This window comes from Pseudoalteromonas sp. NZS127_1 (assembly GCF_015864295.1).
Lineage (GTDB): Bacteria > Pseudomonadota > Gammaproteobacteria > Enterobacterales > Alteromonadaceae > Pseudoalteromonas > Pseudoalteromonas arctica.
Map to the genome: position 1 here is coordinate 173,015 of NZ_JADYXO010000002.1, position 57,671 is coordinate 230,685.

The 57,671-nt window shown below is 40.5% G+C and carries 37 protein-coding genes and 1 tRNA gene (2 of these 38 running past the window's edge); 11 read left to right on the forward strand and 27 right to left on the reverse strand.

Annotation, left to right across the window (positions count from 1 at the left end; translation table 11 throughout):
* On the reverse strand, nt 1-13,237 hold the 5' portion of the coding sequence (locus tag I6F50_RS03880) for an Ig-like domain-containing protein (RefSeq protein WP_197175341.1). 5,573 nt of this gene lie to the left of the window's left edge; the window shows 13,237 of its 18,810 coding nt (coding positions 1-13,237); its start codon is at nt 13,235-13,237; its stop codon lies beyond the left edge, outside the window.
* A gap of 239 nt (nt 13,238-13,476) precedes the next feature.
* On the opposite strand from I6F50_RS03880, the gene I6F50_RS03885 reads away from it, so the two are divergent.
* The 4 genes from I6F50_RS03885 (at nt 13,477) to I6F50_RS03900 (ending at nt 20,005) form a co-directional block, all read left to right on the forward strand.
* Nucleotides 13,477-15,453: a TolC family outer membrane protein gene (locus I6F50_RS03885; protein ID WP_197140059.1), complete on the forward strand. Its 1,977-nt coding sequence runs from the start codon at nt 13,477-13,479 to the stop codon at nt 15,451-15,453.
* 384 nt (nt 15,454-15,837) lie between these two features.
* Nucleotides 15,838-17,976: a type I secretion system permease/ATPase gene (locus I6F50_RS03890; RefSeq protein ID WP_024593177.1), complete on the forward strand. Its 2,139-nt coding sequence runs from the start codon at nt 15,838-15,840 to the stop codon at nt 17,974-17,976.
* Nucleotides 17,973-19,394, forward strand: a complete 1,422-nt coding sequence (locus I6F50_RS03895) for an HlyD family type I secretion periplasmic adaptor subunit (protein WP_165740753.1) — start codon at nt 17,973-17,975, stop codon at nt 19,392-19,394. The genes I6F50_RS03890 and I6F50_RS03895 overlap by 4 nt, the downstream gene beginning before the upstream one ends.
* Before the next feature lie 23 nt (nt 19,395-19,417).
* On the forward strand, nt 19,418-20,005 hold the full coding sequence (locus I6F50_RS03900) for a response regulator transcription factor (RefSeq protein WP_010553236.1): 588 nt from the start codon (nt 19,418-19,420) through the stop codon (nt 20,003-20,005).
* A 22-nt stretch (nt 20,006-20,027) separates the two neighbouring features.
* Here the strand turns inward: I6F50_RS03900 and I6F50_RS03905 are convergent, their stop codons facing one another.
* The 3 genes from I6F50_RS03905 to I6F50_RS03915 form a co-directional block, all read right to left on the reverse strand.
* Nucleotides 20,028-21,983: a LapD/MoxY N-terminal periplasmic domain-containing protein gene (locus I6F50_RS03905; protein ID WP_197160387.1), complete on the reverse strand. Its 1,956-nt coding sequence runs from the start codon at nt 21,981-21,983 to the stop codon at nt 20,028-20,030.
* Entirely contained in the window at nt 21,983-22,690 is a 708-nt protein-coding gene (locus tag I6F50_RS03910; protein ID WP_007583156.1) for a transglutaminase-like cysteine peptidase, read from the reverse strand. The genes I6F50_RS03905 and I6F50_RS03910 overlap by 1 nt, the downstream gene beginning before the upstream one ends.
* 147 nt (nt 22,691-22,837) lie before the next feature.
* Complete coding sequence (locus tag I6F50_RS03915) at nt 22,838-23,296, reverse strand: LPP20 family lipoprotein (protein ID WP_024593173.1); 459 nt, start codon at nt 23,294-23,296, stop codon at nt 22,838-22,840.
* A 140-nt stretch (nt 23,297-23,436) separates the two neighbouring features.
* On the opposite strand from I6F50_RS03915, the gene I6F50_RS03920 reads away from it, so the two are divergent.
* Entirely contained in the window at nt 23,437-24,630 is a 1,194-nt protein-coding gene (locus I6F50_RS03920) for a flagellar assembly protein FlgT (protein WP_197175343.1), read from the forward strand.
* Nucleotides 24,631-24,634: 4 nt separating this feature from the next.
* Here I6F50_RS03920 and I6F50_RS03925 read toward each other — a convergent pair whose 3' ends face one another.
* The gene (locus I6F50_RS03925; protein ID WP_024589976.1) at nt 24,635-25,537 is read right to left on the reverse strand and encodes a LysR substrate-binding domain-containing protein; all 903 of its coding nucleotides are present in this window, start codon (nt 25,535-25,537) and stop codon (nt 24,635-24,637) included.
* Nucleotides 25,538-25,649: 112 nt separating this feature from the next.
* Between I6F50_RS03925 and I6F50_RS03930 the strand changes: the two genes are divergently transcribed.
* The 4 genes from I6F50_RS03930 (at nt 25,650) to I6F50_RS03945 (ending at nt 29,696) form a co-directional block, all read left to right on the forward strand.
* Nucleotides 25,650-26,378 (forward strand): glutathione peroxidase, encoded by a 729-nt coding sequence (locus I6F50_RS03930; protein WP_010553231.1) that lies wholly within the window; start codon nt 25,650-25,652, stop codon nt 26,376-26,378.
* A gap of 82 nt (nt 26,379-26,460) precedes the next feature.
* Nucleotides 26,461-27,909: a dihydrolipoyl dehydrogenase gene (locus tag I6F50_RS03935; protein WP_039484710.1), complete on the forward strand. Its 1,449-nt coding sequence runs from the start codon at nt 26,461-26,463 to the stop codon at nt 27,907-27,909.
* 144 nt (nt 27,910-28,053) lie between these two features.
* Nucleotides 28,054-28,986: an exopolyphosphatase gene (locus tag I6F50_RS03940; protein ID WP_197175345.1), complete on the forward strand. Its 933-nt coding sequence runs from the start codon at nt 28,054-28,056 to the stop codon at nt 28,984-28,986.
* A gap of 116 nt (nt 28,987-29,102) precedes the next feature.
* On the forward strand, nt 29,103-29,696 hold the full coding sequence (locus I6F50_RS03945; protein WP_197175347.1) for a DUF4303 domain-containing protein: 594 nt from the start codon (nt 29,103-29,105) through the stop codon (nt 29,694-29,696).
* A 77-nt stretch (nt 29,697-29,773) separates the two neighbouring features.
* On the opposite strand, the gene I6F50_RS03950 is transcribed toward I6F50_RS03945, so the two are convergent.
* From I6F50_RS03950 to rppH, 17 genes are all read right to left on the reverse strand, one after another.
* A tRNA-Arg gene (locus I6F50_RS03950) sits at nt 29,774-29,848 on the reverse strand.
* Between the two features lie 72 nt (nt 29,849-29,920).
* Nucleotides 29,921-30,589: a FlgO family outer membrane protein gene (locus I6F50_RS03955; protein ID WP_197175349.1), complete on the reverse strand. Its 669-nt coding sequence runs from the start codon at nt 30,587-30,589 to the stop codon at nt 29,921-29,923.
* A gap of 7 nt (nt 30,590-30,596) precedes the next feature.
* Complete coding sequence (locus I6F50_RS03960; protein WP_197175350.1) at nt 30,597-31,289, reverse strand: FlgO family outer membrane protein; 693 nt, start codon at nt 31,287-31,289, stop codon at nt 30,597-30,599.
* 13 nt (nt 31,290-31,302) lie between these two features.
* Nucleotides 31,303-31,896, reverse strand: coding sequence for a FlgO family outer membrane protein (locus tag I6F50_RS03965; RefSeq protein ID WP_007583140.1), 594 nt, complete (start codon nt 31,894-31,896; stop codon nt 31,303-31,305).
* A 56-nt stretch (nt 31,897-31,952) separates the two neighbouring features.
* Entirely contained in the window at nt 31,953-32,582 is a 630-nt protein-coding gene (locus I6F50_RS03970; RefSeq protein ID WP_197160393.1) for an SPOR domain-containing protein, read from the reverse strand.
* 10 nt (nt 32,583-32,592) lie between these two features.
* Nucleotides 32,593-35,451: a hypothetical protein gene (locus I6F50_RS03975; RefSeq protein WP_197175352.1), complete on the reverse strand. Its 2,859-nt coding sequence runs from the start codon at nt 35,449-35,451 to the stop codon at nt 32,593-32,595.
* Nucleotides 35,452-35,518: 67 nt separating this feature from the next.
* A complete protein-coding gene (locus I6F50_RS03980) occupies nt 35,519-36,349 on the reverse strand; it encodes a molecular chaperone (RefSeq protein WP_165740786.1) in 831 nt (276 codons plus the stop codon).
* A gap of 9 nt (nt 36,350-36,358) precedes the next feature.
* Nucleotides 36,359-36,841: a DUF4402 domain-containing protein gene (locus I6F50_RS03985; protein WP_024589985.1), complete on the reverse strand. Its 483-nt coding sequence runs from the start codon at nt 36,839-36,841 to the stop codon at nt 36,359-36,361.
* Nucleotides 36,842-36,844: 3 nt separating this feature from the next.
* Nucleotides 36,845-37,447 carry a DUF4402 domain-containing protein gene (locus I6F50_RS03990; RefSeq protein ID WP_024589986.1) on the reverse strand — a complete coding sequence of 201 codons (603 nt, stop codon included), beginning with the start codon at nt 37,445-37,447 and terminating at the stop codon, nt 36,845-36,847.
* A gap of 115 nt (nt 37,448-37,562) precedes the next feature.
* The gene (locus I6F50_RS03995; protein ID WP_165740785.1) at nt 37,563-38,117 is read right to left on the reverse strand and encodes an SPOR domain-containing protein; all 555 of its coding nucleotides are present in this window, start codon (nt 38,115-38,117) and stop codon (nt 37,563-37,565) included.
* A gap of 370 nt (nt 38,118-38,487) precedes the next feature.
* Nucleotides 38,488-39,171: an SPOR domain-containing protein gene (locus I6F50_RS04000; RefSeq protein ID WP_197175354.1), complete on the reverse strand. Its 684-nt coding sequence runs from the start codon at nt 39,169-39,171 to the stop codon at nt 38,488-38,490.
* Nucleotides 39,172-39,874: 703 nt separating this feature from the next.
* A complete protein-coding gene (gene galU, locus I6F50_RS04005; protein ID WP_007583126.1) occupies nt 39,875-40,753 on the reverse strand; it encodes a UTP--glucose-1-phosphate uridylyltransferase GalU in 879 nt (292 codons plus the stop codon).
* Nucleotides 40,754-40,776: 23 nt separating this feature from the next.
* Nucleotides 40,777-41,628 carry a thymidylate synthase gene (locus I6F50_RS04010; protein ID WP_197175358.1) on the reverse strand — a complete coding sequence of 284 codons (852 nt, stop codon included), beginning with the start codon at nt 41,626-41,628 and terminating at the stop codon, nt 40,777-40,779.
* Between the two features lie 10 nt (nt 41,629-41,638).
* Entirely contained in the window at nt 41,639-42,442 is an 804-nt protein-coding gene (gene lgt, locus I6F50_RS04015) for a prolipoprotein diacylglyceryl transferase (protein ID WP_007583122.1), read from the reverse strand.
* 13 nt (nt 42,443-42,455) lie between these two features.
* Entirely contained in the window at nt 42,456-43,265 is an 810-nt protein-coding gene (locus I6F50_RS04020) for a sulfite exporter TauE/SafE family protein (RefSeq protein ID WP_024589991.1), read from the reverse strand.
* Between the two features lie 90 nt (nt 43,266-43,355).
* On the reverse strand, nt 43,356-45,620 hold the full coding sequence (gene ptsP, locus I6F50_RS04025) for a phosphoenolpyruvate--protein phosphotransferase (RefSeq protein ID WP_165727554.1): 2,265 nt from the start codon (nt 45,618-45,620) through the stop codon (nt 43,356-43,358).
* A 30-nt stretch (nt 45,621-45,650) separates the two neighbouring features.
* Nucleotides 45,651-46,169: an RNA pyrophosphohydrolase gene (gene rppH, locus I6F50_RS04030; RefSeq protein ID WP_002958704.1), complete on the reverse strand. Its 519-nt coding sequence runs from the start codon at nt 46,167-46,169 to the stop codon at nt 45,651-45,653.
* A gap of 683 nt (nt 46,170-46,852) precedes the next feature.
* Here rppH and mutH point away from each other — a divergent pair.
* The gene (gene mutH, locus I6F50_RS04035) at nt 46,853-47,524 is read left to right on the forward strand and encodes a DNA mismatch repair endonuclease MutH (protein WP_024589993.1); all 672 of its coding nucleotides are present in this window, start codon (nt 46,853-46,855) and stop codon (nt 47,522-47,524) included.
* Nucleotides 47,525-47,721: 197 nt separating this feature from the next.
* On the opposite strand, the gene eno is transcribed toward mutH, so the two are convergent.
* The 5 genes from eno to rlmD form a co-directional block, all read right to left on the reverse strand.
* Nucleotides 47,722-49,020 (reverse strand): phosphopyruvate hydratase, encoded by a 1,299-nt coding sequence (eno, locus tag I6F50_RS04040; RefSeq protein WP_024589994.1) that lies wholly within the window; start codon nt 49,018-49,020, stop codon nt 47,722-47,724.
* Between the two features lie 112 nt (nt 49,021-49,132).
* Nucleotides 49,133-50,767, reverse strand: coding sequence for a CTP synthase (locus tag I6F50_RS04045; RefSeq protein ID WP_010553216.1), 1,635 nt, complete (start codon nt 50,765-50,767; stop codon nt 49,133-49,135).
* A gap of 162 nt (nt 50,768-50,929) precedes the next feature.
* Nucleotides 50,930-51,727: a nucleoside triphosphate pyrophosphohydrolase gene (gene mazG, locus I6F50_RS04050; protein WP_165739869.1), complete on the reverse strand. Its 798-nt coding sequence runs from the start codon at nt 51,725-51,727 to the stop codon at nt 50,930-50,932.
* Between the two features lie 2 nt (nt 51,728-51,729).
* Nucleotides 51,730-53,886, reverse strand: coding sequence for a GTP diphosphokinase (gene relA / locus I6F50_RS04055; protein ID WP_010553214.1), 2,157 nt, complete (start codon nt 53,884-53,886; stop codon nt 51,730-51,732).
* An 8-nt stretch (nt 53,887-53,894) separates the two neighbouring features.
* Entirely contained in the window at nt 53,895-55,220 is a 1,326-nt protein-coding gene (gene rlmD / locus I6F50_RS04060; protein ID WP_197140016.1) for a 23S rRNA (uracil(1939)-C(5))-methyltransferase RlmD, read from the reverse strand.
* A gap of 109 nt (nt 55,221-55,329) precedes the next feature.
* Between rlmD and barA the strand changes: the two genes are divergently transcribed.
* Nucleotides 55,330-57,671 carry the 5' portion of a two-component sensor histidine kinase BarA gene (barA, locus tag I6F50_RS04065; protein ID WP_197175359.1) on the forward strand. Its footprint extends 433 nt past the window's final position, so 2,342 of the gene's 2,775 nt are visible here — the first part of the coding sequence; the start codon lies at nt 55,330-55,332; its stop codon lies beyond the right edge, outside the window.

Below are 57,671 nucleotides of genomic sequence, written 5' to 3' on the forward strand. Positions count from 1 at the left end.
ATCCCCCAACTAGGTACTCTGTAATAGTGATTACAGAACCCCCTGGTAGATCAGAATCCCCCGAAAGAGAAACTAAATTACCTAATAAAAACGATGGAATAATTTCAAGATCCGGAGCGGTTATATCGACTTCGCCAGTGTCTGTACCCGTGCCTGTATTGCCTGCGGCATCGGTGATACTGGCGCTGACGCTGTAATTACCTTCCGCTAAATCGCCGCTTGGCGTTACACTCCAGTTACCACTTGCATCGGTTTGTACATCAATAGTTTGCACTGCATTCGCTGCATCGGTAAACGTAACCGTGATGGTGCTGTTAGGCGCATCACTGGTGCCAGTAACCGTCGGTGTGCTGTCGTTTGTTAATAATGGCGCATCTACACTCACACTTGGTGCTGTGGTATCAATGGTGCCGTTGCCGGTAATATTGGTGCTGTTACCTGCCACATCGCTGATGTTGGCGGTGATCGTGTACGCCCCTTCAGCCAGTGCAGTCGGTACTTCAACTGAGAAGTTGCCATCAGCATCCACAGTGGTGGTGAACGTTTGTGTATTGCCTAAATCGTCCACCACGGTGAAGTTAATAACGGTGCCTTCAACGGCATCGCTTGTGCCGCTAAGTGTCGGGGTGATGTCGCTACTTGAGCCTGGACTGGTAAGTACAAGTGTCGGTGCAATGGTGTCTATTTCACCAGCGCCAGTAGCGGTGGTGTCATTGCCTGCTGCATCGCTCACGCTTGCGCTGATGGTGTATCCACCTTCTGCAATGGCTGCCGGTACAGGAATTGACCACGTACCATTAGCAAGTACGGTGGCGCTCATTGTTTGTGGTGTGCCACTGCTATCTGTCACTATAACCGTTACCGTACTGCCTTGCGGTGCATCACTACTGCCTGCAATCGTTGGCGTGGTGTCGTTGCCTACACCGTTGTTGGTAATAACAAGGCTCGGACCTGTTAGATCTATCTGACCTGTCTCTGTGGCGCTGCCAATATTACCCAGTCCATCATCTACCTGTGCGGTAACAATGTATTCGCCTTCGGCTAAATCAGTTGGTGCATCGACACTCCATACACCACCCGTTACGGTCGTATCAACAGTCGTAATATTCCCTGCACTGTCTTCAAACGTTAAGCTAATGGTTGTGCCATCAGCTGCATCACTTGTCCCGCGAATTTCTGGCGTGGTGTCATTGGTGTCAACCAGTGCATTAATACTGATGCTTGGCGCAGTGGTATTGAGTGTCGCGGTTTCACTTAACGTGGTGGTGTTGCCTGCGCTATCACTAACGCTAGCTTCAATGGTGAGCTCACCATCGCTCAGTGCATTCGGTACATCTGCTGACCAACTGCCATCGGCTTGTACTGTCGCGGTGAACGTTTCGGTTGTGGTGCCGTCGCTTACGCTGATGTTTATCACTGTGCCCGCTTGCGCATTGCTGCTTCCGCTGATTGCTGGGGTGCTGTCGTTCGTAGCGCCCACGGTATCCAGTGTTAATGTCGGTGCTAAGGTATCAAGAGTGCCTGATTGAACTGCGCCACCTGTGTTGCCTGCATCATCGGTGATACTGGCTTGTACGGTGTAGCTGCCATCTGGTAATTCAGGGCTGGTTGCTTGCCAATTACCGCTGGCATCAACTGTGGCAGTGATTGGGTGCTCATCACCGTTACTGTCGGTAATAATAATGTTGATAACCGTGCCTTCAGGCTCTGTTGAGGTACCACTAACAACTGGGGTGCTGTCGTTACCTAGACCCAATGCGTCAACAGTGACGATTGGTGTAACCGTATCAACATTGCCACTGCTATTCGCTGTGCTCTCATTGCCTGCGGCATCGGTAATGCTCGCAACAACTGTGAAGTCACCTTGGGCAAGCGCGTTTGATACTTCAATAACCCAGTGGCCATCGCTGTCAACTATTGTATCAATGGTTTGCACAGCACCTGCGCTATCCGTGATAGTGAGTGTGACAGTGCCACCAATTTCATTACTGGTGCCCTGCAGCTCAGGTGTTAAATCGCTAACATCGCCTACGTTTTGAATGGTGAGCGTTGGCGCTTGCGTGTCGATGGTGGTGGTGTCACTCCCGGTGGTTTCGTTGCCGACACTGTCGCGCACACTTACTTCAATGGTCGTTTCACCTTCGCTTAGCGGTGTGGTTGGTGTGGCGCTCCAATCACCATTTGCTTCCACAAGGGCGGTGATAGTTTGTGGGTTGCCTGCGCTATCAGTAACCACTATAGTCACTTGTGCCCCCTCGCCCGCATCACTTGTGCCGCTTATGATTGGCGTGTTGCTGTCGCTTTGTGCTGCAACATCAACAGTGAGTGTCGGCGGTGTATTATCAAAGTCATCTGAGCTAATTGTACGGGTATTACCTGCGGCATCGGTCGCTGTTGCGATCACTGAGCCTAAGTTCAGTAATGAGATATCAATACCAGTCAGTGACCAGTTACCATTGGCGTCAGTGGTTGTGGTGTAACTTACGCCCACACCGCCGCCAACAAGTTGCTCAGTAATGGTAATTTCACTGCCAGCCGGTAAATCAGAGGTGCCGTTTAATAACACCAATGAGCCTAATAAGAAGGTAGGTGTAAATGCTAAGTCTGGCGGTGTTATATCGACTTCGCCACTGTCTGTACCTGTGCCTGTGTTGCCTGCAGCATCGGTGATGCTGGCGCTGACGCTGTAATTACCTTCCGCTAAATCGCCGCTTGGCGTTGCACTCCAGTTACCACTTGCATCGGTTTGTACATCAATGCTTTGAGTGGCATTCGCTGCATCTGTAAACGTAACTGTGATAGTGCTATTAGGTGCATCACTGGTACCAGTCACTGTGGGTGTGGTGTCATTGGTGAGTACTGGCGCATCCACGGTAATGCTTGGCGCGGTCGTGTCTATTGTGCCGTTACCTGTAATACCGGTGCTGTTACCTGCTGCATCGCTGATGCTGGCGGTGATCGTGTACGGCCCTTCTGCCAAGGCAGTCGGTACTTCTATAAAGAAGTTGCCATCGGCATCCACAGTGGTCGTAAAGGTTTGTGTATTGCCTTGATCGTCCACCACGGTGAAGTTAATAACGGTGCCTTCAACGGCATCGCTTGTGCCGCTAAGTGTCGGGGTGATGTCGCTACTTGAGCCTGGACTGGTAAGTACAAGTGTCGGTGCAATGGTATCTATTTCACCAGTGCCTGTGGCAGTGGCTTCGTTGCCTGCGGCATCGCTCACACTGGCGCTCACTGTAAAGGTGCCTTCAGCCAGTACTTGCGTGGCTGCTACGCTCCATGTGCCATTAACCCCTAATGTGGTCGTTACGGTATGAGTAATATTATTACTGTCGGTGATTTCAACGCTCACGGTGCTGCCTTGTGGCGCATTCGCTGTGCCAGTGATCGTAGGTGTTGTGTCATCAGTCACGGTTACATCATTTACGGCAATATTAGGAATGGTCGTATCCACTACACCATTTTCTGTTGCTGTACTTGTATTGCCGCTTCCATCTGTAACACTCGCTTCAACTTCATAACTGCCTTCAGCTAAGTCAACAGGGGCTTCAACACTCCAGATACCGTCTGTAACGGTTGTTTGTACCGTGTTTGTTATGTCATTACTGTCCGTGATACTGACGGTGATAATAGTGCCATTTGCTGCACTGCTGGTACCGCTCACATTCGGCGTTGTATCATTTGTATCCATTAATGCATCAATATTAATACTTGGTGCATTGGTACCCAATGTTGCGCCTTCACTTAATGTGGTGGTGTTGCCTGCACTGTCACTGACGCTTGCTTCTATGGTGAGTGGACCATCAGTCAGTGCGTTCGGTACATCCGCTGACCAACTGCCATCGGTTTGTACTGTCGCGATGAACGTTTCTGTATTATCTGCATCCGTGACGTTAATCGTTATAACCGTGCCTACTGGCGCGTTCGATGTCCCGCTAATTGTTGGTGTGCTGTTATTCGTGGCACCTACTGTGTCTAACGTCAGTGTCGGCGCTAAAGTATCTAAGCTGCCTGTTTGTGTGGCGCCGCCGGTGTTGCCTGCATCATCGGTGATACTGGCTTGTACGTTGTAGCTTCCATCTGGTAATTCAGGGCTGGTTGCTTGCCAATTACCGTTTGCATCCACAGTAGCGGTGATTGGGTGCTCATCACCGTTACTGTCGGTAATAACAATGTTTATAACCGTGCCTGCAGGCTCTGTTGAGGTACCACTAATCACTGGAGTGCTGTCGTTACCCAAACCCAGTGCATCAACGGTGACAACCGGTGTGATGGTGTCTACGTTACCACTGCTGCTCGCGGTGGTGTCGTTGCCTGCAGCATCAGTAATGCTGGCAACAACGCTAAACTCACCTTGTGCAAGGGCTGTCGATACTTCGATTGCCCAGTGACCATCGCTGCCTACAACGGTGCTAAGGGTTTGATTGATGCCTTCACTGTCGGTGATAGTTAATGTAACGGTGCCACCAATTTCATTACTGGTGCCCTGAAGCTCTGGTGTTAAATCGCTGACATCGCCCACGTTTTGAATGGTGAGTAGTGGCGCTTGCGTGTCGATAGTCGTGGTATCACTCACGGTGGTTTCATTGCCGACACTGTCGCGTACACTTACTTCAATGGTGCTTTGACCTTCACTTAATGGTGTCGCTGGTGTGGCACTCCAATCACCGTTTGCATCCACAAGCGCGGTGATGGTTTGCGGGTTGCCTGCGCTGTCGGTCACTACAATAGTGACTTGCGCGCCTTCACCCGCATCGCTTGTGCCGCTAATAACCGGTGTATTGCTGTCGCTTTGTGCTGCAACATCAACAGTGAGTGTCGGCGGTGTATTATCAAAGTCATCTGAACTAATTGTACGGGTATTACCTGCGGCATCGGTCGCTGTTGCGATCACTGAGCCAACATCAAGTAAAGATACATCCAACCCGACTAATGACCAGTTGCCATCCGCATCCGTTGTAGTGGTATATGTTGCACCAATTCCCCCGTTAACAAGTTGCTCGGTAATAGTAATTTCACTACCTGCTGGCAAGTCAGACGTACCACTTAATGTGACTAATAAGCCAAGCTCAAACGTTGGCGTAAAGGCAAGTGCTGGCGGGGTTACGTCTACTTCGCCACTGTCCGTGCCGGTGCCTGTGTTGCCTGCAGCATCAGTGATGCTGGCGCTGACGCTGTAGTCACCTTCAGCTAATGTACCTGTTGGTGTCGCACTCCAGTTACCATTAGCATCGGTTTGTACATCAATGCTTTGAGTGGTATTCGCTGCATCTGTAAACGTAACTGTGATAGTGCTATTAGGTGCATCACTGGTGCCCGTAACCGTGGGTGTGGTGTCGTTGGTGAGTACTGGCGCATCCACACTCACACTTGGTGCTGTGGTATCAATGGTGCCATTGCCTGTAATATCGGTGCTGTTACCTGCCACATCGCTGATATTGGCGGTGATCGTGTACGGCCCTTCTGCCAGTGCAGTCGGTACTTCCACTGAGAAGTTGCCATCAGCATCCACAGTGGTGGTGAACGTTTGTGAGCTACCAAAATCATCCACTACGGTGAAGTTAATAACCGTGCCTTCAACCGCATCGCTTGTGCCGCTAAATGTCGGGGTGATGTCATTACTTGAACCAGGGCTGGTAAGTACAAGGGTCGGTGCAATTGTATCCACCTCTCCTGCGCCTGTGCCGTTGGCTTCGTTGCCAGCGGCATCGCTCACGCTTGCGCTTACGGTGAAGTTACCTTCTGCAAGGGCTGTCGTAACAGGGACTGACCACGCGCCACTTCCGCCAACTGTCGCGGTAATGGTTTGCTGTGCACCGGCACTGTCGGTGACAACAATGGTTACTTCACTGCCTTGCGGTGCATCGCTGGTACCCGAGATAGTCGGTGTCGTGTCATTGCTAACACCATTGTCTACAATAACAAGGCTTGGTGCGGTTAAGTCAATCTCGCCTGCTTCTGTGGCGCTGCCGATATTACCTAGGCCATCGTCTACCTCTGCGGTGACAGTATATTCGCCTTCGGCTAGCACGCTTGGTGCATCGACGCTCCATACACCACCCGTTACGGTCGTATCAACAGTCGTAATATTCCCTGCACTGTCTTCAAACGTTAAGCTAATGGTGGTGTCATCGGCCGCATCGCTTGTACCATTAATGGTTGGGGTGGTGTCGTTGGTATCAACCAATGCATTAATACTGATGCTTGGGGCCGTGGTGTTGAGTGTTGCGGTTTCACTTAACGTGGTGGTGTTGCCTGCACTGTCACTGACGCTTGCTTCAATAGTTAATGGACCATCAGTTAACGCGTTCGGTACATCTGCTGACCAGCTGCCATCGGCTTGCACTGTTGCGGTAAACGTTTCTGTTGTGGTGCCGTCGCTTACACTGATGTTTATCACTGTGCCCACTGGCGCATTGCTGCTTCCGCTGATTGTTGGGGTGCTGTCGTTAGTGGCGCCCACGGTATCCAGTGTTAATGTCGGTGCTAAGGTATCAAGAGTGCCTGATTGAATTGCGCCACCTGTGTTGCCTGCATCATCGGTGATACTGGCTTGCACGCTGTAGCTGCCATCCGGTAATTCAGGGCTGGTTGCTTGCCAATCGCCATTTGCATCCACAGTAGCGGTAATTGGGTGTTCATCACCGTTGCTGTCGGTAATAACAATGTTTACAACAGTGCCTGCAGGCTCTGTTGAGGTACCACTAATCACTGGAGTGCTGTCGTTACCTAAGCCCAGTGCATCAACGGTGACAACCGGTGTAATGGTATCCACATTGCCACTGCTGTTTGCTGTGCTCTCGTTGCCTGCAGCATCAGTAATGCTGGCAACAACGCTAAACTCACCTTGTGCAAGGGCTGTCGATACTTCGATTGCCCAATGTCCATCGCTGCCTATAACGGTCTCAATGGTTTGCACAGCGCCTTGGCTGTCGGTGATGGTGAGTGTAACGGTGCCACCAATTTCATTACTGGTGCCTTGCAGCTCTGGTGTTAAATCGCTGATATCACCTACATTTTGAATGGTGAGTATTGGCGCTTGTGTGTCTAACGTAATTGTATCTGTAACTGTTGTCGTATTTCCTGCTTCATCAGACACACTCACTTCTATGGTGTTATCACCTTCATTTAAATCTGCTTGTGGAATTACTTCCCAGTTACCATTTGTATCAACTGTAGTGGTAAGTGTTTGTTCAACTCCATTTTCATCTGTAATAACAACCGTGATACTGGTACCAACGTCTGCATCACTAGTGCCTGAAATAGTAGGCGTTGAGTCGTTGGTTACAGCTTCAAAGTCAACGGTTAAGCTAGGTCCTGATGTGTCTATATTACCGGTAGCCGTAGTTGAAGCGCTATTTCCTGCAGCATCAGATACTTCAGCTTCTACAGAATAATCGCCCGAGGCCAACTCTTGAGAAAGTTCAACACTCCAATTACCATCGGCATCTGTTGTTGTGCTAAATGTGCGAACAACTCCTTGAGAATCAGTAACCGTTAAATTTATAACTGTGCCTGAAGCTACGTCAGTTGTGTTACCAGAAATAACCGGTGTTGTATCATTACTTGTCTCTAGTTCATTTACTTGTATTGTTGGAGGCGTAATATCAATTACAGCATCAAGCTCTGCATTAGCCGTTCCACCACCTATGTCTGTTACTGTTGCACTAATTAAAATGGTGCCCTCAGCTAAATTTGCAGGCGGAGTAACACTCCAAAGACCGTTTTCATCAACAACTGTGGTTAAAGTAATTATTGCACCCGCTGAGTCAGTGATCTGAACTTCAACTTGAGAGCCAGCTTGTGCATTAAAAGTATCACCATTTATTTGAGGTGTTTGATCGTTAGTTTCGCCAATAATATCAATGGTAATGGTCAATGCGCTTGTATCAATTGTGCCTGAAGCACTTGCTGTACCTTCATTACCAGCGCTATCACTAATACTTGCATCTACAGAGTAACTTCCTTCAGCTAAAGCCGCGGACACTTCTACAGTCCAACTTCCATCTGCAATTACTTCTGCTGTAATTATTTGTACTATACCGTTAGCATCGGTCACTGTTAAAGTTACGGTTGAACCAGCTGGCTCACCGCTAGCTGTGCCTGAAATAGTTGGTGTTGTATCACTCGTATCGCCTAGCGCATTAATAGTAACTATTGGCGCTGTGGTATCAACTTCTCCCGTTGTTGTGGCTGTGGTTTCATTACCCGCGGTATCAGTAACCGATACTTCAACAGTAAATTCGCCTTCACTTAATTCGTTCGGCACATCTACACTGAAGGTGCCATCGGCTTGTACTTCAGTAGTAATTATTTGTGGATTACCTGCTTCATCAGTCACGGTAATAGTAACAACCGTGCCTTCTGGCTCACCCGTTGCAGTGCCTGAAATAGTTGGGGTGGTGTCGTTACTATCAGCCAGTGCATCTATCGTGATCACCGGTGCTGAAGTATCAACTTCTCCAGTCGTAGTTGCTGTGGTTTCATTACCTGCGGTATCGGTAACCGATACTTCAACAGTAAATTCGCCTTCACTTAATTCATTTGGTACATCCACACTAAAGGTGCCATCGGCTTGTACTTCAGTGGTGATTATTTGTGGATTACCTGCTTCATCAGTTACCGTAATTGTAACTAATGTGCCTTCTGGCTCACCCGTTGCGGTGCCTGAAATTGTTGGGGTGTTATTATTAGTATCACCTACAGGGTCAATAATAACTGTTGGCGCGGCAGTATCAACTTCGCCTGTTGTTGTTGCGGTAGTTTCATTACCTGCGGTATCGGTAACTGATACCTCAACAGTAAATTCACCTTCGCTTAATTCACCTGGTACATCAACAGTGAAAGTGCCGTCAGCGAGTACTTCTGTGGTGATGGTTTGTGGGTTACCTGCTTCATCAGTCACGGTAATAGTAACAACGGTGCCCTCTGGCTCGCCCGTTGCGGTGCCTGAAATAGTTGGGGTGGTGTCGTTACTATCAGCCAGTGCATCTATCGTAATCACCGGTGCTGAGGTATCAATAGTACCCGTTGTTACTTCTGTACTTTCGTTACCCGCAGTATCAGTGATTGATACGTCTACACTGTATTCGCCTTCGCTTAATTCATCTGGTACATCAACAGTGAAAGTGCCGTCAGCGAGTACTTCTGTGGTGATGGTTTGTGGGTTACCTGCTTCATCAGTCACGGTAATAGTAACAACGGTGCCCTCTGGCTCGCCCGTTGCGGTGCCTGAAATAGTTGGGGTGGTGTCGTTACTATCAGCCAGTGCATCTATCGTAATCACCGGTGCTGAGGTATCAATAGTACCCGTTGTTACTTCTGTACTTTCGTTACCCGCAGTATCAGTGATTGATACGTCTACACTGTATTCGCCTTCGCTTAATTCATCTGATACATCAACAGTGAAAGTGCCGTCAGCGAGTACTTCTGTGGTGATGGTTTGTGGGTTACCTGCTTCATCAGTCACGGTAATAGTAACAACGGTGCCCTCTGGCTCGCCTGTTACAGTGCCAGAAATTGTCGGTGTTGTATCGTTACTATCAGCGAGTGCATCAATCGTAATAGTTGGTGCGGTATTATCGATAGTTCCTTGTGCTGAAGTTTCACTTTGGTTACCTGCTTCATCGCTAACGATGGCATTAACGCTAAAGTCACCTTCAACTAACTCATTAATAGCATCAGCTGTCCAGCTACCATCAGCTAGCGTTTGTGTTGTAATTGTTTGTGTATTACCACCAGCATCCGTCAATATTAACGTAACCGTTGTTCCAGCTGGCACATTTTGTACTGAACCTGAAATTGTTGGAGTAGTATCGGCGCTATCTGGGATTACATTAATTGCTATAATTGGAGCTGATAAATCAATTGTTCCAGTACCGGTATCGCTTGCTTCATTACCTGCAGCGTCTGTTACTGTTGCCGTAATTGTAAAGTCGCCTTCAGCAACAGCTTGAGTTGCACCAACTTGCCAAGTTCCATCTTCTGACACAACCGCCGTCAATGTTTGAGACTCACCATTTGCATCAGTAACTAAAACACTAACAAGGCTACCCGGTGCTACATCACTCGTTGTTCCACTAAATATAGGTGTTGTGTCGTTTGAATCAGCAAAGTCATTTATTGCAACTAAAGGAGGGGTGGTATCAACTGAGCCTAATTGTGAATCTTGAGCTGCGTTACCCGCATTATCAGATACATTAGCAGTTACGGTAAAATCCCCCTCGCTTAAAGCAGTTGGAACCTCAATACTCCAAGTACCATCCGCACTTATAGTAGTAACTAACTGTTGCTCAGCCCCTAGACTATCGGTAACAATTAAAGTTACTTCACTGCCCGATGCTAATCCTTGGGTAGAGCCGGTAAGAACAGGTGTTGTATCGTTTGTATCAGCAATATTGTTGATAGTAACACTCGGTGCGGTTAAATCGACCGTACCTGTAACAGTTGCCGTACTGCTATTGCCTGCAGTGTCGCTAACACTTGCTGTTACTGTGAAATCACCTTCACTGAGATCTGCAATAATATCCGCTGTATATGTACCATCTGTATTTGTAGTTGTTGTAAGTGTTTGTTCATTACCTTCACTGTCAGTTATTACTAATGTAACTTCGGTCCCTGCAGGTACATCAATTACATTACCGCTTACAGATGGGGTTACATCATTCGTATCCTCAATAGGATTAATCGTGATTGCAGGATCGGTTAAATCAATCTCTCCAGTTTCACTTGCAGAAGCTGTATTACCTGCAGCATCAGTCACTGTTGCAATTACACTAAACTGACCTTCAACCAATTCATTACTTGCCTCAACAGACCAACTTCCGTCAGCACCTGTAACTACTTGCACGGTTTCTGCTACGCCATCGCTTCCTGTAAATGTAACGGTTACTAACGCACCAGGTTCTACGTCTTGGGTAGAGCCGCTAATTGTTGGTGTTGTATCGTTAGTATCAATAATAAAATTAATGCTTACAGTTAAATCAACATTACCTACTGCACTTGCTTGCGCTTCATTGCCCGAGTCATCTATAACAGCAGCAACTACGGTAAAGTCGCCCTCAGGTAGAGGGGTTGTTACTTGTGCAGTCCACGAACCATCTGCTTGCGTCACTGCAAGTAATGTAAACGTACTCCCATCGCTTGCCGTAATAGTTAAAGTAATGGTAGTACCTGCAGGCACATTACCGGTGTTACCACTTAAAAATGGAGTGGTATCGTTAGTATTAGCAATTGCATCGATTTGAATTGAAATAGGAGCAAACGTTATTTCGCCGTTTGTTTGCGCAGTAGCCTCATTACCCGCAGCATCGGTTACTGACGCAGTTGCTGTAAACTCACCACCTGGCAAGATTTCATTAGCATCAACACTCCATGTGCCATCTTCATTTAATAAAGTAGTTAAAGTTTGTACGCTACCGTTTATATCGGTTACTAATACTGTAATTACAGAGCCCGCTGGAGCGTCTTCTACCCTACCTACAAATGTTGGTGTAGTATCGTTAGTATCAGCAATTGCAGTAACGGTAATATCTGGATTTGTTAAATCAACAACACCTTGGTTATTTGCTTGGGCTTGATTACCTGCAGCATCGCTTACACTTGCATCAACCTCAAACTGCCCTTCAGCCAATGGCGTAGTTACGTCAATAGACCAATCACCATCAGCGTTAGTTTGGGTTAATAATGTTTGAGTTTGACCATTAAAATCGGTAATAACCACACTAATAATAGAGCCAGCAGGTACATCTTGCGCGTTACCTGTAATAGTTGGCGTGGTGTCTTGAGTGTCGTTAATATTATTAATTTGTACCGTAGGCGCCGTTAAATCAACTACTCCTGAATCACTTGCTAATGCTAAGTTTCCTACACTGTCGCTTACTTGTGCATCAACCGTAAAATCACCTTCAGGCAAAGGAGTCCCTACTTCTACACTCCAGCTTCCATCGGCTTGAGTAACCGCAGTTAATGTTTGTATTTGTCCTGCACTATCTGTAACAGTAATTGTTACTTGCGTGCCTTCAGGAACACCATTTGTTGTTCCAACAAGTGGTGGTGTTGCGTTATTTGTTTCATCAGTTACATTTACTGTGATTACCGGAGCAGTTAAATCTACATTAGCTAAAGCTTGATCTACAGCTTGATTTCCAGCGGCATCAATCGCCACTGCGCTTACGTTAAACTCTCCTTCAGATAAAGGTGAGGTAGTAGTAATAACCCAATTTCCTAGCGCATCAACCTGAGTAACAATTGTTTGTACCGTACCTGCACTATCCGTTAACGTGACCGACACATTATCACCAGTGTTCAACCCAGATACAGTCCCTGTTACTGTCACTGTTTGCGAAGCAGAATCGGCAACAGGATCAATAGCAATAAGCGGAGGTGTTGTATCAATTTCTATAGAAATAGTGTCGTTTATAGGGTTGCCAACAGGATCTGTTGCTTCAACAACAACGGTCACAGGGCCATCAGCAACCGGAGTTGGTAGAGTTATTTCAAAGGTACCATCAGGGCCAATCACAACACTAACTACTTGAGAATTTCCATCAACATCAGTTACCGTCACATTAACCGTTTCGCCAATTAAGTTTTCACTCGTACCGGTAATTGTTGGTTGTGATGAATTAGTAACGCCCAGCTCATTAAGTGAAATAGAAGCCGAAGTTGCGTCAGGCACAATACCATCAGAGGTATCTCTTAAATTAAAAGCTTCAGTAGCGTTTTGATCAAAAGAAGAATCAAAAGTAACACTACTAGGATCAACACTTTCAGAAATTCGGGTTAACTGTACAAACGAACTACCTCCATCTGCACCAGCTGCATTACCGCCACCAGCGGCTGTTGCCTCTAAATTATCTAAAATGTCCCCATCACCCTCTAATGCATCTAAAAAATCTGTTACATCTGAATTAGCCGCCGTTGATGAGTCTTGTTCTGTACCTAAGTCTAAGCTTGCGATTGCTTCATCTAAACTTTCATCAAAAACAGTTGTTTCGCTAGAGTCTCTTGCTTCTTTCGCTAATAGGTCTGGTGTTATTTTTACCTTTTGATTTGCGGGTATAGATAAGGTTTCACCTTGCACATCTATTTGTAACGACGACTTAATAGCAGTAACAACTAAATCACCTACGGTAATAATGTCACCCACGTTTAACGCTCTTATTGATCCATCACCCAACACAACACCCGCCGAACCCTGAATATCAATAACTACAAGTTGATTTGCTTCCATTTAGGTACCCTCAAACTTTTTAAAATAACAATCTAATAAATTAAAGATAGAACAAAAAAAGCACATAGATACTGGACTCAAGTACAGGTTTAGAAGAAAAATTCAAAAATAAAAAATCAACAAAAAAGTGGTAGAAATTTTTTTTCATGCTACCCGAAAAGATTACTTGCAAAATTAGCACTCCTTTACTAAATATTTAAAAGAGTATTTTCGGTCTTAACAGGATCTAAGAGGAAGAAATGATTATAAAAAACACTTTTAAAAAGCATCAAGGGACTATGTTAATCGGATTAGCGATTACAGCCGTAACTTTATCAAACTACGTGCATGCAAACGAACAATCAGCAATGCCACTTACATACGTCTCAAGTAAAGCGATTGAAAACAATCCTGAAGTACAAGAAGCATGGCATGCTTTTAAATCTTCTATTTATGGAGTGGATGCTGCCCGTTCAGGTTATTTACCAAGTGTTGATGTATCAGCAAGTGCAGGATATGAAAGAAGAAATTACGGTATTGAAGAAGAATATAACCGTAATACAGCCGAATTAAGCGTTACTCAAATGCTTTATGACGGTTTTAGAACATCTAATACAGTTGACCGTTTTAAACGTATTCAACTTATTAGGTACTTTGAGCTTATTTCTCAAACAGAACAAACAGCACTTGAAGCCTCGATTGCACTACTTGACGTACAAAAATTCAAAGAGTTAGTACAACTTGCAGAAGCTAATTTACAAGAGCACGAGTCTGTATACCAACAAATAGAGCAAAGCGTAAGCGCCGGTGTAGCGCGCGCAGCAGACCTAGAACAAATTAGTGGCCGTTTATCTCTAGCGCAATCTAATGTATTAACGGAGTACTCAAATTTACATGATGTAAGCGCTCGCTACCTAAGAGTTGTAGGTGAGCTACCTATGAACGATATAAAGCAAGCTGACCTTGATGAAAACAATATACCAATTTCGGTTAACCAAGCGCTAGACGTCGCCTACAAAAACAGCCCTTCATTTTATGCCTCTTTGTATAATATTGAAGCGCAAAAGGCGAACGCCAAAGCACAAAAAGCGGCCTTTCATCCTAACGTAGATTTATCTGCCCGCTACGGTAGCCAAGATAGAGATGAGCTTGGTCAAAATGAAACCAGAACAGAAGCGCGAGTCGGCATAGATATTAGTTATAACTTGTATAACGGTGGTCTTGATAGCGCTAATTTAGAACAAGCTTATCAAGATATAAACATTGCAAAATATCAACGAGATCAAGCCTGTATTGATATTCGTCAAAGTCTGCAAATTGCCTACTACAACGTCACTATACTAGAGCAAAAGTTGCCAGCGCTTAATCAACACCGCGAATCATCAACTAAAGTTAAAATTGCATATAAAGATCAATTTGATATAGGCCAACGAACTCTACTAGACGTACTTGATGCCGAAAACGAATCGTTCCAATCAACACGTTCATACATAGTTGCGCTATACGACCGCCAATCGGCTATTTTAACTATGCTAAAAGAAATGGGGAAATTATTGCCAGCACTTGACGTAATGTCAGGTAAATACCCTACATTAAAAGAGCTAACTGACGATCCTATTGTGCATAACGCACAAAATATTTGTCCGAGTTACGATGTAGCAACCACCTTTAGCCGCAAGGCATTTCTACAAAAAAAAGCGAAGCAAGATAATGCCTACATGAGTGTAACCGCTATGCCAAGGTACTTAGATATACCGTTGGAAACCGACACTACACAAAGTAGCTTTTTAGATGATGATGGTGACGGCGTACCAAACGAGCAAGACACTTGTCCGAGTACGCCGCTGTCAACTAATGTTGATTTATCTGGCTGTACAATTTATAGCGCATCAACCTCGAATATAGAGATTGGTATCCCTTTTTCTGCTGACTCAAGCGATGTAAGGTCTCAATATATTCAAGAAATTAGTCGGCTTGCAGATTTTTTAAAAGAAAACCCAAATAAGCAGGTTGAAATACAAGGTCATGCTTCTCTAGATGGAGATCGAACATATAACCGCAAACTATCTGAAAAACGTGCGTTTGCCGTTGCTGAAATTCTAATTAAACAATTCGATATAAAACCAAAACGTGTTAAATCGTTCGGGTACGGTATTGATCAACCTCGAGTAAACGAAATATCAGTAAGAGCAAATGCTGCGAATCGACGTATCGAAGCTGTAATTACTGATAGCTAAGTCAATTAACGTTATGTAAATAACTAGGGTCTGTTGATCTTTGCGGATTAAAATTTGTTCAAACTAGGGGCTGTTTAATCGCGGCGCGAGATTTGTAACCTAGTGGGCTAAGTAAAAACCGAGCAACAAAGAGTAAATAGCCCCTAGGAAGAACCCTTTGGGCAGCGCCTGTTTGGCATTAATGCTACGTTATCACCCATTTATGGGGAATAACCACACTGCATAGGCTCTGCCTTGCCTAAATACCAAACAGACTGCTGCAAATTTAACCTAAAAGATCAACAGACCCTAAACTCGGCTTGAAATATTTAAGCTAAATTTATTTCTCGAGTTTAGGTTTAGTAGTAACAACCGCATGCAGTTCTACATAACATTGGATGGTTTATGGAATTAAACGATGTACTTGATCACGGTGGCATACTCGTTGACTGCCTAGCAGTTTTATGTCGCCATCATGATAAAGAGTTTTCAAGAGAAGCACTATTAAATGGACTTCCTCTAACTGATGGAAATCTTACTCCATCAGGTTTTTCGCGCGCAGCTAAGCGCATTGGCTTTAAATCGAAAGTAGTTAATAAGCCACTACAAAAAATTAATACAGCACTGCTACCTGCCATCTTAATTTTAAAAGACAATCAAGCCTGTGTTATTAATTCTATTGATTACGATAAGCAGTTGGTGAGTGTAATTTACCCAGAGCTTACCGAATCAGTTATCGAACAAAGCATTGATGAATTAGCAGGCAACAGTGTTGGTTTAATTATTTATGCACAACCAGAATTTGCATTTGATGAGCGAACACCCGTACTTGAAAAACTATCAAAAGACGGATGGTTTTGGGGAGTAATTAAAGAGTGCCGCTCACTTTATAAAGACGTAATTATTTCAGCTATTGCGTTGGGCTTTTTGTCGGTTGCTATGCCTTTATTTGTAATGAACGTATATGACCGCGTAGTGCCTAACCATGCAACAGAAACCCTTTGGGTACTTGCTATTGGTATTTTGATAGCACTCACTGCTGACTTTGTTTTACGCTTAGTAAGAGGCTATTTTGTAGAGCTTGCTGCAAGCAGAATAGATGTAAAAGTATCGGCTGTAATTATGGAGCGGGTATTAGGTATGAAACTAAAAAACCGTCCATCATCAGCTGGCTCCTTTGCTAGCAATATTCAATCATTTGAAGCTGTACGTAACTTTTTTAGTTCCATAACGCTTGTCGCATTAGTCGACTTACCATTCGTAGTTTTATATTTAATTGTTATCGCCATTATTGGCGTACCTCTAAGTTTACCTATTATAGCGGGCGCACTTATATTATTAGCTTACGCTATAGCCGCACACCGCAAACTTGAAGCCCTTTCAGAGCAAACAATGAAAGCAAGCTCAATGCGAAATGCAGTATTAGTAGAAAGTTTAACCAATATTGAAGATGTAAAAAGCTTTCACTCAGAGTGTAAAACACAATCTGTATGGGAAAAGTCGACCATTTACATTGCGCAAGTAAACGCACAAAGCAGACTCGTTTCTAGCTCTATATCAAATACAGCATCTTGGATACAGCAATGTGTAGGCGTGATAATAATGATAATAGGCGTACACCTCGTTATTGAAGGTGAGCTAACTCAAGGCGGATTAATTGCAGCCTACTTATTATCATCTCGTGCTATGGGCCCTATTGGGCAGTCAGCCGCTGTTTTAGCGCAATATCATCATGCCGCAATAGCAATGCAATCACTAAATGAGATTATGGAAAAAGAGGTCGAGCGCCCACCTGGTAAGCATTGGTTAAGCCACCCTATTTTAAAGGGCGATATAGAATTTAAAGATGTATGCTTTAAATACTCTGACGAATCTCATAATGCACTCAACGGCGTTAGCTTTAAAATTAAAGCTGGTGAAAAAGTTGCAATTTTAGGACGTAATGGCTCAGGTAAAAGTACATTAGAAAAGCTTATCTTAGGGCTATATGAACCCTGTTCAGGAGCAATTTTGATGGACAATAACGATATACATCAAATTGACCCTGCAGAGCTTCGCCATAATATTGGTTATGTACCGCAAACCGTTGCCCTGTTTTATGGGACCTTAAAAGACAACCTTACGATAAGCGCTTGGCATGCCAAAGACGAGCAAATTATTGAAGCCTGTGAGCGAAGCCAATTATTTGATTTAATTAATTCGCACCCAGACGGGTTTGATCTACAAGTAGGCGAGCAAGGCCGCCAATTATCAGGAGGGCAACGCCAAGCTGTAGGTATGGCAAGAGCCATAATTAACGACCCACCAATACTATTACTAGATGAACCGACCTCATCGCTAGATCACAACAGTGAAAGTAAAATTATTAACAATTTAAAAAATTATTCTAAAGATAAAACCCTAATTGTAGTGACTCACCGCTCATCATTACTCGAGCTTGTTGACCGTATTATAGTTTTAGATAACGGAAAAGTAGTTGCTGATGGACCAAAACAAAAAGTAATTGCGGCGTTAAATAATAAAACCGTGGAGCAAGCCTCATGAGTGATAACAAAAAACCACTTGAACAACGCTCTTTTGAATCTGTTAGCAAAGCAATAGAAGCAAGAAAACAAGGTAAGCCATCCGTATTTAATAAACTATTTAAAGGATGGATTTCACCGCCAAATACTCAAGACTGGGTAGTCGATGCACAGTGGGAAAAAATGCAGCAGGAACCAGCAAGCGCTAGGTTACTACTTTATCTAATTTGTTTAACGTTTATATGCCTTATTGTGTGGTCTGGCTTTGCTAATTTGGATGAAGTTGCTCGTGGCGAGGGCCGTGTTATTCCCTCTAATAAATTACAGCTTATTCAATCTTATGACGGCGGTATGGTCGAAAAAATAAATGTCCGAGAAGGCCAAATAGTAAACGAGGGGGATGTACTCATTAAAATAGACCCTACCCGCTTTATTTCTAGCTTTAGAGAAAATCAATCCAAGGTTGAATCGTTAAGTGCAAAAGTTGCAAGACTCAGAGCTCTTACTCAAAAAAAAGAACTCATATTTAGCGAAGATGTTATAAAAAACGCACCTCAGGTGGTTCAACACGAACGCTCTCTTTATTTGAGTAACAGCCAAGAGTTGGAGCAACAGGTAAGTATTCACAAACGCCAACTAGAGCAGCGACACCAAGATTATATTGAAGCAAAAGCGGCACTTCAGCAGCATACCAGCGCGCTACGCTTAACAAACAGGGAGCTTAAAGTGACCCGCCCATTGTTACGCACCGGTGCTATTTCGGATATAGATATTATTCGTTTAGAGCGCCAAATAGTTGATTTAAACGGCGAGATAAACAGAACCAAAGCAGTTATAAATAGGAGTCTTTCGGCCATTAACGAAGCTAAAAATAAGGTAACCGAAGTTGAGCTCGTTATGATTAACCGCTGGAACAATGAACTCTCCGAAGCGCTACTGCGACTAGATTCAATTAAAGAAACTGAATCTGGCTTAGCCGATAAAGTAACTCAAACTGAAATACGCTCTCCTGTTAAAGGCACTGTACAACGATTATTAGTTAATACTGTTGGCGGTATTTTACAGCCAGGTAGTGATGTTATGGAAATTGTCCCGCTTGACGATCAACTTGTAGTAGAGGCAAAAATCCCGCCTAAAGACATTGCATTTTTACGCCCTGGGCAATCTGCAATGATAAAATTTAGTGCCTACGACTTTGCCGTATATGGTGGCCTTGAAGCCGAAGTATTACATATAAGTGCCGATACAATTACGGATGACCGCGAAAACACCTTTTATTTGGTGCAGCTAAAAACCACCAAAAATAATTTTTCAAAAGAGCTGACTATTATTCCAGGAATGACCACTCAAGTGGATATTATTACCGGTAAAAAAACCGTACTTGAGTATATTTTAAAACCGGTTCTTAGAGCTACATCGCAAGCAATGACAGAGCGTTAAAACATTTTATAAATGGAGAAGTAATGCGCCAAAGTATTTTTATTACACAGCCTGAATTTGAATCGAAACACTGGCATACAGCGTTTCCTGGTTGTTTGATATTCACAAAAGAACCACACAGAGTCACGGCATCAAGTATTATTTGGGTTTTGGCCGGCACACCTAATTGGCTTGAGCTTGTTAAAAAGTATTCTCAGCAACGTTTACTGGTTATAGTTATGACCAACGAACTAGAAATAAATCAACTAAGAAGTGCGCTTGAAGCAGGAGCTAGGGGGTACGTAGAAGCACTTGCTACTAAAGTAATTATTGAACAAGTACTTGAGACAATTTGTACCGGCGGAATATGGTTACCAGGGCAATTACTATCTAACTTAGTAGGAGCTTTATCAAATACACCGTTTAAATATGCGAGCACATGCGAGCTTGATGTACTCACAAAGCGAGAACGTCAAGTAGTTGATATTGTTGTAACAGGTGCAACTAATAAGCAAGCTGCAGAATCTTTAAATATTACAGAACGCACAATTAAAGAGCATATGAGCTCTATATTTAATAAGCTAAAAGTTCGCGACCGAATTCAATTAATGTTAGTTGTAAAAGGGCATTAACCGCACAGTTAATGCCTATTACTTACTCTTTAATAACCCCATCAAAACCTAAGTTAATAAGCGTATCTATATCATCTTGGCTTGTTACACCTTGAGCCACCACTTTAATACCAATAGAATGCGCTAACGTACACACTCCTCGCAGAAATGTTTGGTTATCTTGGCTGTAACTAATATTGTGTCCGTAAACGCTATCAACCTTAATCATTTCAAGACCAAATTCCTGAATTTTATTAATTTTAGTAAATTCAGGGCCCACACGTTTTAATGCTACCTTAGCGCCCATACATCGAGCCTGCTCACAAAAATCTTTAAATATCTCAATTTCGCTAACGGCAATACTTTCACGAATATCAAAACAAATTTTAGAGGCTAAATCAGGAAACGCCGAAAGGTACGTAAGAATCGAAGCAAGTGCAGCATCATCAAGTAGCGTTTGAGCAGATAATTCAACCGAAATCAGTTCACTTGGTGGCTCAATACTATAATGAGCCACCAACGCCTTAATTAAACCCCAATCTAAACGCGCTAATAACTTTAATCGGTTAGCCCACTGGTAGTAGTAACTAGCACGGTATACTTGCCCACCAAGCTTTAGGCTCAACCCTAATTGATTTTGCATTACCTGCCCTGTAAAGCTAGTTACTGGGTAAGTATTTATTTCTAAATTATTATTATTGAGTGCCTCTTCTATGGCATTTTTCCAGCTAGTTGCATTATCAAACAGCTCACTTTCTTGCTTGATCTGAGCTACTTTTGCTTGTACATCAGATTGTTTACCCGATGATTTTAAAAGTTCATCCGCACGCTTTAATACATCAAATCGCGTGTCGTCTTTTTGAATATAAGTACAGCTGTGAGGTATCGCTAGCTTAACGTTTTTATACTCTTCAACAAACGATTGATGCATCAATAAAATACGTTCACTGATTGCTTGAATATCATCAATATCACTAAATAAAACGGTAAAATCGCTGTGAGAAATACGTGCAATGTAATTTTCAGAAAAGTGTTCTTGGTTGCTCTCTAAGAAGCTAACCAACATCTGTGAAAATCGACGTAGAAAGTTAACCATTTCTACTCGTCCCACTTCCTCACTTACGCGATCGAGGTTTACAACCCTAAATAAAAACAAAGCACCATGGGCATGATCTTTCGATTTTTGTAAGTGAGCCTCAAGCGTTGCACCAAAGTATTCTCTATTTGCTAAACCAGTTAGCTCATCGTGTTGCGATTTAAATCTAAGCTCTTCTAAACGTTTATTATCTTCTTTAATAATACGGCTAAAACGGGTAGATAATTGGTTCATTGATTGCACTAAACGTGCAAACTCAAATGTACGAGGGACGGTGGATTTAATAAAACGTTTTTCACCAAATGCATTAGCCTGATACACAACATCATCTAGTGGTTTTAATATCCTACTTAAAAAGTAAGCGCTAACTATACAAGCAAAAAAAGCGACAATTAAAAAACTAAAAAATAGTTTAAGCGCACTTTCCCATAAGGCTTGCTCAGCATATTGACTATGACTTTCTATAAACAAAGTACCAAACTGCTGCCAACCATCATTTACTTGCCCAACCCCTGGCTGTACATTTAATCCATACATTGCTCTAAACCACTGCGGAGCCGTCGCTTTAAGCTCATCGGTAAACGTGCGTTTAACAATCACCTCACCATTAGGGTTTTGTAGTTCGATTCGCTTATAGTGACCGGTATCAAATGTGGCCGATACTAATAACTCAAGCTCAACGGGGTCTTTGTCTAATTGGCTGATCATTAACGCGAGTGAACTGGCGTTATCTACATTTTTTAAGTACAGCTGGGTCGAAAAATAACTTTTAGCCGAATTAGTGCTAATTAAAACACTACTTATAAAGCCTACAAAAATAACAATTAATAATGCAATCCACAGCTCTTGCCTGAGTGTTATTTTTCGTTTTTTAAGGTACTTAGATAAGGAAAATGATGCCATTACCACATAACTCCTTCTTTGGTTGTCTGCTCCAAAATTTTACGCCAGCGTGAAAGTCTTGCTGTTGGGCTGGCTACACTTTTGGTTGAATTATTAGCCCATAAACCTTGGCTGTTAAAGCTAAAAACAGGGCTTAAATCTACACGTTTTGCAGCAGGTAAAACCTTTGTTATTAAACTGTCTAAAATAAGTGGCTGAGCGTTTGGTGTAGCAAAATAACCTAACACCATATGTGCTTGCGTTTTGTTAGTGCCCGCAATTTTTGCTTTTACATAAATAAGACGTAACTTGTCGTCGCTCACCCCTAGGGCTCTCAAGCTTATATACTTTGCTATTGCGTAATCTTCACAATCACCTAAGCCTCTGCCTAACGTTTCTAAAGGGGTTGCCCAATAATCGTTTTGTTTCCATAGCAAAATATCAGTTTGATAGCGTAAATTACGCGCAAAAAAATCATTAACAATAAGAATTTGTTGTTGCTCTGGTTTGTTTTGAGTTTGTACCAACATACTTTGCCAGTTACGTGCAACAGCCGCTCGCGCAGGTCCATATTTTTGACCCATCAGCTCAATAAAGGTATTAAATTGAATAGTTAGTCGGCTTGCAAGCACACCACTAGAGAGTACAAAAAACAGTAATAGGTAGCGCAAATTGGCTTTGCACCATATAAATAATTTAGGATTTAAATAAGTTGGCTTAAACGCCATTTACAGAGCCACTGTTAATATAAGTGGCAATAAAATACATCTGTTGAGCACTACGCAATCTGCTTAAAAATTAATCCTAACAACAGCATAGCACTCAATATAAAAGGATGAGATATTTTGAATAACTTTTTTAATTAACTGGGCTATTTAGTAATAAGTTACTTTTTTAACTTCGCGTGGTTTTACTTCACCTATGTATAAATCGTGCACACGCTTCATATTAAGCTCAAGCTCGGTCACGTAAGTGTCATCTACTGCGTAAGTTTTAATTATTTGTGCACCTTTAATAAGCCCCTGCACTTTACTTTCTAGGTAATCGTCTTGAGCAATTGAACCTTCCACCGTTGTTCCTGCGGTAATTTTTTGCCCATATACTTGCTCAGTAAGCTCGCGATAAGCCTCAAGCTTAGAAGCCTTAATTGCCATAAGTTGCTTTTGCGACAGGTTAGCGCCTTTTTGCAAGCTAATAGGTGCATACCCTATCGCTTTTAAAACAGGGTAATTATTTGGCTCTACATATTTATATTCAACATGCTTATCAAAAACGCTGCTACAACCACCTAAGGTTAAACACCCAAGTGTAATAAGTAATGAAATTGCTCGCATAGCATTTAGCCCTTGTATAGTAATTAGCAGTACATATGCACGTTTAATGCCATTTATAGCATTACTAATAATTACCAAATAACATTGGTACAGTCCTTGCTCTACCTAGTTAATAGCTAACGTTTAATTGGAGTAAAAGTATGAAGTCGTTTTTATTATTGGCATTTGCAGGGTTAAGTGCAACGGCATTATTAACGTTCTCCCCTTTTACTAAAGCGCAGTGGTATGAATCAACAGGCCATGCGAACGTTCAAAATGGTGATACGAGCGCAGCTAAATCTGCCGCTATAAAAGATGCAATTACACAAGCGTTAGTGTTCTCTGGCGCACGGGTTAGCTCTGTACAAACCCTGGTAGATGGCGTGTTAATGCAAGATCAGCTAAAAATTAGCAGCCACGGCGAAATTCAAAAAATTGAACTGATCAGCGAAAATAAATACGACAATAAATTTGCCGTTACATTACGACTCGATATTTTTTCTCAAACAGAGCAATGCCCACAAAATAGCTTTAATAAGTTTGTGGCCGTTACACAAAGCCAACTTGTTCATCGTGAACACGCCAAAATGGGTCAAATATTTGACGTAAGCAAAGCGATTAGCAAAAATATTTTTACCTCACTGCAAAAATCAAAAATGAGCGCAGTACCTATTGCTTACTATAATAATGCAATAAGCGTTGATAAATACTTTTCGCAGCAGCACGACTATTCAAATGCCCAATTAGAAGAAATATCTTCGCGCAGTAACGCTCAATATGTTCTGCTTAGCCAAATAACCAGCCTTTCGACTAGCGACAAACTCAATAACGATTATGCATTTTGGCAAGACGAGGCGTATGAGCGCAGTTACAACATTGAATTTGTATTATTTGATGGCACTACCTATGAGCAACTTTGGCAAAATAGTTACCATACTCAAGCAATTTGGCCATTTGAAAAAACAACCATAGTTGATGTTAATAGTGATAGATTTTGGCAATCGCCTTATGGGCAAAGCATAACCGATATCAACCAATCAGTAAGTTATGACATTCAAGCAGCTATGGCGTGTTTACCTACTCAAGGTAAAATAATGCATATGGAAAATAGCAAAATCGTTATTAACTTAGGTAAAGCTCATGGGTTAAAAAAAGGCCAAATGCTAAGCATTGCGCACCATAACTATTTAACCGACGCGGCAGGTAATGTTATGCCACACACCATCACAACGCTTAATAAAATTCGCGTAGAGCAGCTTTATCAGCAAACTGCAGTAGCTGTCAGTATTGATGACAAACCACTACCTGGCGTGCAAATTAACGATGTTGTAGAAATAATCAGCCAAAACCTTTAAATATTTAATTAACTTTTTTAGTTAATTTAGCTTTTAAATTAGGGTGAGCCGATAACCACTCGCCCAATTGTTCTACACCAGATAAATGCGGATAATGCTTTCTGCATGCAAACACCACATTACGCTGCTGATTAGGGAATATAGGCAAGTAATCAATCCCTACACGGTCGGTACATGCTAACTTTGGTACAAATGTAATACCGTCATCCATAGCCACTAACGCTAATAATGTTTCTAAACTATTACCTTTATACTGGTTAGATACATCGACTCCTGCAGAAAAACAAAACTTTTGGGCTTGATCTTTAAAGCAATGGCCATCACTTAACATTAATAGGCTGCATCCTTGAAGATCGCTCAGCGCTACTTTTTTATGCTTAGACAGCGCGTTATCGTGTGATACCGCCACTAAAAAATCTTCTTTGTATAAAGCAACCGTATGGTAATTAATAAGCTCTGGCACATCGGCTAAAATAGCAAAGTCGAGTTCACCCTTGTTTAAAGCTTCTAAAATTGTTGCTGTTTGCATCTCAATAAACGAAAACTGGCTATCAATAAATGCCGCTTTCATCGATGTTAGTAACGCAGGCAACAAGTAAGGTGCAATGGTAGGAATAATACCAATAGTTAATTTACCTTGTAGAGGCTCGTTAGAAGTAGCAGCAAGTTCTTTGAGTATTTGCGTTTGCTCTAAAATAATCTCTATTTGCGTCAACAAACGTTCACCTTTTGCTGTTAAGGTAACTTGCTTGGTTGAGCGATCAAACAAAGTAACGCCAAGCTCATTTTCGAGTTTTTTTACTTGACCACTTAATGTAGGCTGGCTTACAAAACATGCATCGGCAGCTTTGCGAAAATGTTTATATTGCGCTATTGCTTTTACATATTCAAAATCTTTTAAGTTCATATTCAGCTCTACGTGATAGTTTATAACTATCAGTTTAATACAAACAAACGATTGGAACTATATTTAATTATTCACCATAATGGCTATCAACAAATCAAGAGGAACAAAAATTATGTTAAACAATATCGAAGGTCAAACAATCCCAAGTGTTACATTTGCAACTCGTCAAAATAACGATTGGAAATCAGTAACAACAGATGACATTTTTAAAGGTAAAACTGTTGTAGTGTTTTCACTACCAGGTGCATTCACACCAACATGTTCATCAACTCACTTACCACGTTACAACGAATTAGCAGGCGTACTTAAGCAAAACGGCGTTGACGAAATTGTATGTTTATCAGTAAACGATACCTTTGTAATGAACGCATGGGCTGAGCATCAAGAAGCGCAAAACATTACTTTATTACCAGACGGCAACGGCGAATTTACTGACGGCATGGGCATGTTAGTAGACAAGAACGACCTAGGCTTTGGTAAGCGCAGCTGGAGATACTCTATGCTTGTTAAAGATGGCGTGATTGACAAAATGTTTATCGAACCAGATTTACCAGGTGACCCGTTTGAGGTATCTGACGCAGACACAATGCTTGATTACATCAACCCTAAGCAAGCTAAACCAGAACCAGTAAGCATCTTTACTAAACCTGGCTGTCCTTTCTGTAAAAAAGCAAAAGAACTTCTTGCAGAAAAAGGCTTCGCATATGAAGAGATTGTTATGGGTGCAGGCGCATCACTAACAAGCCTAAAAGCTGTATCTGGTCGTGACACTGTTCCACAAATATTCATTGGTGGTAAACACATCGGTGGTTCAGACGACTTAGAAAAATACTTTGCTTAATTAATAAGTAAATTAAATACCTAACGTTAGTAGGTAAAAAATAGGGGCTTTTATGCCCCTATTTATTAGAGGAAAAAATACTATGAAAGAATTGCAAACCGATGTTGTTGTTATAGGCGCAGGCACTGCTGGTTTAAGTGCTTATCGTAATGCTAAACAGTTCACACAAAATGTATTAATGATCGAATCAGGCCCATACGGCACCACATGTGCACGTGTTGGTTGTATGCCAAGTAAGTTATTGATTGCAGCCGCTGAAGCTGCACACGCAATTGAAATGGCACCTGCATTTGGTGTTCATAGCTCAAAGCCTATCATTGATGGCAAAGCAGTTATGGCACGCGTTAAAAGTGAACGAGATCGTTTTGCAGGATTCGTAGTAGAAGCCGTAGATGAATTACCAGATGGTGATAAAATTCGTGGTTACGCTAAATTTTTAGACACAAACCGCATACAAATAGACGACCACACAATTATTACAGCAAAACGCTTTGTAATTGCCACCGGTTCACGCCCTTCGTACCCTGGCGTATTTAATAACTTTGGCGACAAACTTATTATAAACGACGACGTATTTGATTGGGATGATCTACCAGAATCAGTCGCTGTATTTGGCCCTGGTGTAATAGGTCTTGAAATTGGCCAAGCACTTAGCCGACTAGGCGTAAATGTAAAACTATTTGGTGTAGGCGGCGCAATTGGCCCACTTACAGATCCAGTCGTAAAAGACTACGCAAATACTGTTTTTGCTGAAGAATTTTTTGTAGATACCGACTCAAACGTATCTGACATGATGCAAGTTGGCGACAAAGCACAGCTAACTTACACCGACAAACAAGGTGAAAAACACACCGAACAGTTTGACTACGTACTTGCAGCCACAGGCCGAGTACCTAACGTAGATAAACTAGGCCTTGAAAACACAGGCATTGAACTTGATGAACGCGGCGTACCGCACGCAGACACACATACAATGCAGTGTGGTGAGTCAAACATATTTATAGCAGGCGATGCGAGTAACATGCTCCCATTGTTACACGAAGCATCAGACCAAGGTGCTATTGCAGGTCAAAATGCAGGGCGCTTCCCAGATGTACGTATAGGTCTGCGCAGAGCTAAAATTGCAGCTGTATTTAGCGACCCACAAATAGCAATGGTAGGCGAAAGCTACAAGCAAATTACTGACCGATTAGGCCCATGCGGTTGTTTTGAAGTAGGCGAAGTCAGCTTTGAAAACCAAGGTCGTAGCCGAGTAATGCTTAAAAACAAAGGTCATATGCGAGTATACGCAGAGCAAGGTACAGGTTTATTTTTAGGTGCAGAATTTATTGGCCCACAAGCCGAACACATCGCTCACTTACTAGCATGGGCTGTACAAAACAAAATGACCGTACCAGAAATGCTTGATATGCCATTTTACCACCCAGTAATTGAAGAAGGGTTACGTACCGCCCTTCGCGACTTAAATGCCAAACTTAAATTTGGCCCAGACATTGTAAATTCATGTATGGAATGTGGCCCAGGCGCATAACCTATTTACTACACATACAAACTTGCTAAGTAAAAGCCAAAACTAACGTTTTGGCTTTTTTTATAATTTTTTTAAGCTGATCTCTCAAAAAAAAATTTAACTGTTACACTTAATTGATAATTCAATTAAAAAGATGGAATAGCTATGCCCAATAATAAATTTAGACTAGTCACTCGCAGCGATTTTGATGGCTTAGTGTGTGCCGTATTGCTTAAAGACTTAGACCTAATTGACGATATTTTATTTGTTCATCCAAAAGACATGCAAGACGGCAAAATAGGCATTACCGAAAATGACATTACGACCAACCTCCCCTACGTTGCAGGCTGTCATATAGCATTTGATCATCACCTTAGCGAAACCGTTCGTAACTCAAGCGACATAAAAAATCATATTATTGACCCAGAAGCCCCATCAGCTGCTCGCGTAGTTTATAACTATTATGGCGGCGCTGAAAAACTTCCAAATATTTCTGTTGAAATGATGGACGCGGTAGATAAAGGCGATGCTGCTCAGTTTTCAAAAGACGAAATATTAAACCCAACCGATTGGGTATTAATGAACTTTATTATGGATGCGCGTACAGGACTTGGCCGTTTTCGCGAGTTTAAAATTTCAAATTACCAATTAATGATGAAACTGATTGATGCGTGTAAAGATCAGAGCATACAAGACATTCTAAAAATGGAAGATGTAGCCGAGCGTGTTGCTTTATATAACGAGCATAACGAAAAAGCAAAAGAGCAAATTTCTCAATGCGCTACCGTGCATAAAAACTTAGTGATCCTTGATTTAACCCAAGAAGAAACTATTTACGCCACAAATCGATTTGTTATTTATGCAATGTACCCCGACTGCAATATCTCGATTCATAAAATGTGGGGCCTTAAAAAGCAAAACGTAGTGTATGCCGTTGGTAAATCTATCACTAACCGCAGTTCGAACACCAATGTTGGCGAGCTGTGCTTAAAATATAATGGTGGTGGCCACTTAAATGCCGGTACTTGCCAAGTAGAAACAAGTAAGGCCGAAGCGGTACTGAGTGAGTTAATCAATACAATTACGAGTGATGGTTAATATTAACTTACAATAACCAGAGTAGTAGCTCTGGTTATTTTATTTTTTGCAGGGTGAGTTTTAATCACTCTCTTTTTCATATAAATTTCTGTAATCATAAAAGAAATAATGACCTCATGTTAGATACTAAAAACTTCGAAAAAACACTTTATCAAGATACCAAAAAAGCATTTAAAGACATCATTCAAAAATATGGTAACGATCTTTATGTAATGGGTTATTACCACACAGGTAGCTACTCATTACTGCCAATGTTTAATACTTTATCAGATTTAAAAGAAGTATTTGAAACAGAGTACAACAACGATGTAAGTAGCTTTTACATGGCTAAATGGAACCCTGAGGACTACCCGACGCTTGAATATTATTCAGAATACTTTGATGAAACAACGCTAGAATGCCAAAAACTAGAAAACAGCATTGATTTGTTTCAATCAGATATAGAGGCGATGGATAATTGGCACCAATGGCTTACAGCAATGGAAAAAGTACTTATGCAATTAGATGCAGAAGGATTATTTTCAAATGGTATTGAACGCGAAAAAATCACTTTAGCCATACTCGCCTATGATGAAGAAGAAAGCATTCAATTTAAAAGAATCAAACGACTTAATCCACCAGCCGTTCTAACGCAAATTCAAGCTGACTTTGAAGCAATGATTACAGAGCGTGAAAAATGTGAGCAAAAAGTGTTAAACGCCTTCAATTAAAAAGTGCAACACTACTACATATACGCTATACACAAAGTATAAGGGAGGGAGGTTAAAATATAACTCATTGATTTAATTGGTAGCCCCTGCAAGAATCGAACTTGCAACTGCCCCTTAGGAGGGGGCCGTTATATCCATTTAACTAAGAGGCCACAAATAAGCTGTGTGCTTAGAAGTGTGAATTATAACGGCATCTGGTTTTTTATATCAAGCGACAACTGAACTTAATTGCTTGATAAGTATATATCTTCTTTATTTAGTACATAAATTGGGATTAGTTTTTGACTACTCGCGACAATTTTTTTTGTATGCGCGTTAATTACACGTGTATTTACAACAACAGCATCACTGCGATAAATTAATGTACCCGCTAATACATGGCTCGCCATTTGATCTTCGCTAAGCTTTTCAATATCGCGCGAAAAAGCAAAATCACCACGGCTATTTACATCTATTGTTTGGGTTGTTTTAAAATCAACCACGCCATAACCAAACTTTTGTAACTGATGAATTAACGTCTCAGATATTTGATTACCCAATTGATTGCTTTTAGTAAGCGATGAATCAAGATCGACCAAGGTAGTAACAGCAATATTAATATTGGCGTCGGTATCACTTTCAAACTCAAGCGTATCAACCAAATCTAGTGCCATTTGTTCTACATAGTTAGCAAGTGTTTTATGGTGCTTAAGTGGTGTAAATTGATTGCCGTTAACATCATCTTGAGTTGATTGTTGCTCGGCTGTTTTAAGCATGCTTGCTAGGTCATAATTTACTTGTGTGGTTGAAGATGCATTCATTTCAGCACTTTCACTATTTTGAGTAAAGGCACAACCAGTTAAGTTAGCTAAAGCAAAAAAAACGATAAAGCGGTTAAATAATTTACTATACATAATTATCTCACTTGCTTGCTTGTTTTAACATTATGCCATCAGTGCGATAGCTACTATTAAGCGCATCAACAACCGACTGTGGAATAAACCCTTGTGCAGAACCTACTACGGCCTTACTTTCTAGCCCAACAATACGTGCATTGACAAGTACACCACCTTGATGGTTTACAAGCGTACCGGCTAGTACATATTTAAAGTTTTGATCTTGATTTAGCTCTAAATAGTCGCGACTAAATACAAAGTCGCCTGTTGGGGTAACACGCATATAATCAGTTGTTTTAAAGTCAATAACGGGTACACCAAAGCTGTGTAATTCATGCATGAAGCTTTCTGCAATTTGGTTCCCTAGTAAGCTACCATCATTGTAGTCTTCATCTAAAAAAACAAAACTAGAAACAGCTAACGGTGTTTGTTCACTTACGTACTGTAAGTTTTCAACCATGTCTTGCATTATGCCGCGCACATAATGGTTAATATTTTTGCGCATTGGCGGTGTTGCTTTTGTGTAGTTATCTTGTGGAGCCATTCCTGACTGAAATAAGTTATCGTCAGAAACAGGCGCTGCAACGTCGCGTTGGTTACTCACCAGTTGGTTGCTTTGCTCACTTTGTGGTGTTGCGGTGTCTGTATTCATTGTGCCTAGTATTTGAGAGCAACCAAAGCCCAGTGGTAAGCATAATGTAATTAATAGGTTTTTCATTTTGTGCTCCAAATTAGTATTCGCTTCGGTATAAAAGTCCGTCACGCTGCTGAATTTTCTCATTGCCCCACATTACATTAATTGGGATCTCGGTACTTCCCGCAGAGAGCACCTGTTTATTTTCTATATTCACAAGTCGTGCATTAACTATGTATGCATGCTGCTGACGAGTCACTGTTCCTGTGATAACTAAGTCAATATTTTGGCGATTACGTAATTTACTTAAATCGCGACTTAAAATACTGTCTGAGTTTTCTGATAAAGAGAGGTTATTCCCAAGTCTGTACTCAACGGTGTGATAACCCAGTTGAGTAAATTGTGTAAGCAGACTTTCTTGGATCTGCTGACTTAAGCCTGAGGCTTGCCCTGTCACTAATTTTGTATCTAGTGCATCTGCATAAAAGAAGCTACTAACGCCAACACGTGCATTAGCATTTAATGCTCCGTTTAGGTGGTTAAGTTGCGACGTTAAATTAACTACATAGTCATTAACCGTAAAAGGAGCCATGGCTGCTTTAGGTGCATCTGTAGGCACACTTGGTTCTGGCGGCGGCACCAAGTTACAAGCAGCTAAATTTAAAAATAATAAAGGCAGTAAAAGGCGCATAATTGCCATCCTCTTCAAAACATACTGAGGATGAAGCAATTTGTATGCCGACTTAGCTATTGTGCGGTAAAGGGCTGATCTACGTAATAACTAACTAAACAATTTATATTTTGGCTCTTTAATTTTTGACAGTCACCCATAGCGTTTTTTTTGTCTATGTATGCGCCTAGCTTTAAGCGGTTATACATAACTCCTTTTACATTTATTGTTTCAACATTCATCACAAAATTATCGCCTAGTAAGCTAGGAAGCTTTTTTTGAAGTTGCCTAAAAGCTAAAGAGAGTTGTTCTTTTTGCGTTATTGAAAGCACTTGTAAAGCAAATTTAGGATCAACTGGTTTTGTTACTTGTAAATTGGAGCGATTAATTGTGTTGGTATTAACGATTTCTGCTTTTATTACTGGTGCATTTTTCTGCTCATTTTCTTTTGCAATTGTATTGAGTTGCGATATTAGTAAGCTTAAGTCGTCTTCAATAAGTAATAAACGCGCAAGTTCTGGCTTCATATTTTGCCACTGCTGGGAGCTTATTTTTAAAGTTTCAAGTTCTTGCTTTGTTATTTTTACGTAGCTTTTTTCGTCAGTTACGTTGGTCTGAGTAGCACTACCATCAATTGCTTTATTATTCGCACAACCATAACTTAGCAACATTGCACTGATTAAAAATATACATTGAACTCTTTTCATCCTAATTCCTTTAATGGAGTATTTTATGTGTTTCAACAACACACTTTAATCCTTGCGCTTTTACTGAGTCGCATACAGAAATAAGCTCTGGCGAACTGTTTGTTGCGTACGCTAAGGCTAAAATAAATTTATTTTTAGCTTTATCATGCATATAAAAAGCTTCTTGCTGCTCTATTCGTGGTGCTATTAAACGGTAATAAATTTTTAAGATATTTAACGAACTAAAACTTCCTGCATTGGCAATGCTTCCAGTTGTTGCACTGAGCGCCTTTAATGTTAAATCAACGCCCATTACTCCATCTCCTTGAGGCGATAAATTAACTGTTATATTTTGAGTGTTTTTTAGCTGCTTGCGTTGTTTATATTCATCATCAATTACTGCTTTATACTGCCCCGGTTTAAGGTCTGTAAATAAGTAATAGCCATCATATGCTGCTTGAGTTTGTGCAACTTGATCCCCTTTCTCATTCAACAGCGCTATATTTGCAAAGGGTTGGATCTGTGTTGTATCACCTTTTTGTTGATAAACAACTCCCTCTACTTCACTGGCATTATTTAATGCGAAGTCCATATACTCTACAAAACCAGCCCTTGGTGTAATAGAAAAACCCTCATTAGCTGGTATTAAAAACGGATCTTCAAAACTATTTCTATCAAGTATTATATCTGTTGTACGATTTGCTGGCATTGAAGTTAATAGCGCAACGCCGTGTTCGTCTGTAATTGCTTGACGATAATTGTGAACGCCTTTTACTTTTACGCCGGCAACGCCGTGCTCATCATCATCCATAATACCGTTATTATTTTGATCTAAAAATACGCGTAACATTAAGCTACCCGTGTTAGTTAAGGTGCGCTTAGAGACAAAATATGTATTATGTTCAACATCAAAACCTAAGCTAAAACGGCTATAAATGCCGAGCCGCCAATCATCGTTACTGTTGTAGTTTAAGTTACTCGTTAAACTAAACTTGTCGCTTTGCCAATTGAGCCCTAATTCGGCCGATTGAATATTATTACGAAGTGAATCAGTTAAAGTAAGTTCCGCTTGTAAATCTCGGCCCAAGTTGCGGCTAAACTCAGCCTCGTAACTAACAAGCTCACTTACTGGCGATATACTATAATCTATACCAAACCTTGTGTAGGTTCTCCCAAAGCGCTTTTGAAAACGTGTTGTTCCAAAAGTACTCTTAGAGCTATCGTCTTGTTGCCACAGCAATTGGTTACTTAGTGCAAATCCTGAGTATGAGTAGTTGAACTGGTTGCGTACTTGTTTAAAGCGCCCTCTAGTATCACTATCGTCATATAGGATGTTATTTTGATAAGAAAGGCGTCCATAGGTATTATTCATTAGCCCACCAGCTAAATTTATTTGGTAGCTGTTAAAATCTTGCTGCTGTTCGTCTGTACGATTTGTAGCGCTAAAAAGTAGTGATTGTTCGGCAATTTGAGTTCGGGCTGTAAATTCAAATTCTTGTTCATTGTTATTATTTTTTTCAACATTCGCATTTAATAATAATCGGTCAAATAAGCTTATGTTGGTACCAAATGCATACTTAAGTAAATCGTCATCTGTGTTTTTTTGACCTGATGTAGCAGTGTATACAGATATATTATCTGTAAGCCCTTGCTCATATCTACCCGCAATTTGCCAACCCTGCCCCTGCGAGCTTGAAACATTGTTATTTAGTAATTGCTTGCCTTGTTCAGTAACCGACAATTCATAGTTACCTTGTCCCTGCTTAAGTTGATTTCCGTCCACAAAGTAATAATCACTTTTACGCTCAACTTGACCTTGAGGCCCATAAAAAATAAGCTCAAAATTATTAGCTCCGAATAATAGGTTTATATTATCAAAAATATAACGCCCATCTGCGAGGCTAAGCTGCTGGTCTATTAATATTTCATTACGATACAGCTCTACATCCCAACCTGGCTGTATAGCACCGCTTAAGTTAATTTGATTATTGACTATTTTTCTATTGGTTACATTATTAGAAACTTTAACACCTCGGGCATACTGACTACTGTAGCTATTGCCAACTTGCGTGGCGATAACATCACCAAAAGATATTTCAGTAGGCATGAAGCTGTTTTTTATTTCTTTGTCTAAGTTTTGCTTTGTAAACGTTAACCTAGAGTTGGTAAGTAAGTCAGTACTTCGTCCAGACAAAAAATACTCTGCAGATAAATACGCAAAGTCTTGAGTGCCTAAAAGTGAATAGTTCGTAGAATGTCTATCATCGCTCGCGGTAAAATTTAGTTGTAAGTCGGCAACCGGAGAAGATAGCGCTTTATATGGGCTAGCTTTCCATGGCAGCGTAGGTGGCGATCTTTTGTTAGGTGATTTAAGGTTGCGCGACTGTCTGTATCTTTGTTGTTCAACCGGTAAGGGGCTATCTGAGCTTATAAGTAATTCTAAATCTGGGTAATCAATATTAAACTCTAGATTTAAAGCATTATGTAAACTTTGAATATCTACATAAATATCATCTTCAATGGTAATTTGATTTTTTGCTAATAAGTAGCTCTGTGTAGGACTAGTAAATACAGCGGGTGTAACCGCTGCATTTAGAAAAAGAGGTTGTTGATTTGCTCCAACACCTTGAGCAATTCGATTGCTAGCATCAACATTCATTGCAAATTGTAGAATATCAAATAAGTCGCTTAAACTAACTTGTACACTTTGCTCGCTTTTAATTGCTGCAACTTCACCTAAGTAGTATGAGTTTAAATAAAGCGAAAGTATTAATAACTCGCCTGTGGCGATTCGCTGTTGCTGATTTTCTTTGTTTTTATAATCAATTACTTCAACGGGCTTAGTTAGCTTTAGTTCAATTGCGCGTAGTGTTGTTAAAGCATCCTCCACGGAAGGATTAGCTATTACACTATTACTAAGCAAACTACTTATGCTTAGTAATAGTGCATACAATAAATTATTTAGCGTCATTCACTGTTAAAACATTAAGTGATTGTGAGGTTAAAGGCAGAGTGTATTGTGCAAATGTAAGGTCTTTATATTCTTGACTGCCTTCATATTTAAAAATGACTTTTCCTGCTTTATCTAAATTTTTGTCACTAAATAAACTAAGGGTTACAAACGCATTATCTACTTCTGGATAAATACTTAAATTACCAATTTCTGCAATTTTAACTTGCTCGTTATTACTATCAACAAAGTAAGCACTTAATTTACCGTAGCTACTAAACTTACCTTCTCGTTTTATATTCAATAAAAACTGAGGACGTTGATTGCTTTCATTTAGCACTAGCTTAGCTTGTTCTATGGCAACTACTGGCTGTTTAATGTCTTTACGTAACAAAATAGGTATACTGTAGCTCATAATCATATTAACTTTTATTGAGCTTGTTTTATTAGTATTTTCACCAGGCAATGCTTGAAATAGAAGATGAGAGCGGTACTCACCAGAAGCTAGGCCTTTAGGTTTACGTATTGCTATTTTTACTGTTTGTTTTTCACCAGGTGCTAAACGCATTTGTTTTGGTGACAAACGTGCCATTGAACTTAAACTTTCGCTTGTAGCCTCTGCCAACTGTATGTAGCCACCGCTAGGTTGCGCTTGCTTCTCACTCCATAAAACACGATATGTTTGATATTCATCACCCGCATTAATTACGGTAACTTTAGCGGTTCGTTGACGTTCATCAAAACTAATACGGGTTGGAGAGATAAGTAAATTTGCGTATGCATTTTTTCCTAAAATACATACACTCAGTGCGAGCAGCACTACAACTTTATAAAGCATGTTTTTCCTTTAGTAATCAATCGTAATTTCTAATTGGGTGTCAGTAATAAAACTACCATCTAAGTAACTTTGGCTAGTCCCTGTCGTTATTAAACGGCCACCTACTTTGAGTAAAAGCTCTCCAAACTCATCGCTAGTTTGCGTTCTTGGTAAATCCACTAATACAACCGAAAACTTGGCACTATTAGCTCCTAGCGCTTCACTTTGCAATGTAGAGTCACTCGTTTTGTTAAACGATATTTGAGTAAGGGGAGGTAAATCGGTAAATAAAAGTTCTGCGGGATTCCCCTCAGTTAATACGTAAATATTACCAAATGTGGTTGTTTCACCTTCATGGCTAATGGTTATAGAGCTTAAAGTATTATTTTGAGGGATAACTAAAGTGCCAAAATTAAGCGCTTCTTGTTGTATGCTTGCGCTATAGGCTTGCTCGCTAAACATTAACGAAAGCCAAGCAGAAACATACAAAAAGCGCATTGTTTGTTTAAACACTAATTAATATGACACTTCAATATTAAAGCTACCAGAATACTCACCATCAGGGTAATCCACACTTGATGCGTTTGATGAAGTAGAAAGAGTCGCGCCTATATTAAATGATACAGCGCCATCAACGCCAGCTTGTAGGTTGGGCGTAGCACTTGTATATAATCCACCAGCATTAGTACCGCTCGTTATAAAGTAAGTCCAAGTACCTACAGTAAAATCAGGTTCATTTAACCCTTGACCAGCTAAAGGTTGTACTAAAGTATTTACTGGGTCGCTAATGGTTAAAATAGAATTTGGTACTACATCTGACACACTAAAAGCACCCGCTTCACCACCTTCAATTATTGATATAGTTGCCACATTACCAGCAGCGTCGTCTTGCGAGGTAACATTAGTTGCATCAGGATCAGGATTAATTGTAAGCGTAGCTTGCAGATTGCCTGTAGGATCTGAAATAGCACGAATAGTACCAAAATTTAAATCGTTATCTTTTGTGAGTACTACAGCATTTTGTACCGTTACTTTCGCTTCAAATGACTCTGTAGCAGCATAAGTGCTAAACGAGCTGACCACGGTGGCTACAGCTAATGCAGATAAATAAAACTTCATGCTAAATCCTTATAAGAAAATGGGCTTTATCAAATATTTGCCCAACTATAGTTAGTATCGACTATTAGTACAAATACTTTAATACTATATAAGTTTAAAAGGCCTAATTTATTAATTATATTGGCTTTCCGACAAAAGCAGCAATATTACATGCTTGATCAAGCTGATTAGCTAAATAACAAAACGCACTTACTTGAGCATCGTTTTTAAATGGACCTACACGTAATCCATACAAAGTCATATTATTATTTTTACGTTCAAACATAGTAAAATTAAATTGAGTAAATGCACTGGGGTATAATTGCTTAAGCCTTTCGACTCTTGCTTTAACAAGCTCTGGCTTTAAATACCAACCAAGCTGTGCTCCAATTTTAGTTTCATCTGTTAAGGTGAGTTCTGAATTTTGTAAGTTTGGTGTTTTTACTTCGGGAGTGTTATTTAGTGCCGTCGGTTCCAAATTCTGTGAAGGCTGATTACCATAGGTGATATCGGTTTTATTTTGCATGAGTAAAGGAGGGTTTTCAGTTAATTCACTTCGAGACGATAACGCCATAATTAACAGCTGTAAATCATCTTCCATAGCAGTTAAACGACCAATGCTTTCTTGCTGTAAGTGCCACTGCGAAACATACTCTTTTAGTTGTTTATCAGTAATTAAAGAATGCTGCACGCTCTCGTTATTTACAGTTGCGCTGCTACATCCATATAAATAAAAAGATAAGAATAAAACTGATATTAAATGACAAGACTTAAAATACCGCATTGCAAAAGCACTCTACTAACCAAGATAATAAATCAAAGCAAATTTTGCGCCACTTTATAGCAACTTTTTAATTAAGTAGTCTATCTTGAAGTAAGAAAAGCCATATCGATAACAAGGCAAAATTTCATCATTTAGTTGGTATCACTAATTGCTGCTGCATTGCCCTACCTCCTGCATTCATGCAGTCGTATATCAAAAATTATTAGCGAAGTTAGCATCAGGTCTAATCCTTCAAATTGATTAGGTATTATTGCAGATTGATATTACATACTGTGAGCTAAAGCTTTACTGGCTTATCAGTGTAGTTACTTACTATGCAATCGAGTTTATATAACTTGAATACGTCACAGTCTGCTTTTGCATTTTTAAAGTTTTGGTAAGAGCCAAGTTTTAGCCTGTAAAACATTTTGTCGTTTATTTTGGCGGTTTCTACGTTAGTCAATATTTTGTCTCTAAACAACGGTGCTGCTTTAGTATTTAGCTCTTGCCATGCTTTAGCCACACCTTGCTCTGAGTCAACCGAAGCTACCTGTAAAGCAAATACATGTTTAGGTTTATTTAATTTTACAGTTTGTTTTTTATTACTGTAATTTTGTTTAACTTGTTGGCGTGACTTAACATTGCGTGTGTTACGTGGTGAGCGTACAGACTTGCTGCTATACCCTTGATTAGACTGTGCAATAGCTTTACTGTTTATAATATCGATATGATTTACGAGGTAAGTTATTTCTTTTTCTAATCTTAAAATTCGCTCTATGCCTTCACGAGCTTGTTGCCACTGCATTGCGGCATCTTTTAGCTGTGCAAGTTCAAGGGCTGTAATTGATACGTAGTCAGGCGAGTTACTTTGAGGTTGTTCATCAATGGTTTTTATTTCAGGCCAGACGCTGCATGCTGTACCAAATAAAAGCATTAGCAAGCTAAGTAAAAGCCCAATGTTATTTTTTTTATATATAAACATGTATTAGTTGTCCTGAAAGCAGTGTTTTTACACTACATTTCAGTTAAACATTCTCACAAGAAAGCGTTTAACTTTATTTAAGCTGTGAGCTATAAAACTTAGCTCTTCGCATGCTTGTCAGTATTTCGTAAAACACAACGTTGCATACTCCATCCCTTCCTTGAGAGCATTATTTAATACAAATTCAATGCCAATTAACACAAACTTTACAACATAAATAACAATATGTCTGTAATGACTTAAAAAATTTTATTTTAGAGCTATTCCTTTTCTTATTTTATTCTAAGGCCTGTTGACCTTTCAGGATTAAAATTTGTTCAATCTAGGGGCCATTTAATCGCGGCGCGAGGTTTGTAACCTAGTGGGCTCGATAACTGCTCCTGCGTTATTCTACTGGCTTACATCCATGTAAGAATAAGTAAAAACCGAGTAAAGCTTCCGCGTCCTGCTCACGCCCCTTACCTACATCCATGTAGGCAACAAAGAGTAAATTGCCCCGAGGCAGAACCCTTCGGGCAGCGCATGTTTGGCATTTATGCTACGTTATCGCCTATTTATGGGGAATAACCACACTACATAGGCTCTGCCTTGCTTAAATACCAAACAGCCTGCTGCAAATTTAACCTCGAAAGATAAACAGGCCCTGATAAAACTCATAAAAAAAGGCGCCGATATAGGCGCCTTTCATGTTTTACGTTAACTGTTAAATCAGTTTTTTGATAAATGATTTTAATTCATCGGCAAATTCGTCGCGACGAAGTGCAAATTCAATCGTTGCTTTTAAGTAACCAATTTTACTTCCACAATCGTGGCTACGGCCTTTTATAGCGTATGCATCTACTTTTTCGTGTTCCATTAACATCGCAATTGCGTCAGTTAATTGAATTTCGTCGCCTGCACCTTGCGGAGTTTTTGCAAGTAACGGCCAGATATTTTCGCTTAATACGTATCGACCCACTACAGCTAAGTTTGATGGAGCTTCATCTACTGGCGGCTTTTCTACCATATTAAGAATTGGCGAGCTTTCACCTTGCTTTAAGTCAACATCACCTAAATCAACCACACCAAACTGGTTCACTTGTGCCATTGGTACTGGTTCTACCATAATTTGGCTGTGCTTGGTTTTCTCAAAATTAGCGATCATTTCTGCTAAGTTATCTTTTTTAAGATCGCTCTCTACATCATCAATAATTACATCTGGTAAAATAACTACAAACGGTTCGTTACCAATAATAGGCGCTGCACAACTAATAGCATGGCCTAAGCCTTTTGCTTCACCTTGGCGTACGTGAATAATGGTTACGTCTTTAGGGCAGATTGCTTGCACTTCGGCAAGTAGTTGCCGCTTAACACGCTTTTCTAAAGTAGCTTCTAGTTCAAAACTTGTATCGAAGTGATTTTCGATTGAATTTTTACTTGAGTGCGTTACTAACACTATTTCTTTAATTCCTGCAGCAACGGCTTCGTTTACTACATATTGAATTAAAGGACGGTCTACCACTGGAAGCATTTCTTTAGGAATTGCTTTAGTGGCTGGTAACATACGAGTACCAAGGCCCGCTACTGGGATCACTGCTTTCATTTTATGTTTTCCTTAATCTTTTATTATACTGAAAATGGATATTGAATCGCTTCATGGCATTGATAGCCTATTACTTCAAAGTCGTCTCGTGTTACCCACGTTTCTATGTCTTCTAATGATTTAATTTTTGGATTAATTTTTAACTGAGGTGATTCAAATGGCTCACGCGTTAACTGCACGTCTCGCATCAGTTCAAGTTGGTTTTCGTAAATGTGTGCATTAGCAATTTTATGATACGCCTTACCCGCTTTGTGGCCGGTAATTTGAGCCACTAACGCAAGCAACACAAAACACTGAATTTGATTGAAATTAAGGCCGAGCGGTACATCACAGCTTCGCTGGTATGACGTTAAATATAGCGTATCGCCAAGTAGCGAAAAAGTGTGCGTATGCATACACGGCCGCAAACAACCAAGCTCAAACTCACCTGGATTATAAAACGTGATTATTTCACCACGGTCATCAATGCCATCTTTTAAGTTATTAATAACTTTGGAAAGCTGATCAAGCGTTGAGCCATCTGGACGTTGCCAACCACGGCCTTGTACGCCATAAACACGGCCCATATCGTCCTCGCCTTTACGGTGAGGATTATTAAGCCATGCATTGTTATCGTTTGCGTTAGCATCCCATGTTTTACAGCCAATTTCACGAAACTGCTCAGCGCTGTCGTACCCGCGTAAATATCCTAGTAACTCAGCAATCGCTGCTTTGTAGTAACTTTTGCGCGTAGTGATCATTGGAAACTTATTATTAGCCACATCGTATTCTAAATCGGCATTAATAACGGTTAAACAACGCGTACCTGTACGTTTGTTTTCGACCCACTGACCTTCGTCAACAATACGCTGACATAATTTTAAATATTGTTTCATGCTTTTCTTATTATGCCTTAGCTGTTTTAACGTGTTGTGGTTGCTTATATGCCCAAATTAATAAACCTAAACCACCCACTATCATAGGAAGTGACAATATTTGTCCCATTGAAATAAAGTCGGCAAATAAACCGAGTTGTGCATCGGGTTGACGGAAATATTCAATACAGAATCTAAACACGCCGTAACCTAATAAAAATACACCGGCTACGCTGCCTGCTGGACGTGGTTTTTTAATAAACCATTGCAGGATTAAAAACAGCACTAAGCCTTCAAAAAATGCTTCGTATAACTGCGATGGGTGACGCGCAAGCGGACCGCCCGTTGGAAATACCATTGCCCATGGCACGTCAGTAACTCGGCCCCATAACTCACCGTTTATAAAGTTACCAATACGCCCTGCTAAAAGCCCTACAGGAACAAGTGGTGCAACAAAGTCGCCTACTTGAAGCAGTGACTTTTTACGCGTCCACGAAAAAATTGCGACGGCGGTTATAACGCCAAGTGTTCCACCATGGAACGACATACCGCCCTGATCTATCCTAAATAAATACAGTGGGTTTTCTATAAAATAACTAAACTGGTAAAACAATACGTAGCCAATACGCCCACCTAGTATTACCCCTAACATGCCGTAAAACAGTAAATCGCTTACTTGGTCTTTAGTCCAACCCGAATTTGGCTTTGACGCTTGACGATTAGCAAACCACATCGCAAATGCAAAACCTATTAAGTACATTAAGCCATACCAACGTACGCTTAGCGGTCCAACAGAAAAAATAATTGGATCAATTTGAGGAAACTCAAGTGCCATAAAAAATAAACCTTTAGCTAAAAACCATTTTAATTGCGATAACTACAAGCAGTACCGCGAAAACTTTCTTAATTGTATTAACAGGTAAATAGTGAGTTGCTTTGGCGCCAATGGGCGCAACAAACCACGAGGTAATAACAATCCCAAATAATGCAGGTAAATAAACAAACCCGGCAAAACCATGCTCTAAATCGGTAACATGCCAGCCTGCGCTGATGTAACCAATAGAGCCAAATAATGCAATAACAATTCCGCACGCTGCCGCGCAGCCAATTGCTTTTTTTATATCAACCGAAAAATAATTAAGCATCGGTACTATTAAAGCTCCGCCGCCAATCCCTATTAAACCTGATAACCCGCCCATTATTGCAGAAACGCCCCCTAAAATAGGACCAGCCGGCAACGGTTTTTCTGACATCGGTTTATTACGCGCGGAGAGCACCATTCTTGCTGCAATAAATACAACACTTATAGCAAACACTGTACGTAATATTTGTTCAGGGATTAAACTTGCTGCAAAGCCACTAATAAGTGCACCTAAAGCAACACCCGACATAACCCACGGGGCGATTGCCCAAGGCACATTATCATTTTTATGATGAGCCAGCGCTGAAGACGTTGAAGTAAATAAAATAGAAGCGAGTGAGGTTGCAATAGCAATTACTAATACATGATCAGCCGACGTTACATTAAATGAGAGTAGCAGAGTGCTTAGTACTGGAACGATAATTAAACCGCCGCCAATGCCTAGTAACCCAGCTAAAAACCCAACAATACAGCCTAGTAGTGCGCAGCTTGCGACTAACAAACCTAAGTCATACATAGTAATCTCAAATACCCTTTTAAGGTTTATATATTAAAGGATTATAAAACTAATAGCATCTGTGTATTGCAATTAATTAGGTGTACAAGCTTATTTTGGGGTGTAAAACAAATCACCTAATTTATGCTCTAGCATAAAGCTTCGCGTTAAACGTAGTACTTGTTTGGCTGTGGATTGCGCTAAACATTCACTTAGTAGTTGTTCCATGTCACTGACATTTAAACGCCTAAGTACCCACTTCACTTTATTAAGCGATGATAAATTCATACTCAGGCGTCTGTACCCCATGGCAATAAGTAAAATAGCTCCTTCAGGATCGCCGCCTAGTTCACCACACAAACTAAATGGCAGTTCATATTGCTCACATTCGTGCGCCACTTTATTTAGTACTCTTAGTACACCTGGGTGATAAGGGTTAAAAAGTTCGGCTACACGTGCGTTAGCCCTGTCTACTGCTAATAAATACTGTGTTAAATCGTTACTGCCTACTGAGCAAAAATCAACTTTTTTTGACCACTCTGGAAGCATAAATACACTTGAAGGTACTTCCAGCATTATTCCTATGTCGGGTCTTTCTATGGTTTGCTCTGGGTATTTTTCACTTAACTCAAAATAAGCCTGTTCAAATAACGCAAGTGACTCATCAACTTCTTCAGTGCCACTGATCATAGGGAGCATTATTTTTAAATTACCCAAACCAATATTTGCTTTAAGCATCGCTTTTAGTTGATCTAAAAATAACTCTGGATGATCAAGGCTTATACGAATACCACGCCAACCTAAAAATGGGTTTTCTTCGGTAATATTAAAGTAATCAAGTACCTTATCGCCCCCAATATCCAATGTACGCATAACCACAGGATTAGGATGATAGCTAGTTAGTACTTCTCGGTACCAATTTTCTTGCTCTGATTGCGAAGGAAACTGACCCTTTTGCATAAACCACGCTTCGGTTCGATAAAGCCCCACACCGTCACAAATATGAGCGCTACTTTGCTCAGTATTAAGCTCAAGGCCTGCGTTTAATAATAAGCTAACATGTTCACCGTCAAGCGTAATTGATTCTGAGTCTTGCTCAGCTAAAAAGCGGTTATTAAGTAGGTTATCTTGATGCTGTAACTCTGTGTATTCGTCCATCAGCATTTGTGAAGGCGATATATATAAACGCCCAGCAAATGCATCTAAAATCATCGGTTTGCCATTAAACTGCAGTAGAGGTAAATCCTCTATACCCCAAATGGCAGGAATGCCCATCGCACGCGTTAATATAGAAGCATGGCTATTTGCAGAGCCATTTACGCTTACAACGCCTATTAAATGACCTTTTGGCACTTCAGCAAGCATGGCGGGTGTTAAGGTATTAGCAATTAAAATAGTGTTGGCCGGATAATTTTTAACAGCGTGCTCGGTATTTACAAGGTGGTGTAATACGCGAAGACCAATGTCTTTAACGTCAATAGCACGCTCTTTTATATAAGGGTCTTGCATGGCATTAAATTGAGATATTAAACGCTCTATTACAATTTTTAGGGCGCTTTTAGCACACCACCCTTCTTGTAATTGCATTTCAACATTATGCCCTAAACTTTTAGCATCAAGCAGTTGTTGATACACATCAAATACCGCAAGAGCTTCGTGCGGAATAGAATCGCTTAGCGTCATCGATAGGGTATTAAATTCTTTGCGCGTTGCAGCTACAGCTTGAGTAAACAAACGACGCTGCTCAGTGACGTCACTGTCTTTTAAAAGCTCAATAGATTTAAAATCAAGTTTTGGTAATACAACAAATGCTTGTCCTATACCTATTCCTGGCGCGCTCGATACACCTTTTAAAACAGACGTTTGATGAGATGATTCATCTTGGCGTAGTATTTCTTTAATTTCAGCATGCGCTAACTGTGACGCAAGTTGGGCAGAAAGCGTTATTAAAAACGACTCTTCGTCTTGGCTAAATACACGTGCCATCTTTTGTTGGACAACAATAACGCCCAGTACTTTTTTTTGATGAACAACGGGTACAGATAAAAAAGCGTTGTAGCCTTCTTCATTTACTTCGGGGGAGAGCTTAAAACGAGGATGCGATTTAGCAAATGCAATATTAATAGGTTCTTCACGTTGCGCTACTAGGCCAACTAAACCTTCGGTAAAACCAATTCTAAACTTACCTACCGCATCGGGGTTTAGCCCTTCGGTTGCCATAAGTACAAAATTGTCCTGGCTGTAATCTGCAAAATAAATGGAGCAGCACTGGGTTTTCATGGCATCTTTAACCATTTGCACAAAGCACACTAATGCGCTGTCTAAATTCGCTTGTCGCGATACAGACTCCGCAATAGATCTCAGTGTAGCCAGCATGTCCTGCTCCTTTATTTTATTCTGAATTAACTACCTTTTACTTCGCCAATGATCTTTATGTTGTTCTCTCTTATTAAAAGGCATGGCGAAAGGAGCAAACTCTTTCATTACACGTCGATAAACATCCCGTTTAAACGATACAACCTGTCTTACAGGATACCAATAACTTACCCAGCGCCAATCATCAAATTCAGGATGATGGGTTTTAAGTAAATTTACATCTTCGTCTTTACAGCGTAATTTTAGTAAAAACCATTTTTGTTTTTGCCCAATACACACCGGACTAGAGTCTCGGCGGATTAATCGTTTGGGTAATTTATAGCGTAACCAATGTTTTGAGCTTGCGACTATTTCTACATCTTCTGGTCGCAACCCTACTTCTTCGTGTAATTCACGGTACATGGTTTGTTCTGCAGTTTCGCCATCATCAACACCACCTTGGGGAAATTGCCAAGAGTGTTGACCATAACGTCTGGCCCAAAAAACCTGTCCCTGATTATTGCAAATCACAATTCCGACATTGGCACGAAAACCTTCGGCATCAATCACCTTAGTGCCTCATTTGTAAGTCGATTTTTAATGATTGTTCCACATTAGCCGCAATACGGCAAATACTATTATACCCAACCCGATTAGTAAGCTAAGTTTGAGCTTTTAGTACATTGATAAATTATGGAGAGTGGGTAAATATTTGGAAAATAACTTAACAAGGCTATTGCGGTTCTTGTTTTCCTCTAGTTACTCACAGTTTGTGCATAACTTTTGTAAAACACGCTCATTTTGCAAACAAATCCACAATATTAGATCTAAAAACTTGGCTTCTCCACAGATTCTGTGGATAAACATGTTCATATAGTTGTATTTATCCTTACAACTTTTAAATTGCTTAATCAAAACTGAATGTACAACATTAAAAAAACCAACTGAGTCAGTAACTTAAAGTAAAGCAGCTTAATTTCGATATGTTCAAAATTAACTCAAACAACAAGCGAGCAAAAAACACACAACTCTAGTGATATCCACGGCTTAGCCTATTTGCTATCATGGCTATGATATTTATACAACCGAAATTAAGAATACTAATTACGTTGAATTGATATTTATAATCGCAATAAAAAGTAGCTCAATAACAAAAAACTATCATATGCAGTTTCTCCGCATAAGTAATTTCAACGTAGTTAGTGAGTTGTTAAACCTCTATAATATTCATATTTTAATAAAATTGGCATGACATGCGACCTACAAAACCACACTCAATAAACGATTTAATGCAACGCGTTAATAATATTGCCGGATTAACTCTAGGGCAGCTTGCTAACAAGTATAATTTTAAAACGCCAGATGATTTACTGCGCGAAAAAGGTTGGACTGGTCAGTTAATTGAATATGTACTAGGTGCTACTGCGGGCTCAAAACCACTTCCTGATTTTGAAGATTTAGGAATTGAGCTAAAAACACTCCCTATTTCCTATAAAGGTAGGCCACTAGAAACGACCTTTGTATCGGTTACACCCTTAATGAACGTTACAGGAATGACGTGGCATACCAGCTCTGTACGTAAAAAACTAAATCATGTTTTATGGCTGCCAATTTTAAGCGAACGTGATATTGCCCCGTTTGATAGAACCATTGGCAGCGGCTTTTTGTGGCAACCCTCACCTGAACAGGACGCTTTATTACAGCGCGACTGGGAAGAGCAAATGGAGCTAATTGCGCTAGGTAGAGTCGACGAAATATCAGGCCATTTAGGCGATGCGATGCAAATACGCCCTAAAGCAGCTCATAGCAAAATAGTGACTGATGCTATTGGTCCAAATGGGCAAATAATTAAAACCCTACCCCGTGGCTTTTACTTAAAAACCAGTTTTACAGGTGATATTTTAAAGCAGCAGTTTCAGCTTTAACTGTGTTATAAAATATTAAAACTTAAGTAACCTTTAATATTATTGCCGCCACCCTCTTTCGCTCTGTGCGCGCGCCAGCAAGCTTAACCCTACAACTTATTCTCATATCTTTGAAAAAGTATCAGGCATAAAAAATCCCCGCTTATGCGAGGATTTTATCATCTAAAATTAAAAATTAGATTCTATATAAAATAGAATTACTGACCTTTAACTTCTTTAAGACCGTTGTACGGTGCTTTATCACCTAATTGCTCTTCAATACGTAGTAATTGATTGTACTTTGCAACACGGTCAGAACGGCTCAATGAACCTGTTTTAATTTGACCTGCAGCAGTACCAACCGCTAAATCAGCAATTGTTGAATCTTCAGTTTCACCAGAACGGTGAGAAATAACAACAGTAAAACCAGCATCTTTAGCCATTTTGATTGCAGCTAAAGTTTCAGTTAAAGAACCGATTTGGTTAAACTTAATTAAGATTGAGTTAGCAATACCGTTGTCGATACCACGTTTTAAAATCTTAGTATTTGTTACAAATAAATCATCACCTACTAATTGGATTTTATCACCCATTAGTTTAGTTTGATGTGCAAAGCCATCCCAATCAGACTCATCAAGACCATCTTCAATAGAAACGATTGGGTACTGATTAGTAAGATCTTGTAAGAAGAAGTTAAATTCTTCAGAAGTGAATTTTTTGCCTTCACCCTTAAGGTCGTAGATGTTTGCTTCTTTGTCGTAGAACTCAGATGCAGCACAATCCATCGCTAAAGTAATATCTTTACCTAGCTCGTAACCTGCGTTTGCTACAGCTACTTTAATTGCAGCAAGAGCCGCTTCGTTAGATGCAAGGTTTGGTGCAAAACCACCTTCATCGCCAACCGCTGTTGAATGACCATCAGCTTTAAGTACTTTAGCAAGGCTATGGAATACTTCAGCACCCATGCGTAGGCCTTCGCGGAAGTTTTTAGCGCCAACAGGTTGGATCATGAATTCTTGAATATCTACAGAGTTATCTGCATGCTCACCACCATTGATGATGTTCATCATTGGAAGTGGCATAGAGTAAACACCTGGCGTGCCGTTTAAGTCAGCGATATGTTCATAAAGCTCAACTTTTTTAGACTGTGCAGCTGCTTTCGCGGTTGCTAGTGATACAGCTAAGATTGCGTTTGCACCTAATTTTTCTTTATTTTCGGTACCGTCTAAATCTAGCATCACTTTATCTACAGCGCTTTGATCTAATGCACTTTGGCCTTTTAAAGCATCAGCAATTTCGTTATTGATATAACCAACTGCTTTTAATACACCTTTACCTAAGTAACGTGATTTATCACCGTCGCGTAACTCTAATGCTTCACGAGTACCAGTAGATGCGCCTGAAGGTGCTGCTGCACGACCCCAAGAGCCATCTGCTAAATGTACGTCTGCTTCAACAGTTGGGTTACCACGCGAGTCCATAATTTCGCGACCGATTACTTTTACGATTTCTGACATCTTGATTCCTCTATATTCCCAAAATGGTGAGTTCAGCTAACTTTACTACGTTTTATATAGCTTAGTCAGCCCTTAAAACAAAAAAGCCGTGCAATATGCACGGCTTTTAAAATTACGAATTCGCTTTTTGGTGGATATGCGCGGCTGCTACAAACCCTTCAAACAACGGATGACCATCACGTGGAGTTGACGTGAATTCCGGGTGGAACTGCGCGGCAATAAACCATGGGTGATCTTTATTTTCGATAATTTCTACCAGTTTTTTATCTTCTGATAAACCAGTAAAGCTTAAGCCTGCTTTTTCAAGTATTTCTACAAAGTTATTATTTACTTCGTAGCGATGACGATGACGTTCAACAATTTCGTCGCTGCCATATACTTCGCGTACTTTAGAACCTGGTGTTAAATGACATTTTTGTGCGCCTAAACGCATAGTGCCACCTAAATCAGATTTTTCGCTACGTGTTTCAACATTACCTTCAGCATCTAGCCATTCAGTAATTAAGCCAACTACTGGCGCTTCTGAATTTGCATTAAACTCTGTAGAGTTTGCATCCGTTAAGCCTGCAACATTACGTGCATATTCAATTAATGCTACTTGCATACCTAAACAAATACCTAGGTATGGTACTTTATTTTCACGTGCGTATTTAGCCGCTAAGATTTTACCCTCAACACCACGTCCGCCAAATCCACCTGGTACTAAAATAGCATCTAAGTGTGAAAGTAATTCAACACCTTTGTTTTCTAAATCTTGTGAATCTACGTATTGAATATTAATTGTTAAACGGTTTTTAAGGCCCGCATGCTTTAATGCTTCATTAACCGATTTGTACGCATCTGGTAATTCAGTGTATTTACCAACCATACCAATTGTCACTTCACCCGTTGGGTTAGACTCTTGATAAAGTACTTGTTCCCACTCAGCTAAATCAGCTTCTGGTGGATCTAAGTGAAAACGACGACATACGAAGTTATCTAATTCTTGCGTTTTTAATAGCGCTGGAATTTTATAAATGCTGTCTACGTCAGGTAATGAAATAACCGCTTTTTCTTCTACGTTTGTGAATAATGAGATTTTTGCACGCTCATTATTAGGTAGTTTACGGTCTGAACGACAAATAAGAATATCTGGCTGAATACCTACTGAGCGTAACTCTTTAACAGAGTGCTGAGTTGGTTTTGTTTTAACTTCACCTGCAGGGCCTAAAAATGGCACTAACGTTAAGTGAATAAATAGCGCGCGTTCGCGGCCAATTTCAGTTCCCATCTGACGAATTGCTTCAATAAACGGTTGTGATTCTATATCACCTACAGTGCCGCCAATTTCTACAATAGCAATATCATAACCTTCAGCACCGTCGTATACACGTTGCTTAATATCGTTAGTGATATGTGGAATAACCTGAATAGTAGCGCCTAGGTATTCACCACGGCGCTCACGACGTAATACGTCTTCATATACACGGCCTTGTGTGAAGTTATTACGACTAGTCATTTTGGTACGAATAAAACGCTCGTAGTGACCTAAATCAAGGTCAGTTTCTGCGCCGTCTTCTGTAACGTAAACTTCACCGTGTTGAATTGGGCTCATTGTGCCTGGGTCAACGTTGATGTAAGGATCCAGCTTTAAAATGGTAACATTTAAACCACGGGCTTCTAAAATAGCGGCCAGTGAAGCTGCGGCAATACCTTTACCCAACGAAGAAACAACTCCGCCAGTAACGAAGATAAATTTTGTACTCATGCGAACCCTAGAATATCAGGAATTAAAAGGAATATAACACCCAAAGAAGAGCCTAAGGGTATATCATCAAGACGGGGCGAAATTGTACCAAAACACTGCTTATCAATCCAGCTAAAATTAGCTAATGCGCGCACAAAAAATGTGCACTATTTAACATTAAGCCTATTTTACTTTTTTAATCGCATCCCATGCGCTGTCCATTTCTTCAAAGGTGGCTGTATCTAAGCTTTTACCTTGCGCATGCAAATAGGCGTTTACCTTTTCAAAACGCGCTGAAAACTTATCATTAGCGCTACGAAGCAGTTGTTCGGGATCTCGTTTAACATGGCGTACAACATTAACAGTGGCAAAAAGTAAGTCGCCGAGCTCTTCCGCTGTATGATCAGATAACGGGTCTTGCTCAATCGCTTCTTTTACTTCAAGCACTTCTTCGCTCACTTTATCAAGTGCACCATGATACGTTGGCCAATCGAAACCAAGTGCGGCAACCCGTTGTTGAATTTTTTTGGCTTTACTTAAGCTTGGCATATTGGCAGGAATATCTTGCCAAAAAGAAGGTGATTCTGTTTGCGCTTTAGCACTGCGCTCTTGTGCTTTGATTGTTTGCCACTGGTGCGATAGCTGCTTATCTGTTAGCTCTTTTTTATCGCCAAATACATGCGGGTGACGACGTGTAAGCTTATCGTTTAATTGCTCCACTACATCATTAAAATCAAATAGATTTTGCTCTTGTGCAAGCTGCGCATAAAAAATAATTTGAAATAACAAATCACCCAATTCACCTTTAAGCTCATCTAAGTTGCCTGACTCAATACAGTCGGCAACTTCGTATGCTTCTTCTAGTGTATGCGGCACAATAGATTTAAAATCTTGTTTGAGATCCCACGGGCAACCGCCCTTGGGATCTCGCAGTGTTTTCATTATGCTAAGAAGTTGTGTAAGCGCTGCATTATCATTCATGATTAATGACCACGCTTGGCATCGTGTACACCTTCAATTTGGTGTAACTTAGAAAGAACACGGTTAGTACCCGATAAGTCATGTACTTCTATTTGCATCGTAAATATAGCTAACTGATTATCTTCAACCGTATTTACGTTCATATTTAAAACATTTACTTTTTCGTTAGCAAGTACTGAGCTTATATCGCGTATTAGCCCAGAGCGATCGGTTGCTTCTATTTTAATACTTAGTGCGTACGAGCCGTTGATATCATCAGACCAACTTACCGAAATAACACGCTCTGGATGCTGATTTTTTAAGTTATTAAACGAATCACAGTCTTCCTTATGAACACCTATTCCTCGACCTTGCGTTATATAACCTATTATCTCATCGCCAGGGACAGGACGACAGCATTTGGCTACATGGCTCATTAAGCTACCAACGCCATCAACCACTATGCCGTTTTTGTCACCGGTTACTTTGCTAGGCGCTTTAATACGAATAACCGGTTCATCTTCTGTCCGATCACTTACAAAGTTAAGCATTTGATTGAGGCGTACATCGCCCGCACCAATTGCAACCATTAAGTCATCAAGTTCTTTAAAGTTAAAACGCTTGATGGCTGGCTCTAAATCTTTGTATGTTAAATTAAGCTTTTGTAATTCACTGTCGAGAATTTCTTTCCCCGCACTTAAGTTTTTGTCGCGGTCGAGCTGTTTAAACCAGTGATGAATTTTGGCTCTAGCGCGCGATGACTTAATGTATCCTAATGACGGGTTTAACCAATCACGACTTGGATTTGGTTGTTTTTGGGTCAGTATTTCTACCTGATCCCCAGTTGTAAGTTGATGCGTGAACGGCACTATTTTGCCGAAAATTTTTGCGCCAATACAACGATGCCCTACATTTGAGTGAATGTAGTAAGCAAAATCAAGTGGTGTAGCGCCAAGTGGTAAATCGATAATATCGCCGCTTGGGGTAAATATGTATACGCGGTCTTCTACTACTTGGTTTTTAAGCTCTTCTGCTAAATCGCCACCATCGACTACTTCTTCTTGCCATTGAAGTAACTTACGCAACCAGCTAATTTTTTGCTCATAACCCGAGCCGCGTCCCGGTAATGCACCTTCTTTGTACATCCAGTGTGCAGCCACACCCAACTCAGCATCTTGATGCATATCGCTGGTACGAATTTGTATTTCTACTGTTTTACCTTCAGGCCCAAATACTACGGTATGGATTGACTGATAGCCGTTTTGTTTTGGGGTTGCTACATAGTCGTCAAACTCTTTATTAAGATGACGCCAATTGGTGTGCACAATACCCAGCGCTCCATAACAATCTTGTAGGCGTTCAACAACGATACGCATTGCACGAATATCAAAAAGCTGATCAAACTCGTAGTTTTTTTGCTGCATTTTTTTATAAATGCTGTAAATGTGCTTGGGGCGGCCATAAACTTGGGCCTCTATGCCCGCTTCACTTAAACGGTTTTTTACTTGCTCAACCATATCTTCCATATAGGCTTCGCGCGTAAGACGTTTGTCGTCAAGTTGTTTGGCTATGCTTTTATAGGTGCCTGGGTGCAAATATCTAAACGATAAATCTTCCAGTTCCCACTTTAATTGCCCTATTCCTAATCTGTTTGCCAATGGTGCAAAAATATCAGCCGTTTCTTTAGCGGCAATGACGCGGTCTTCTTCATCCGCATTTTTTACATTACGTAAATGACATACCTGCTCGGCAAGCTTAATGACCACGGCGCGCACATCTTCAACCATGGTTAATAACATTTTTCGAATATTATCAACTTGCATAGTGCCTTTACCTTGATGCGATAAAGTACTAATAGTGGCCATTTGTGCAACCCCAGTTAACAGCATGGCTATGTTACTACCAAGCTGCTCTTCTATGGTTTCAAGTGATATTAAATCGTTTAAAAAATACGGGGTTAAATACGCAGTAGCTAACGATTCGGGGTCGAGATTTAGCTCAGCTAAAATTTCAACCATTTCGATTGCAGTAGTTTGCCTGCTTTCATTATCACATTTTACGCAGAGCGCTTGCGCTTTAGTAAGTAGCTCTGTTTTTTCTTCAGACAAGGCAAGAAATGAAAGCCGAGTGCTAAAATCTGTTGTCTCATCTTGTTGATGTGATTGCCGTGTAGCTACCATAATGCGTTCTACCTCCGTTGAAATAACGCCATAGTTTCAATATGCCCTGTATGAGGGAACATATTCATTAGCCCAATTTTATTAAGATCAAAGCCAGCTTGTGAAATAATTGCGCTGTCACGGGCTAAAGTAACAGGGTCACAAGAGACATATAAAATAGTTTTAAACTGCTTTAAAGATAATTGCTCTAATACAGCCATTGCACCCGTCCTAGAAGGATCGAGTACAAGTACATCTAAATTTTTACTAAACCATGGGGCGCTCTGTATGCTTTGCGTTAAATCAAAGCAATGAAACTGCGCATTGGTAATAGAGTTAGTTTGCGCATTTTGAGCAGCCATTGCAACCGCTGAAGTTACACCTTCTACGCCAATTACAGATTTTGCTTGTTTTGCCAGCACTAATGAGAAATTACCAATGCCACAAAATAAATCCAATAAATTTTCATCACCTTTTAAATCAAGCCAATTTGCTGCTTGCTTTAACATAGCTTCGTTAACTTGCGCATTTACCTGAATAAAATTATCTAAACCAAATTCAAATTTTAGAGCAAATTCTTTAAGATAATAAAACGGCATGGCTAAGTGTGAATGATCAATTACATCGCTCTCGCTTTGCCATACTACTTCAAACTGTTGGCTCTTTGTTATGTGCTCAATCAAAGCCTTTGTATCTTCGTTAATTACTTTGGTGTGGCGAATAACAATAAAGTTTGTCTCATCACTTTGGCATAACTGTAAATGGCTTATACTATGAAGCGCTTTGTGTTGATTAATTAAATCATCAAAAAGTGTAAAAACATCTGCAAATACTTCATCAAGTACTGCACATTTATTAATACTGACAATATTTTTTGAACCACTGGCTCTGTAACCTACACGCATTTTTTTTGCTGCTTTATCAAACATAACGGCTATGCGAGCGCTGCGCCTGTAATGCACAGACTTACTTAATAATGGAGCTTGCCAGTTTAAGCTGTTTAATTTAGCAAACTTACTAAATAGCTGAGTAACTGCAGTTTGTTTTTCTACAACTTGTTGGCTTACTTCTAAATGCTGTAGTTGGCAACCACCACACTGATTGTAGTGCTCACAAAAAGCGTCAACTCTTGATTCACTCGCTTTAATAACTTTAATTACTTTTGCACTGCTGTATTTAGCTTTATCATCGACAAGCATTGCTTTAACTGTTTCATTTGGTAATGCGCCACTAACAAAACATACTTTATTATTATGCTTAGCAATGCCACGCCCTTGATGATCCATTCCCGTTATATTTAATTCTAATGTTTGTTGCTTAAGCGGTTTTTTTTTCGCTTTAAAAATTTGCGCCATTAGGCATTACCTTCACTTTATTTATGAAGCACCTATATTTAGATGCTTTAGAATGCGTGTTGAACCGTATATACTCAGACCATACTAATAACGATAAAACGCTCCCATCATGACCAAATTAGGCTTACGCGATTCTGTTTTAACACTGACCCTGATCCCAACGGTGATCATAGGATTACTACTTGGTGGCTATTTTACAATAAATCGTTACATTGAGCTTGATGAAATTTTATATCAGCAAGGTACTACTATTTCTGAACCCCTTGCTATTGCGCTTGAGCAACCCATGCTCGAAAAAAACAAACAGCTATTGAATCGCCTTATAAGCTACACACATAACAAGCACTCCCCTACCATTAAGTCGATTGCTATTTTTGATAAAAATAATGCGCTATTAATGACCAGCAATTATCACCGCTCATTTGAAAAGTTAATTAATCAAAAAACGCTCATAAATTTAAAAACAACTCATGTGCAAAAAACTGATGAGCTTATTACGTTTTTCACTCCCATTATTAACCATACAAGTCACGACTCTAAATGGGATCCATCGGCTTTTCAGTCATCTCTGGGCACCGTTATTATACAGCTAAACAAAGACCAAGCGGTTATAGGGCAACAACGTGCTTTATTAATTAGCGGTATTGTCATTATTTTATCATTGGTGTTTGCAGCAATTTTAGCTTTAAGGTTAAGCCGCATGTTTATGACGCCGCTTAATAAGTTAGTACTTGCAACCGACAAGTTAGTCGAAGGTAAAAGAAGTACTGGTCTTAACGACAACATGATAGGTGAATTTGAGCTATTGCGAGAAGGCTTAAATACCATTGCACACACTATGGTGATGCAAAAAGATGAAATGCAAAAAAATATTGATCAAGCAACGAGCGACTACCGCGAAACACTAGAGCAATACGAAACTTCAAATATAGAGCTCTCGTTTGCAAAAAAAGAAGCTCAAGATGCTAACCGCGTAAAATCAGACTTTTTAGCTAAAATGAGCCACGAACTTCGTACTCCGCTCAACGGTGTTATTGGATTTACACGCCAGCTTTATAAAACCCCGCTAAATAAACATCAAAAAGATTATCTCGATACTATTATGCTATCAGCAAATAGTTTAATGACTATTATTAGCGATATTCTAGACTTCTCCAAACTAGAAGCGGGTGCAATGGAACTTGAGTCGATTCAGTTTCAACTTCGTGATGCTGTAAATGAAGTGATGACACTACTCGCTCCTAGCGCACACGATAAACAATTAGAGCTATCCATTTACATTAACCAACAAGTACCAGATGACTTAACAGGCGATCCTACTCGCTTTAAACAAGTCTTAATAAACCTATTAAGTAATGCGATTAAATTTACTGAAAAAGGCTCCATTAAGGTCGACATAAGCCATCGGTTACTCGACAACGAACGTACCTCTTTACTTGTGGCAGTAACCGATACTGGTGTGGGTATACCAATGGATAAGCAAGACTCTTTATTTACTCCATTCGGGCAAGCCGATTCAAGTATTACACGTAAGTTTGGTGGAACAGGTCTTGGCCTTATCATTACCAAGCATATTGTTGAAGCGATGAGTGGTCGCATAACATTAAACTCTGCGCCAGGTAACGGTACCTGTTTTACGTTTAACAGTGTGTTTAGTTTACCAAATCATGTATTTACTAACGACTTGCCAACTAAATCGCTCATTGGTAAGCGTATTTTATATTTAGAGCCGCATGAGCATACACACCATGCTGTACTTTCGTTATTGACCCAGTGGGAATCAAGCGTAACAGCATGCTTTAACGAGACCAGCTTTTTAGACGCTATAAAAAATAGTGAATATAAATATGATATTTGCTTAATTGGTCATATGGCATCTGTTGATGATATGCAGCAGCTAAAAAGCTACGTAAAAGCCGTGCGTGAATCTACTGACTACTTATATTTAATGCTTAATACTGTATCGCACAATATGAGAGAAGCGTTTATTGGTAGCGGTGCTGATGCGTGTTTGAGCAAACCGCTTAATCATCGTAAATTATGTGAAGTACTTGCTGCGCCTTACAGACTTGACCACCCTACTCATAATATTGAGCAAAACGATCAAGCTTTGCTGCAGTTAAAAGTATTAGTTGTTGATGATAATGATGCCAACTTAAAGCTTATTCGCACGCTTTTATGCGAGCAAATTGAAACAGTAGAAACTGCGCATAATGGTTCTCAAGCTTATAGTCTAAGTAAAAGCCATAAATATGATGTGATTTTTATGGATATCCAAATGCCGATAATGGATGGTATTACAGCGTGTAAGCTTATTCGCGAATCATCATTAAATGAAGATACGCCAATTATTGCAGTAACGGCCCATGCCCTTCAAAGCGAAAAAGAGCAACTACTAAAAGATGGCTTTAAAGGCTATTTAACTAAGCCTATTGATGAGGATATGCTTAA

Bases quoted from the DNA above. Each gene is read 5' to 3' on its own strand.
- I6F50_RS03885 (WP_197140059.1), top strand. From the start codon at position 13,477: ATGATTATAAAAAACACTTTTAAAAAGCATCAAGGGACTATGTTAATC.
- I6F50_RS03890 (WP_024593177.1), top strand. From the start codon at position 15,838: ATGGAATTAAACGATGTACTTGATCACGGTGGCATACTCGTTGACTGC.
- I6F50_RS03895 (WP_165740753.1), top strand. From the start codon at position 17,973: ATGAGTGATAACAAAAAACCACTTGAACAACGCTCTTTTGAATCTGTT.
- I6F50_RS03900 (WP_010553236.1), top strand. From the start codon at position 19,418: ATGCGCCAAAGTATTTTTATTACACAGCCTGAATTTGAATCGAAACAC.
- I6F50_RS03905 (WP_197160387.1), bottom strand. From the start codon at position 21,983: ATGGCATCATTTTCCTTATCTAAGTACCTTAAAAAACGAAAAATAACA.
- I6F50_RS03910 (WP_007583156.1), bottom strand. From the start codon at position 22,690: ATGGCGTTTAAGCCAACTTATTTAAATCCTAAATTATTTATATGGTGC.
- I6F50_RS03915 (WP_024593173.1), bottom strand. From the start codon at position 23,296: ATGCGAGCAATTTCATTACTTATTACACTTGGGTGTTTAACCTTAGGT.
- I6F50_RS03920 (WP_197175343.1), top strand. From the start codon at position 23,437: ATGAAGTCGTTTTTATTATTGGCATTTGCAGGGTTAAGTGCAACGGCA.
- I6F50_RS03925 (WP_024589976.1), bottom strand. From the start codon at position 25,537: ATGAACTTAAAAGATTTTGAATATGTAAAAGCAATAGCGCAATATAAA.
- I6F50_RS03930 (WP_010553231.1), top strand. From the start codon at position 25,650: ATGTTAAACAATATCGAAGGTCAAACAATCCCAAGTGTTACATTTGCA.
- I6F50_RS03935 (WP_039484710.1), top strand. From the start codon at position 26,461: ATGAAAGAATTGCAAACCGATGTTGTTGTTATAGGCGCAGGCACTGCT.
- I6F50_RS03940 (WP_197175345.1), top strand. From the start codon at position 28,054: ATGCCCAATAATAAATTTAGACTAGTCACTCGCAGCGATTTTGATGGC.
- I6F50_RS03945 (WP_197175347.1), top strand. From the start codon at position 29,103: ATGTTAGATACTAAAAACTTCGAAAAAACACTTTATCAAGATACCAAA.
- I6F50_RS03955 (WP_197175349.1), bottom strand. From the start codon at position 30,589: ATGTATAGTAAATTATTTAACCGCTTTATCGTTTTTTTTGCTTTAGCT.
- I6F50_RS03960 (WP_197175350.1), bottom strand. From the start codon at position 31,289: ATGAAAAACCTATTAATTACATTATGCTTACCACTGGGCTTTGGTTGC.
- I6F50_RS03965 (WP_007583140.1), bottom strand. From the start codon at position 31,896: ATGCGCCTTTTACTGCCTTTATTATTTTTAAATTTAGCTGCTTGTAAC.
- I6F50_RS03970 (WP_197160393.1), bottom strand. From the start codon at position 32,582: ATGAAAAGAGTTCAATGTATATTTTTAATCAGTGCAATGTTGCTAAGT.
- I6F50_RS03980 (WP_165740786.1), bottom strand. From the start codon at position 36,349: ATGCTTTATAAAGTTGTAGTGCTGCTCGCACTGAGTGTATGTATTTTA.
- I6F50_RS03990 (WP_024589986.1), bottom strand. From the start codon at position 37,447: ATGAAGTTTTATTTATCTGCATTAGCTGTAGCCACCGTGGTCAGCTCG.
- I6F50_RS04000 (WP_197175354.1), bottom strand. From the start codon at position 39,171: ATGTTTATATATAAAAAAAATAACATTGGGCTTTTACTTAGCTTGCTA.
- galU (WP_007583126.1), bottom strand. From the start codon at position 40,753: ATGAAAGCAGTGATCCCAGTAGCGGGCCTTGGTACTCGTATGTTACCA.
- I6F50_RS04010 (WP_197175358.1), bottom strand. From the start codon at position 41,628: ATGAAACAATATTTAAAATTATGTCAGCGTATTGTTGACGAAGGTCAG.
- lgt (WP_007583122.1), bottom strand. From the start codon at position 42,442: ATGGCACTTGAGTTTCCTCAAATTGATCCAATTATTTTTTCTGTTGGA.
- I6F50_RS04020 (WP_024589991.1), bottom strand. From the start codon at position 43,265: ATGTATGACTTAGGTTTGTTAGTCGCAAGCTGCGCACTACTAGGCTGT.
- ptsP (WP_165727554.1), bottom strand. From the start codon at position 45,620: ATGCTGGCTACACTGAGATCTATTGCGGAGTCTGTATCGCGACAAGCG.
- mutH (WP_024589993.1), top strand. From the start codon at position 46,853: ATGCGACCTACAAAACCACACTCAATAAACGATTTAATGCAACGCGTT.
- eno (WP_024589994.1), bottom strand. From the start codon at position 49,020: ATGTCAGAAATCGTAAAAGTAATCGGTCGCGAAATTATGGACTCGCGT.
- I6F50_RS04045 (WP_010553216.1), bottom strand. From the start codon at position 50,767: ATGAGTACAAAATTTATCTTCGTTACTGGCGGAGTTGTTTCTTCGTTG.
- mazG (WP_165739869.1), bottom strand. From the start codon at position 51,727: ATGAATGATAATGCAGCGCTTACACAACTTCTTAGCATAATGAAAACA.
- relA (WP_010553214.1), bottom strand. From the start codon at position 53,886: ATGGTAGCTACACGGCAATCACATCAACAAGATGAGACAACAGATTTT.
- rlmD (WP_197140016.1), bottom strand. From the start codon at position 55,220: ATGGCGCAAATTTTTAAAGCGAAAAAAAAACCGCTTAAGCAACAAACA.